Annotated in this window: 56 protein-coding genes (2 of these 56 cut by a window edge); 27 read left to right on the top strand and 29 right to left on the bottom strand. The window is 67.8% G+C overall.

The window, feature by feature from the left end; genetic code table 11:
• From ACERLL_RS04970 to ACERLL_RS04915, 12 genes are all read right to left on the bottom strand, one after another.
• Positions 1-805, bottom strand: the 5' end (the start) of a protein-coding gene (locus ACERLL_RS04970) for an efflux RND transporter permease subunit (RefSeq protein WP_373654960.1). 2,342 nt of this gene lie to the left of the window's left edge; the window shows 805 of its 3,147 coding nt (coding positions 1-805); the start codon lies at positions 803-805; its stop codon lies beyond the left edge, outside the window.
• The gene (locus ACERLL_RS04965) at positions 802-2,082 is read right to left on the bottom strand and encodes an efflux RND transporter periplasmic adaptor subunit (protein WP_373654959.1); all 1,281 of its coding nucleotides are present in this window, start codon (positions 2,080-2,082) and stop codon (positions 802-804) included. The genes ACERLL_RS04970 and ACERLL_RS04965 overlap by 4 nt, the downstream gene beginning before the upstream one ends.
• Positions 2,083-2,232: 150 nt before the next feature.
• Positions 2,233-3,357: an ABC transporter ATP-binding protein gene (locus ACERLL_RS04960; protein ID WP_373654958.1), complete on the bottom strand. Its 1,125-nt coding sequence runs from the start codon at positions 3,355-3,357 to the stop codon at positions 2,233-2,235.
• A 7-nt stretch (positions 3,358-3,364) separates the two neighbouring features.
• Positions 3,365-4,261, bottom strand: a complete 897-nt coding sequence (locus ACERLL_RS04955; RefSeq protein WP_373654957.1) for a fumarylacetoacetate hydrolase family protein — start codon at positions 4,259-4,261, stop codon at positions 3,365-3,367.
• An 84-nt stretch (positions 4,262-4,345) separates the two neighbouring features.
• Positions 4,346-4,882 carry a c-type cytochrome gene (locus ACERLL_RS04950; RefSeq protein WP_373654956.1) on the bottom strand — a complete coding sequence of 179 codons (537 nt, stop codon included), beginning with the start codon at positions 4,880-4,882 and terminating at the stop codon, positions 4,346-4,348.
• A gap of 332 nt (positions 4,883-5,214) precedes the next feature.
• A complete protein-coding gene (locus ACERLL_RS04945; RefSeq protein WP_373654955.1) occupies positions 5,215-6,504 on the bottom strand; it encodes a DUF3466 family protein in 1,290 nt (429 codons plus the stop codon).
• 509 nt (positions 6,505-7,013) lie between these two features.
• The gene (locus ACERLL_RS04940) at positions 7,014-7,163 is read right to left on the bottom strand and encodes a hypothetical protein (protein ID WP_373654954.1); all 150 of its coding nucleotides are present in this window, start codon (positions 7,161-7,163) and stop codon (positions 7,014-7,016) included.
• 577 nt (positions 7,164-7,740) lie between these two features.
• Positions 7,741-9,162: a circadian clock protein KaiC gene (gene kaiC / locus ACERLL_RS04935; RefSeq protein ID WP_373654953.1), complete on the bottom strand. Its 1,422-nt coding sequence runs from the start codon at positions 9,160-9,162 to the stop codon at positions 7,741-7,743.
• 6 nt (positions 9,163-9,168) lie between these two features.
• Complete coding sequence (locus ACERLL_RS04930) at positions 9,169-9,477, bottom strand: circadian clock KaiB family protein (RefSeq protein ID WP_373654952.1); 309 nt, start codon at positions 9,475-9,477, stop codon at positions 9,169-9,171.
• Positions 9,478-9,550: 73 nt separating this feature from the next.
• Positions 9,551-12,289, bottom strand: coding sequence for a bifunctional diguanylate cyclase/phosphodiesterase (locus ACERLL_RS04925; RefSeq protein ID WP_373654951.1), 2,739 nt, complete (start codon positions 12,287-12,289; stop codon positions 9,551-9,553).
• Between the two features lie 219 nt (positions 12,290-12,508).
• Positions 12,509-13,237 (bottom strand): class I SAM-dependent methyltransferase, encoded by a 729-nt coding sequence (locus ACERLL_RS04920; RefSeq protein WP_373654950.1) that lies wholly within the window; start codon positions 13,235-13,237, stop codon positions 12,509-12,511.
• 156 nt (positions 13,238-13,393) lie between these two features.
• Entirely contained in the window at positions 13,394-16,615 is a 3,222-nt protein-coding gene (locus ACERLL_RS04915) for a PAS domain-containing protein (protein ID WP_373654949.1), read from the bottom strand.
• Between the two features lie 372 nt (positions 16,616-16,987).
• On the opposite strand from ACERLL_RS04915, the gene ACERLL_RS04910 reads away from it, so the two are divergent.
• The gene (locus ACERLL_RS04910) at positions 16,988-17,680 is read left to right on the top strand and encodes a dienelactone hydrolase family protein (RefSeq protein WP_373654948.1); all 693 of its coding nucleotides are present in this window, start codon (positions 16,988-16,990) and stop codon (positions 17,678-17,680) included.
• A 9-nt stretch (positions 17,681-17,689) separates the two neighbouring features.
• On the opposite strand, the gene ACERLL_RS04905 is transcribed toward ACERLL_RS04910, so the two are convergent.
• Positions 17,690-17,893 (bottom strand): ABC transporter permease subunit, encoded by a 204-nt coding sequence (locus ACERLL_RS04905; RefSeq protein ID WP_373654947.1) that lies wholly within the window; start codon positions 17,891-17,893, stop codon positions 17,690-17,692.
• A gap of 77 nt (positions 17,894-17,970) precedes the next feature.
• On the opposite strand from ACERLL_RS04905, the gene ACERLL_RS04900 reads away from it, so the two are divergent.
• Together ACERLL_RS04900 and ACERLL_RS04895 are read left to right on the top strand one after the other, a co-directional pair.
• A complete protein-coding gene (locus ACERLL_RS04900; protein ID WP_373654946.1) occupies positions 17,971-18,930 on the top strand; it encodes a type IV toxin-antitoxin system AbiEi family antitoxin in 960 nt (319 codons plus the stop codon).
• Positions 18,923-19,756: a nucleotidyl transferase AbiEii/AbiGii toxin family protein gene (locus ACERLL_RS04895; RefSeq protein WP_373654945.1), complete on the top strand. Its 834-nt coding sequence runs from the start codon at positions 18,923-18,925 to the stop codon at positions 19,754-19,756. Before ACERLL_RS04900 ends, ACERLL_RS04895 begins: the two co-directional genes overlap by 8 nt.
• 76 nt (positions 19,757-19,832) lie before the next feature.
• On the opposite strand, the gene ACERLL_RS04890 is transcribed toward ACERLL_RS04895, so the two are convergent.
• The 3 genes from ACERLL_RS04890 to ACERLL_RS04880 form a co-directional block, all read right to left on the bottom strand.
• Entirely contained in the window at positions 19,833-20,672 is an 840-nt protein-coding gene (locus ACERLL_RS04890; protein WP_373654944.1) for a carbohydrate ABC transporter permease, read from the bottom strand.
• Complete coding sequence (locus tag ACERLL_RS04885) at positions 20,669-21,583, bottom strand: carbohydrate ABC transporter permease (protein ID WP_373654943.1); 915 nt, start codon at positions 21,581-21,583, stop codon at positions 20,669-20,671. Before ACERLL_RS04885 ends, ACERLL_RS04890 begins: the two co-directional genes overlap by 4 nt.
• Before the next feature lie 158 nt (positions 21,584-21,741).
• Positions 21,742-22,965 (bottom strand): extracellular solute-binding protein, encoded by a 1,224-nt coding sequence (locus tag ACERLL_RS04880; protein WP_373654942.1) that lies wholly within the window; start codon positions 22,963-22,965, stop codon positions 21,742-21,744.
• A gap of 261 nt (positions 22,966-23,226) precedes the next feature.
• Here ACERLL_RS04880 and ACERLL_RS04875 point away from each other — a divergent pair, with 261 nt between their 5' ends.
• Positions 23,227-24,108: a choice-of-anchor L domain-containing protein gene (locus tag ACERLL_RS04875; RefSeq protein WP_373655192.1), complete on the top strand. Its 882-nt coding sequence runs from the start codon at positions 23,227-23,229 to the stop codon at positions 24,106-24,108.
• Positions 24,109-24,387: 279 nt separating this feature from the next.
• On the opposite strand, the gene ACERLL_RS04870 is transcribed toward ACERLL_RS04875, so the two are convergent.
• From ACERLL_RS04870 to ACERLL_RS04860, 3 genes are read right to left on the bottom strand one after another with little or no spacing between them, the layout of a single operon-like run.
• A complete protein-coding gene (locus ACERLL_RS04870) occupies positions 24,388-25,689 on the bottom strand; it encodes a magnesium transporter (RefSeq protein ID WP_373654941.1) in 1,302 nt (433 codons plus the stop codon).
• The gene (locus ACERLL_RS04865; RefSeq protein ID WP_373654940.1) at positions 25,679-26,524 is read right to left on the bottom strand and encodes a magnesium transporter MgtE N-terminal domain-containing protein; all 846 of its coding nucleotides are present in this window, start codon (positions 26,522-26,524) and stop codon (positions 25,679-25,681) included. Before ACERLL_RS04865 ends, ACERLL_RS04870 begins: the two co-directional genes overlap by 11 nt.
• The gene (locus ACERLL_RS04860) at positions 26,517-27,347 is read right to left on the bottom strand and encodes a mechanosensitive ion channel family protein (protein ID WP_373654939.1); all 831 of its coding nucleotides are present in this window, start codon (positions 27,345-27,347) and stop codon (positions 26,517-26,519) included. Before ACERLL_RS04860 ends, ACERLL_RS04865 begins: the two co-directional genes overlap by 8 nt.
• A 109-nt stretch (positions 27,348-27,456) precedes the next feature.
• On the opposite strand from ACERLL_RS04860, the gene ACERLL_RS04855 reads away from it, so the two are divergent.
• The gene (locus ACERLL_RS04855; RefSeq protein ID WP_373654938.1) at positions 27,457-29,250 is read left to right on the top strand and encodes a GGDEF domain-containing protein; all 1,794 of its coding nucleotides are present in this window, start codon (positions 27,457-27,459) and stop codon (positions 29,248-29,250) included.
• 33 nt (positions 29,251-29,283) lie between these two features.
• Here ACERLL_RS04855 and ACERLL_RS04850 read toward each other — a convergent pair whose 3' ends face one another.
• On the bottom strand, positions 29,284-29,676 hold the full coding sequence (locus ACERLL_RS04850; protein WP_373654937.1) for a c-type cytochrome: 393 nt from the start codon (positions 29,674-29,676) through the stop codon (positions 29,284-29,286).
• A gap of 49 nt (positions 29,677-29,725) precedes the next feature.
• Positions 29,726-29,992 (bottom strand): c-type cytochrome, encoded by a 267-nt coding sequence (locus ACERLL_RS04845; protein ID WP_373654936.1) that lies wholly within the window; start codon positions 29,990-29,992, stop codon positions 29,726-29,728.
• A 376-nt stretch (positions 29,993-30,368) separates the two neighbouring features.
• On the opposite strand from ACERLL_RS04845, the gene ACERLL_RS04840 reads away from it, so the two are divergent.
• The 7 genes from ACERLL_RS04840 to bioD are packed head-to-tail and all read left to right on the top strand — an operon-like array spanning position 30,369 to position 35,356.
• Complete coding sequence (locus ACERLL_RS04840; RefSeq protein ID WP_373654935.1) at positions 30,369-30,917, top strand: hemerythrin domain-containing protein; 549 nt, start codon at positions 30,369-30,371, stop codon at positions 30,915-30,917.
• Between the two features lie 21 nt (positions 30,918-30,938).
• On the top strand, positions 30,939-31,280 hold the full coding sequence (locus tag ACERLL_RS04835) for a tetratricopeptide repeat protein (protein WP_373654934.1): 342 nt from the start codon (positions 30,939-30,941) through the stop codon (positions 31,278-31,280).
• Positions 31,281-31,284: 4 nt separating this feature from the next.
• Positions 31,285-32,460 carry an 8-amino-7-oxononanoate synthase gene (gene bioF / locus ACERLL_RS04830; RefSeq protein ID WP_373654933.1) on the top strand — a complete coding sequence of 392 codons (1,176 nt, stop codon included), beginning with the start codon at positions 31,285-31,287 and terminating at the stop codon, positions 32,458-32,460.
• Positions 32,457-33,203 (top strand): alpha/beta fold hydrolase, encoded by a 747-nt coding sequence (locus ACERLL_RS04825; protein WP_373654932.1) that lies wholly within the window; start codon positions 32,457-32,459, stop codon positions 33,201-33,203. The genes bioF and ACERLL_RS04825 overlap by 4 nt, the downstream gene beginning before the upstream one ends.
• Entirely contained in the window at positions 33,172-33,993 is an 822-nt protein-coding gene (locus ACERLL_RS04820) for a methyltransferase domain-containing protein (RefSeq protein WP_373654931.1), read from the top strand. The genes ACERLL_RS04825 and ACERLL_RS04820 overlap by 32 nt, the downstream gene beginning before the upstream one ends.
• On the top strand, positions 33,978-34,652 hold the full coding sequence (locus ACERLL_RS04815; RefSeq protein ID WP_373654930.1) for a methyltransferase family protein: 675 nt from the start codon (positions 33,978-33,980) through the stop codon (positions 34,650-34,652). Before ACERLL_RS04820 ends, ACERLL_RS04815 begins: the two co-directional genes overlap by 16 nt.
• On the top strand, positions 34,649-35,356 hold the full coding sequence (gene bioD / locus ACERLL_RS04810; RefSeq protein WP_373654929.1) for a dethiobiotin synthase: 708 nt from the start codon (positions 34,649-34,651) through the stop codon (positions 35,354-35,356). The genes ACERLL_RS04815 and bioD overlap by 4 nt, the downstream gene beginning before the upstream one ends.
• Before the next feature lie 406 nt (positions 35,357-35,762).
• On the opposite strand, the gene ACERLL_RS04805 is transcribed toward bioD, so the two are convergent.
• The 3 genes from ACERLL_RS04805 to ACERLL_RS04795 form a co-directional block, all read right to left on the bottom strand.
• Positions 35,763-36,425, bottom strand: a complete 663-nt coding sequence (locus tag ACERLL_RS04805; protein ID WP_373654928.1) for a hypothetical protein — start codon at positions 36,423-36,425, stop codon at positions 35,763-35,765.
• 115 nt (positions 36,426-36,540) lie between these two features.
• Positions 36,541-37,830: an adenosylmethionine--8-amino-7-oxononanoate transaminase gene (locus tag ACERLL_RS04800; protein WP_373654927.1), complete on the bottom strand. Its 1,290-nt coding sequence runs from the start codon at positions 37,828-37,830 to the stop codon at positions 36,541-36,543.
• A gap of 122 nt (positions 37,831-37,952) precedes the next feature.
• The gene (locus ACERLL_RS04795; protein WP_373654926.1) at positions 37,953-38,600 is read right to left on the bottom strand and encodes a hypothetical protein; all 648 of its coding nucleotides are present in this window, start codon (positions 38,598-38,600) and stop codon (positions 37,953-37,955) included.
• Between the two features lie 101 nt (positions 38,601-38,701).
• On the opposite strand from ACERLL_RS04795, the gene hemJ reads away from it, so the two are divergent.
• From hemJ to ACERLL_RS04780, 3 genes are all read left to right on the top strand, one after another.
• Positions 38,702-39,121: a protoporphyrinogen oxidase HemJ gene (gene hemJ, locus ACERLL_RS04790; RefSeq protein WP_373654925.1), complete on the top strand. Its 420-nt coding sequence runs from the start codon at positions 38,702-38,704 to the stop codon at positions 39,119-39,121.
• A 61-nt stretch (positions 39,122-39,182) separates the two neighbouring features.
• On the top strand, positions 39,183-40,052 hold the full coding sequence (gene thiD / locus ACERLL_RS04785) for a bifunctional hydroxymethylpyrimidine kinase/phosphomethylpyrimidine kinase (protein ID WP_373654924.1): 870 nt from the start codon (positions 39,183-39,185) through the stop codon (positions 40,050-40,052).
• 153 nt (positions 40,053-40,205) lie between these two features.
• Entirely contained in the window at positions 40,206-41,210 is a 1,005-nt protein-coding gene (locus ACERLL_RS04780; protein WP_373654923.1) for a tetratricopeptide repeat protein, read from the top strand.
• An 89-nt stretch (positions 41,211-41,299) separates the two neighbouring features.
• Here ACERLL_RS04780 and ACERLL_RS04775 read toward each other — a convergent pair whose 3' ends face one another.
• Positions 41,300-42,454 (bottom strand): glycosyltransferase, encoded by a 1,155-nt coding sequence (locus tag ACERLL_RS04775; RefSeq protein WP_373654922.1) that lies wholly within the window; start codon positions 42,452-42,454, stop codon positions 41,300-41,302.
• A gap of 94 nt (positions 42,455-42,548) precedes the next feature.
• On the opposite strand from ACERLL_RS04775, the gene thiE reads away from it, so the two are divergent.
• The gene (gene thiE, locus ACERLL_RS04770; RefSeq protein WP_373654921.1) at positions 42,549-43,217 is read left to right on the top strand and encodes a thiamine phosphate synthase; all 669 of its coding nucleotides are present in this window, start codon (positions 42,549-42,551) and stop codon (positions 43,215-43,217) included.
• A gap of 152 nt (positions 43,218-43,369) precedes the next feature.
• Here the strand turns inward: thiE and ACERLL_RS04765 are convergent, their stop codons facing one another.
• Complete coding sequence (locus ACERLL_RS04765) at positions 43,370-43,789, bottom strand: MAPEG family protein (protein ID WP_373654920.1); 420 nt, start codon at positions 43,787-43,789, stop codon at positions 43,370-43,372.
• A gap of 249 nt (positions 43,790-44,038) precedes the next feature.
• Between ACERLL_RS04765 and hemL the strand changes: the two genes are divergently transcribed.
• The 10 genes from hemL (at position 44,039) to ccmI (ending at position 52,666) form a co-directional block, all read left to right on the top strand.
• Positions 44,039-45,322, top strand: coding sequence for a glutamate-1-semialdehyde 2,1-aminomutase (hemL, locus tag ACERLL_RS04760; protein ID WP_373654919.1), 1,284 nt, complete (start codon positions 44,039-44,041; stop codon positions 45,320-45,322).
• A gap of 93 nt (positions 45,323-45,415) precedes the next feature.
• Complete coding sequence (gene ccmA / locus ACERLL_RS04755; RefSeq protein WP_373654918.1) at positions 45,416-46,195, top strand: cytochrome c biogenesis heme-transporting ATPase CcmA; 780 nt, start codon at positions 45,416-45,418, stop codon at positions 46,193-46,195.
• A gap of 3 nt (positions 46,196-46,198) precedes the next feature.
• Positions 46,199-46,867: a heme exporter protein CcmB gene (gene ccmB, locus ACERLL_RS04750; RefSeq protein ID WP_373654917.1), complete on the top strand. Its 669-nt coding sequence runs from the start codon at positions 46,199-46,201 to the stop codon at positions 46,865-46,867.
• Between the two features lie 113 nt (positions 46,868-46,980).
• Positions 46,981-47,724, top strand: coding sequence for a heme ABC transporter permease (locus ACERLL_RS04745; RefSeq protein ID WP_373654916.1), 744 nt, complete (start codon positions 46,981-46,983; stop codon positions 47,722-47,724).
• 4 nt (positions 47,725-47,728) lie between these two features.
• The gene (gene ccmD / locus ACERLL_RS04740; RefSeq protein WP_373654915.1) at positions 47,729-47,899 is read left to right on the top strand and encodes a heme exporter protein CcmD; all 171 of its coding nucleotides are present in this window, start codon (positions 47,729-47,731) and stop codon (positions 47,897-47,899) included.
• Entirely contained in the window at positions 47,896-48,351 is a 456-nt protein-coding gene (gene ccmE / locus ACERLL_RS04735) for a cytochrome c maturation protein CcmE (protein ID WP_373654914.1), read from the top strand. The genes ccmD and ccmE overlap by 4 nt, the downstream gene beginning before the upstream one ends.
• Positions 48,352-48,360: 9 nt before the next feature.
• Complete coding sequence (locus ACERLL_RS04730) at positions 48,361-50,361, top strand: heme lyase CcmF/NrfE family subunit (protein WP_373654912.1); 2,001 nt, start codon at positions 48,361-48,363, stop codon at positions 50,359-50,361.
• Positions 50,362-50,421: 60 nt separating this feature from the next.
• Positions 50,422-50,940: a DsbE family thiol:disulfide interchange protein gene (locus ACERLL_RS04725; protein ID WP_373654911.1), complete on the top strand. Its 519-nt coding sequence runs from the start codon at positions 50,422-50,424 to the stop codon at positions 50,938-50,940.
• Entirely contained in the window at positions 50,937-51,425 is a 489-nt protein-coding gene (locus ACERLL_RS04720) for a cytochrome c-type biogenesis protein (RefSeq protein WP_373654910.1), read from the top strand. The genes ACERLL_RS04725 and ACERLL_RS04720 overlap by 4 nt, the downstream gene beginning before the upstream one ends.
• Positions 51,422-52,666 (top strand): c-type cytochrome biogenesis protein CcmI, encoded by a 1,245-nt coding sequence (ccmI, locus tag ACERLL_RS04715; protein ID WP_373654909.1) that lies wholly within the window; start codon positions 51,422-51,424, stop codon positions 52,664-52,666. Before ACERLL_RS04720 ends, ccmI begins: the two co-directional genes overlap by 4 nt.
• Positions 52,667-52,935: 269 nt before the next feature.
• Here ccmI and ACERLL_RS04710 read toward each other — a convergent pair whose 3' ends face one another.
• Together ACERLL_RS04710 and ACERLL_RS04705 are read right to left on the bottom strand one after the other, a co-directional pair.
• On the bottom strand, positions 52,936-53,637 hold the full coding sequence (locus tag ACERLL_RS04710) for a c-type cytochrome (protein WP_373654908.1): 702 nt from the start codon (positions 53,635-53,637) through the stop codon (positions 52,936-52,938).
• 121 nt (positions 53,638-53,758) lie between these two features.
• On the bottom strand, positions 53,759-54,103 hold the full coding sequence (locus ACERLL_RS04705; RefSeq protein ID WP_373654907.1) for a c-type cytochrome: 345 nt from the start codon (positions 54,101-54,103) through the stop codon (positions 53,759-53,761).
• A 176-nt stretch (positions 54,104-54,279) separates the two neighbouring features.
• Between ACERLL_RS04705 and yihA the strand changes: the two genes are divergently transcribed.
• Entirely contained in the window at positions 54,280-54,885 is a 606-nt protein-coding gene (gene yihA / locus ACERLL_RS04700) for a ribosome biogenesis GTP-binding protein YihA/YsxC (protein WP_373654906.1), read from the top strand.
• Positions 54,886-55,057: 172 nt separating this feature from the next.
• Here the strand turns inward: yihA and tsaC are convergent, their stop codons facing one another.
• Positions 55,058-55,162, bottom strand: the 3' portion of a protein-coding gene (gene tsaC, locus ACERLL_RS04695) for an L-threonylcarbamoyladenylate synthase type 1 TsaC (protein WP_373654905.1). It continues 456 nt past the right edge of the window; the window shows 105 of its 561 coding nt (coding positions 457-561); its start codon lies beyond the right edge, outside the window; the stop codon is at positions 55,058-55,060.

Raw genomic sequence — 55,162 nt, 5'->3', positions numbered from 1 at the left:
CGATGTCGCCGAGGACGATGCGACCGGTATCCGCGCCCGCGCGCACCTCGATGTCCTCGAAGTCCGTGGCCCGGCGGCGCTGCGACTCGCTGCGCAGCTGGCGGGCCGCCACCGCGGAGCCGATCTCGCCCGCCGGGAGGTCCTGGCTCTGCGCCTCCACACGCTCCGCCACCTGCTGCAGGGACAGGCCCATCTCGTGCAGCCGCTCGGGCGGCACCTGGATGGCGACCTTCTGCTCGGGCAGACCGGTTATCTCCACCTTGGCGATACCCCGGTCCAGGAGCTCATCGCGCATGTTCTGGGCCAGATCGCGCAGCTCCGCCAGCCCATCCGGGCCCGCGTCACCATCCTTGGCGTAGAGGAGCACGCTGGCGATGGGGTCGAAGGGGGTGATGCGGGTGATCTCGGGCTCTTCGGACTCCTCCGGCAAATTGCGCACCTGCCCCACCCGGGACTTGGCCTCCTCCAGGGCCTCCCCCATGTCCGTGTCTTCCTTGTACTCCAGGGTGATCTGGGAAACGCCCTCAGCGGAGGTGGAGGTGATGGAGTCCAGGTGGTCGAGGTTGCGCAGCTCCTGCTCCAGGGGCCGGGTTACGCCCTCTTCCATGTCCTCGGCGCTGGCCCCCTGCCAGAGCACGGTGACCGTGATGCGGCCGGGCTCGAAATTGGGGAAGAACTGGGTGTTCACCTGGCCGAGGGCGAAGACCCCCGTGAGCACCATGAGCGCCATGAGCAGGTGCGCCGCTACGCCGTGGCGGACGAAGCGGGCGATAAAGCCCTCCGGGCGGTGCTCTTCGGCGCTCACGGCACCTCCGCCCGCGCTGGTTCGCGGCTGTCCTGCACCCGGACCCGCAGCCCTTCCATGGCCGTGGGAAGCTGGGTGGTCACCACCCGGTCGCCCTCGCGGAGCTGCGGAGCTCGCACCAGAGCGAGGTTGGGACCGCCGGACACCGCGCGCTGCCCGACGCGCTCCACGGCCATGCCCACCATGCGGCCGTCGCGGACCACGTAGATCCGGTCATGGTCGTAGAGGGCGGAATAGGGTACCGCCGCCACCCGCTTCCGCGCCGGCATCTCCACGGTCAGCTCCGCGAAGCGGCCCAGCGGCAGCTCCGCCGGGGCCTCGTCGCGGACCCGGAACAGGGCCTCCACCCCGCCGGCCTCTTGGGGACTGCGGCCGCCGAAGCGGTCCAGCAGCGCCCGGAGCGTCCGCCCGTCCACCTGCACCTCAGCGGGAATCTCCCGGCCCGCCTCCAGGGCCCGGCGCACGGTGCCCACGTCCGAGGCGGGTATGGTGGCCCGCACCTCCAGGGCGCCGGGATCGTAGAGGCTCACCAGGGCGTCTCCGGGCCGCACGCGGTCCCCCGGAGACACTTCCACGCCGGTGATCCGGGCCCGGAAGGGCGCCTCCACCCGGGTCCGGGACAGATCCCGCTGCGCCTGGGCCACCTGGGCGGCCACCCGCTTGCGCTGCGCCTCCAGGCGGTTGAGCAGGGCCGGGAAGTTCTCCACCTGCAGCCGCTGGCGGACCAGCTCCAGCTCGGCTCGGCGCCGGGCCTCCCGGGCGGCGTCCACCTCAGCCTGGGAGCCCAAATCCCGCCCGGCCAGCTTCTCGGCCCGGTCCACGGCACGCTTCGCCAGGTCCACCAGGGCCTTGCGCTCCTCCAGCGCGGCCTCGTCCGCCCGGTGCTCCGCCTTGGCCTCCGCGATGCGCGCCTTGATCTCGGCGAGGTCGGCGCGCCGCTGGGCAAGCTGGTCGCGCAGGTCGCCGGCCTCCAGCCGCACCAGGAGCGCGCCCTTCTCCACCATGTGGCCCTCGCGCACCGCCACCTCCTCCACATCCGCGGCCACCGCCGCGGCGCGGGTCGCCTCGCGGGGAGATTCCAGGCGACCGTAGAGGGAGAGGGTCGGGGATTGAGACCGCGGAGAGACCGCCTTGGCGTCCACCACCCAGACGGATTCCTGCTCTTCCTGGGCGGGAGGCTCGGGACGGGTGGCCACCAGCACGGCGAACAGACCGCCGCCCGCCAGCAGGATCAGGATGGGCGGCAGATAGGTGCGAAGCCAACGCAGTGATGCCATGAAAGGACCATTCTCGCGATGGGATGGGTCTCGCGGTACAGAAGCGAACCAGGGTAGAGGGGCGCGGCCGTTTTGCCCAGACCCGAGCGGGCCTTGCGCGCGCTCTGTCCCCGGGCGGCTATACTAGGGACAGCCGGCAAGGGCGGGGGTTCATTCCAGGCGCGCTCCGTCCGGGGCGAAGAAGCGTAGGCCGCGCGGGTCCGGTTGGAGCTGCAAGATCTCACCGGGTGGCGGCGCCTCGCCGCGTATGCGAACCACCAGAGGCGGCGAGGATTCCGGAACCTCGGGGTCCAGGGCGGGTCCCGGCGGCTCCAGGTACAGCAGGGTCTCGTGGCCGAGATACTCCCGCATGCGCACTTTCAGCCGGAGCACATCGTCCTCCGACCCCCAGCGCACGGGCCGGAAGCCCTCCGGCCGGATCCCCAGCAGGAACTCCACGCCGTCCCCGCGCCGCAGCCGCTCCGGGCAGCGCTCGGCGGGAAGGCGTACCCGCTGCTGTCCCAGCTCCGCCCACACGGCGTCCACACGGCCCCCACTGCGCGCCCGCAGGAGGTTCATGCCCGGCGTGCCCAGGAAAGCGGCCACGAAGGCGTTGGCCGGCTCCGCGTACAGCCCGGCCGGCGTGTCCACCTGCTGCAGGGCACCGTCCCGTAGGACGGCCACCCGATCGCCCAGGGTCATGGCCTCGGCCTGGTCGTGGGTGACGTAGATGGTGGTGGCGCCGAGGCGACGCTGCAGTGCGGCGATCTCGCCGCGGATGCGCACCCGGAGCCGGGCGTCCAGGTTGGACAGCGGCTCGTCCATAAGGAACACGGCCGGCTCGCGCACCAAGGCCCGGCCCATGGCCACGCGCTGGCGCTGGCCGCCGGACAAGGCCGGGGGTCGGCGCTCCAGCAGCTCGGTGATGCCGAGCAGCTCGGCGGTCTCCTCGGCGCGCCGCCGCCGCTCCGCCCGCCTCGCTCCGCGCATGCGCAGGGGGAATTCCAGGTTGCCGCGCACGCTCATGTGTGGATACAAGGCGTAATTCTGGAAGACCATGGCCACGTCGCGCTCGCCGGGGGCCGCCTGATCCATGGCGCGGCCGTCGATGCGCACCGTGCCCCCAGTGGCCGCCTCCAGGCCGGCGATGAGGCGCAGGGCCGTGGACTTTCCGCATCCCGAGGGCCCCACCAGCACCATCAGCTCGCCGTCCGCCACCTCCAGGCTCAGGTCCCGCACCGCGGCGGCCTCGCCCGGGAAGGTCTTGCGCACCCCCTCCAGAACCACCGCAGCCATGGATGACCTATTCCACCGGGCTGCCCAGGGTACCGATGCCGCTGACGTGGATCTCCACGCGGTCCCCGGAACGCAGGAAGCGGGGCGGGTCGAAGCCGGCGCCCACGCCCTCCGGCGTTCCGGTGGCGATCACGTCGCCGGGCATCAGGGTCATGGTGCGCGACAGCGTCTCTATAAGCTCCGGGATTCCGAAGATCAGGTCTGCCAGGCAGCCGGACTGACGCTGCTCGCCGTTGACGCGGGTGGTGATCCGCACGGCGTCCAGGTCGTCGATCTCGTCGGCGGTGACCAGTGCGGGGCCCATGGGACAGAACCCGTCCACGCTCTTACCCAGGAACCACTGGCCATGGCGCCGCTGCAGTCTGCGCGAGGTGACGTCGTTGACGATGGTGTAGCCGAAGACGTGGTCGAAGGCCTCTTCGGCGGGAATGCCCCGCCCCTCCTTGCCGATGATCACCGCCAGCTCGCCCTCGTAGTCCACGGATTCCGTGTAGTCGAGATAGGCGGGGATGGGCTCCTCCGGACCGCTCACCGTGGTGGCCGCCTTGGTGAAGAACACCGGGTACTCGGGGACATCGGAAGCGGTGCCGGGCTTGCCCAAGCCGGAGCCGGAGAGCTCGTCCACGTGGGCGCGGTAGTTCTTGCCGACGCACAGGATGTCCCGCGCGGGAATCGGCAGCGGCGGCAGCACGGTCAGCTCCTCCAGGGCGCGCCACGCTTCGGGGGATGCCTGCCCGGCGGCCTCGTCGGCGGCCATGCGGGAGGCCTCCCCGCCGGCGATGAAGGTGGCCATGTCCCAGGGCAGGCGCGGCTCCACCGCCTGGAGATCCAGCACGCGGCCCGCTTCCGGCCGCAGCACCCCGATGCGGGTGCGCCCCTGGTCGGAAAAGGAGATCAGCCGCATGCGGTGGCTTCCCCCGCTCCACGGCTTCCGGCCATTGGCCGGCCGGCCGCCTCGATCCCGTACTTCGCGCTCACGCTTTCCCCCTTAATGCTGATGCTGCCCGTTTCCGTCCTGGCGCCGCACCTGCGCGCGCAGGTCCTCGTACGCCGCCGGGGCCATCTGCGGGAAGCGCTCCACGAGCGCCACCACCGCCCACAGCTCGCCGTCCTCGTGGGTGGGCCCCCAGGCCGGCATCCCCGTCATGCGTACCCCGTGCTTGATGATCCAGAACAGCTCGGCGGGTGTCCATTCCTCCGCCGCGTGGTCCAGCTCCGGCGGCTCGGGCCGCAGGCCCTCGGCCACATGTCCGGGCTTCACGCCGGGCGCTCCGTGACAGCCCACGCACATCTCCTCGTATTCCTCAACGCCCTCGCGCAGCCGCTCCCGGCCTTCCAGATCCGGGGCCTGGATGTCCCGGGCATGATACGCCACGGACCGTTCCATGGTGGTATGCAGAATCCATTTGGGAATCGCCCGATGGGGGTACTGCGCGGACACGTTGTAGAGACCGCTGTACATGAAGGCGATCCCCGCCGCCGCCACGATCAGCACCAGCAGCACTGCATGCCTGATGAAGCTCATGATTCTCCTTCCCCGGGAGGCACCCCGCCGCCTGCGGGGCCGGATGGCAGGCCTCGACCCGCCCCCGTAATTGTTCGCTCCCGCTTCGAAAAATGGGGACGAAAGCCCCTGTTCCCCCGGGAATTGTTACCCGTTTAGAAGCCCATCTGCCACCCTGGCCTTGCGCCTGTTCCGAGTATTCGGGCAGCACTGGGAAAGGGAACCGAGCGGCGAAGAATAATTTTCCGGGCATCCGAACCTCGCCTGGCTCGGCAGGACCGTGAAACTGGTGGCCCCGGCGGGATATACCACCGGGGCTTTACCCGCAGGACTTTTGCGGGGACCTGCCCTGCCTACGAGGCTTTCTGCCGCAATGCCCTGGTAAGCCCCATTACTCCGAGGCCCATCAGGGCAAGGGTGGACGGGGCGGGAACCGGCTCCGGCGGGAGGACCCTCTGCGGGGTAAGCAAATAGGCGTGGTTTTGCCGCACGCTCGGAATGGCGCCCGTTCCCATCGCCACGACCTGCCCCAGGTTATTGATATCCGTGGCGCTCTCAAGATCAATACCGGCATAGGGGCTGTTCGGATCAATGAGCCCTTCCAGCTGCCGCATGCCGCTGCCCTCTTCCCAGAAGAAGGCGTCGGTTTCATCCTCAAAGAGGCCCTGGCCAAATTCTCCCACTACCTGGCCAGAGTCGTTTATGCCGAGGGCCCTGCCGCCAGCGGCGCCCCTGTGAACTGGTCCAAGCGCCTGCCATCCCTCACCTTCCTCCCATACCATGGGGAAATTTCCAAAATGGGTATAGGAGGTGCCAGCCACTTGGCCCTTCTCATTAAGGTCGTATGCATTGCTTCTTTCCGGTCCACTCTCCCAACTTTCCAGGTCAGCAACTCCGCCGCCTTCTTCCCAAAGTAGGGCATGCGGATGTGTGTAAGACAAATATTCTCCAGTCACTTGTCCTTTATCATTAATGGCCCGGGCCGAGCTGAATGATGTGGACCTATCAAAATCCGAGGGGACGGATTCAAGGCCCTCCATGCCTCTGCCTTCCTCCCAAAGGTAGGGATCAGCATAACGCTCGGACGAAGAAGCATGCCCCACCACCTGACCATGGTTATTAATATCATAGGCCTTGCTGGAATCCCCGCCTCCGGGAAGGCTGCCCAGGCCGGTCATGCCTTCCCCTTCTTTCCATATAAACCCTTGTTTGGATTGGTAATCCTGTTCCTTGTCGGCAAAATCGCTGGTCCCAACCACATGTCCGGCGTTGTTAATGCCGTACGCCTTACTGAAGTAATCCCCACCGGGGAGATCCCCCACATGGGTGATCCCGCTGCCGGTCTCCCACCGGAAGCCGTTGGTGGTGCCCGTAGCGGGATTTTTCTCCCACCCCGCCACTTGGCCGTTTTCATTCACCGCTTCAGCATGGATTGATACCCCGGGGGTGAGGCCGGCACTGGGCACGATCTCCGTCACACTATACGTCGGCACCGCCGAGGCGGCCGGGGCAGTCCCGAGCATGATCAGGCCGCAAAGAATCGTGCCTTGCCCTTTCCTGCTCCCTGCGCCTTTCAGCCATGACTGCCCGGAATTTCCTTTGGGATTTGGACCGAATGGCTGACTTTCGGAATCTCGCCTCATCTTCCGTTTCCTCCCTTCTGGTTTGGCCAATTACCCGGCCAACAAACTACTGGCTCTGTCCGCCTAGGCAGCAATGCGCATGCCATCGCCGGGGGGAGGGTGTTGTCCGGAATTTACAAAAGTAAGAAAAGTTTTACAGATCCGAGCCGTAAGACTTTTCGACAGCACTGGTCGAGCAAACTCCCGCCTGCTTTCCGCATCGAGCCGAAGCTATAGGAATAACGAGCCCCCAAGCAGGGAGAGCACCCGTAAAAGTAACCTACACCGGACTGATTGTTTTACAGGCCGCCTCTCCTAAAGTCTTGGGCAGCCAACAACAACCACACCAAGACGGAGAAACGAAAACTAATGCGGGCCAGGCAGGAATCGGATGAGAGGAATGAGGCGTAGGATTAACCCAGCGGGTGAGCACGGTAGTTCTTTCCGACGCACAGGATGTCCCGCGCGGGAATCGGCAGCGGCGGCAGCACGGTCAGTTCCTCCAGGGCCAGCCACGCCTCCGGGGCCGCCTACTCGGCGGCCTCCCCGCTGGCGATGAAGGTGGCCATGTTCCAGGGCAGGCGCGGTTCCACCGCCTGGAGATCCACCACCCGGCCCTGCTCGGGCTCCACCAGGCCGATGCCCGTCCGGCCCTCCCTATGAAATGAAATAAGGCGCATGGGCCCTTCTTGACTGGCCGCCGGGCCAGATGGCGTCTCCTGAAAGACTCTATAGGATCTTGATCCGTCCCTCCCCGAGCTTCCAAGCCCGGGTCGGGGGCGACCAGCGACGAGCCCTTCCCGGCTCGCCGCGGCCAACCCCCCGACAGGATCCGCGGACTACTATCGCCGGTTGTCCCCGGGCGAAGTACCGGCGCATCGAAATGGCCGCAGATCGGGGCGGCAGCCGCTCTCCTTGCCCCAGTCTCCGGCACACGGGACCGGTGCTTGTTCGGTGAGCTGCCGGCCTCCGCCGACTTCGATGTACCGGTAAGCGGATTGCCCGGGCTTGTGGGGGCTCGCGAGCCACCGTGTCCCGGATTCTGCGTCGACATCGGCTCAACCGGGCCCGGGGTCTGGACCTACCGCAGCCGTGCAAAACCCGCTGAAGGCCGGGAGGCCACCAAGGCATCACCACCCCGCTTCAAGCGGCCCTATTCGCTCCAATCAACAATCAGGCCAACGGCGGGAGAGCCCGCACGGCCAGCCTCCTATTGGTGTCCAGGGAGAATACGGACAACATCCTGACACATCATCGCTAACGCTCTTCAACCGGATCGATCACCATCCCGGAGTCGGTGATGGCAAACGACCGGGTCTCGTGGTGTTGGGTGGAGCCCCGCATCTTGAGTACCACGAGGGAGCGCTGGAGCTTGGTTTCCAGGCCCGAGACCCGCAAGGCGATGATTGTATCGGTCAGCGAGGAGATATGGGCCTCGGTGATGGACATGCCCTCGTAGCCGAAGCCGGGACTGGCTGCGGTAAATAGGGCGGTGGCCCCAGTCCCCTTAATGTAGGCCAACAGGGCTACAACAAAGGCCTTGAAACCGCGCTCCGAGGCGATCCGCTCCAAGGCGGTGAGGCTGTCAATTACGATCCGGGTGGGCTTGAAGCTATCGATCTGGTCCTTTATATGGATCAGGTGGTCCTCAAGGGTCTCCGCCTCCGGATAATGGGCGTACAACAGGAGGCTGCCCTCGGCTTCCAGGGCCTCGAAGTTCATGCCCCAGCCGCGGGCGTTGCGCAGGATCTGGAGCCGGCTTTCCTCGAAGCCCAGGTAGAGCGAGCGCTCCTCCGGGGTGGCGGAGCCAGTGAAGTGGGAGGCGGCCAGGCTCTTGCCGGAGCCGGATGGCCCCGCCACCAGGACAATGGCGGTGTTGAAGAAGCCACCCCCGGTGAGCTGGTCCAGAATGGGGTGACCCGAGGAGATCCGTCGGTCCGGGGCCGGCTGGTCGAGGTCGATGGAAGACAGGGGAACCACCACGATGCCCCGGTCGGCCCGGATGGTGAAGGAGAACTCCCCCTTGTGGTGGGTGGTTCCCCGCATCTTGAGGATTTCCAGAGTCCGGCGGCGGTGCTCGCTCTCCAGGACGTTGCGCAGGATGATTACCCCATCGGGGACGAACTCCTCGATGCCGTACCGGGCAACGTCCCCGTATTCCTGCCGCCGTTCGGCAGTGATTAGGGTGGTGATCCCCATCTCGGTGAGCATCTGGATCACCCGGCCCAGTTCCTCCCGGATGCGGTCGGAGTCGAGGAAGCGGGGATAGAGGGCACCGATGGAGTCAATGGCCACCCGCCGTGCCCCGGTTCGCGCCACGGCCCCCTGGATCCGGGCCAGCAGGGCGTCCAGACTGAACTCGCCGGTCTCCTCTATAGACCGCTCCACCCGGGGTGCGGCGTCCACGAACGCCCACCGCCCCTGCTCTTCCCACTCCGGCACCGGCCAGCCAAAGCTGCGGATATTCTCCCGGATCCGGGAGGCTTGCTCCTCGAAGCTCACGAAAACCGCCGACTCCCCCTCTTGCACGCCGTTTGCAAGGAACTGGCAGCACAGGATGGTCTTGCCGCTGCCGGCGGTGCCCGCCACCAGGGTGGACCGCGCCTTGGGAAGACCGCCGGCGGTTACATAGTCGAACCCGGGGATATTGGTGGGAACTTTGGGGATGGCTCCGTTCATGCGCTGCTATACCCTCTTACCGTTCTCGGCCGGTGGCTGGGCGAGCTCCAGGGCCGGCAGGACCCGGGACGGATCGGAGAAGCTACCGATAACCTGTTGGACGGGTGAGGGCTTGATCTTGACCAGGGTGGGGGTGGCCAGGATGCCGTCGGCCTCCGCCCTGTCCGGATCGGCCAGGACGTTGATGACCTCCAGCTCGAACTCCGGCGGCGCCGCCGATTGCAGCAGATAGACCACCTGATCCCGGATCTGGCAAGCCCGGTCGGAGTCCTCCGGATCGGCGTTCAGGTACAGCCGGAACAGGTATTGGCTCATAATTCGGCTCACCGCGATGGTTTGACCCGCACCGGGAGGCGGCCTAGAGCCTCCAGGGAGCGGTGTTCCCGGATCAAGGGTGATCCGGCAGAAAATCGGGTACCTGCGCGGCCACATGCAGCCCGCCGAGGCCGAACCCCTGCCCCAGCGGGCAGCCCAGTTCCCGTAGACGTCCGGCTTCCTCCTCCAGCTCCACCCCTTCCGCGATAACCTCCAGACCCATGGCCGGCGCCAAAGCCAATATAGCTTCCAGCAAGGGCTCCTTACCACTCTCCTCCACCAAGCCCGTAACCAGGGAGCGGTCGATCTTCAGGGTATCGAAGGGCAGCTCTTGGAGGACCGACAGGGCACTATAACCGGTCCCAAAATCATCCAATGCTATCCGAACCCCGAGCTCCTTGATCTCGGCCAGGCGCTCCCGGATCCGTGTGCCGCCATCCCAGAGGAGATCCTCGGTGACCTCGAGCTCCAGGCGCTCCGGGGCCAGGCCGCTCTCCCGGAGGGCCTGCACCACGTTCTCGTACAGCGAGCCGTCGTACCGAATTTGGGAGGGCGAGACGTTCACCGCCACCCGCGGCGCAGCGGAGCTCCGGCGGCCCCACTCGGCCCCCTTTCGGCAGGCCTCCCGGAGGATCCAGGCCCCGGCCTCCAGGATGCCCCCGGTCCGTTCCAGGAAAGGGATGAACTCCGCCGGGGAGATCCAGCCCTGCCCCGGGCAATGCCACCGCATGAGGGCCTCCATACCCACGATGCGCCGGGACTCCAGGGCTACCTGGGCCTGATAGCGGATCCCCAGCTCTCCACGGGCGAGGGCCCCCCGGGCCAGCTGCTGAAGATGGGCTTGGCGGGAAACCTCCGCTCCGAGGTCGGCGGAGTAGAGGTGGACCTGGTTCCCCCCCCGTCCCTTGGCCTGGTACATGGCCGTATCCGCCTGGCTGAGCAGCACCTCCGGATCATCCCCGAAGTCGGGATAGAGGGTGTAGCCCACGCTGGTGGTCACGGTCCATATGGCATCGTTGAGCTGGAAGGGGGTCAAGAAGGCGGAGCGGACCCGTTCCGCCAAGTGGAAAGCATCATCAGGGGAGGCCAGGTCTTCGAGGAGCAGGGTGAACTCGTCGCCGCCTATGCGGGCAATGGTATCCGTTTCCCGCACCGCCGGTGCCAGACGGCGGGCCACCTCGCGCAGGAAGCGGTCGCCCGCCTCGTGACCGAACGTGTCGTTGATCTGCTTGAAGTCGTCAAAATCGAGGATGGCCACCGCCAGCCAGGTCCCGTTCCGTTTCGCCCGCGCCAGGGCCTTTCCCAGTCGATCCTGGAAGAGGAACCGGTTGGGCAGGTCCGTAACCGGATCATAGAAGGCGAAATGCTCCACCCGCTCCGCCTCCCGGAGCTCGGTCACGTCGTGAAGCATGAGGAGATAGCCGGGATTTCCCTCCCAGAAGGTATCGGTAACGGTAAGCTCGGCGATTCCCCGTTGCCCATCGGGCTGATAGATGTCGATCTCGGTGGTGGTCGGGCCCATCAGGGGAATCCCCAGTCGCTGTCCGGCCAGCTCCGGGTCGCCGCGCCCGAGCAGGCGGGCGGCGGCGGGGTTATTGAACAGGATATACCCGTCGCGGCCGACCACGATCAGTCCCACGCCGGAATATCGGACCACATCATAGAATTCCTGCTGGAGGTTGCCCTTCAGGGCCTCCTTGTAAGGCATGAGCCGTCGTCCGATGGCCGAGAAGAAGCGCACCTTGCCCCAGGCATCCTTGTGGGCGATGAGGAGCTGGGAGACCGGAACCTCTTCGCCGCGAACCGGGTCGGCGTAGGTAATCTCCTCTTCCCAATAACCATGGCGCCGGGCCTCGGCCAGACCCTCGTGACGGATCCGCCAAGCGGCCCGGTTGGGCAGGAAGGTGGAGAGCCCCTTGCCTTTCCACCGTGGGTCCCCCTCCACCCCGAACAGCTGTTGGGCACTACGGTTCAGATGGCAGACCCTGCCTTCGGGGTCCAACTGGATAACGATATCCGGGCTGTACTCCAGGATCTCGGTAAGCTCCTGGCGCTCCTTCTCCAGGGCCTTGCGCTCCGGCATCTCGCGGGCGGTGGCCACGTAGTGCGTGATCCGCCCGTTGCCGTCGTTGATCGGGGAAATAGTCTGTGCCAGGTACACCGTCCGGCCATCCGCCACCTGGTCCACGAACTCCTCGGAGAAGGTTTCCCCCGCCCGCAGGGCTCGCCAGAGGCGCTCGTAGAATTCCGGCTCGTGGTATCCGGACTTCAGAAATTCGGAGGTGGGCCGGCCCACGACCTCCCTTCCTGTGAAGCCGGTGATCCGCTCGAAGGCCTTGTTCACGTACTCCACCCGCCCCGAGGAGTCGGTGATATAAACCATGTCACCGGCCTGGGACAGGGCCCGAGTCAGCTTCTGTAGGTCTTGTTGGGCGCTCTTGTGGGCGCTCAAGTCCCGAGCCAGGGCAGAGTAATAGCACACCTCCCCGGCGGCATCGTGGTGGGCTAGGACCACCAGGGAAATGGGGATCTGTTCGCCCCCCCAGGCGAGGAGAATCGCTTCCCCTTCCCAGAAGGACTCCCGCGAGGCGATGGCAAAGGCTTCCTCGGCGAGCTCCCTGCCCTCGTTATGGAGAGCAAAGAGGTCGCTGAAATGCCAATCCTTACCGCCCTCTTCGGGGAACAGCTCCCAGGCGGCCCGGTTACGGTAAACGATTCGACCTTCCCGATCCGTTATGGCAACAGGATCCGGTGCCATCTCCATGGCATCCGCCAGCAGCTTATGGCCCTGCTCCAGGCCTTCTGGAGACATCGGACCTCCCCCTTCAGCCAGGTGTCCATTCAGGCCGCCTCCGCTCGGGCTCACTTAGGAGGAAGCCATGGCCGCGATCCATCAGGGGCCATCATTCACCTGCCACCGAACTCTAAGGCCCTGTCATATCGCCGATTTGATTCTACGCATGAGAAGACCCCACTCCAATCCCCTAATGGCAATATGGAAATTCCAAACTCAACCAAAGGGCGTGCCGGCCTATGCCGGACAGCAGAGCAGATCGACGCGGATGGGCATGGTGAAGCGGGCACCGTCGGGGCCCATGTAGCCCTCGAAGGTCTCCCGCACGGTCTCGTACAGCTCCGGGCTCAGGTTGTGCTCGGTGTGGGTGACGCCGAGCACCTTGTCCTCGAAGTCGGCGAAATCGTCGAAGTCGTTGCGGGTGTTGAAGAAGCGCTGCTCCACGAGCTCCAGCACGCCGCCGTCCACGGCCCGCCGCACCGCCTCGAAGGCGGCCCGGCGCACCTCGGACTCATCGTGGAACAGGCGCAGCACCTCGTTGAAGTCCCCCGCGAAGACCGGCTCGGAGATGTAGGCCAGCCCGCCCGGCCGCAGCACGCGGCGGATCTCGGCCAATGCAGCGTCCATGGACTCCGCCGGTACGTGGTGCAGCGACTTGAACATGAGCACCACGTCGGCGCTATCGTCCTCCGCCGGGACGGCTTCCGCCCCGGCCTGGGCGAAGGTCACCGTCTCCGGGACGTCCGTGGCCTCCAGATTCTTGCCGTGCTGGATCTCGTCCACCTCGCAGGCGAGGACGGACGCCGGCCGACCGGTGTCGGCGATGGCGCGGGTATGGGCCGCCGCCCCGCAGCCGAGCTCGATGACCCGGGCGCCATCCAGGGGCAGCAGCTCGGCGTAGACGTCGGCCTCCTCGACGATATCGGTCACCGCGGGATCCTGGATCTGCATATTCGCTGCGCTCATAGGTATAGGCCTCTCCCTGCCGAATCAAATTAGCCAAATCTAATATAGTAACGCATGCCCGTGGTTGGGCCCATCATGCGATGCCTGCCCTATCCCCCCGAGAAACCGCCATGCCTGTGCCTTCCTCCAACGTGAACTATGCCGGGGGATTTCGCTTCAAGAACGCCCCCTGCGCGCCAGGGTCTGTTGCAGATCCTTTAGGGTCGGTGGCTTCAGCAGCCACTCGTCGAAGAGCTCGGTGCGCTCCTCCGTAAATTCCGACGCCGGGTGGCCGGAGAGGGCTACCAGGGGAATAGCGCCCATTACTTCCCGAAGCTGTTCGGCCACCTGAAACCCGCTCATGTCCGGCAGGCCAATATCAATGAACACCAGCGCTGGACGGTGCTCTGTTGCCGCCTCGATGCCCGCTGTCCCGGAAGGGGCCAACCGCACCTCCTGGTTCAGCCCCTCCAGTAGGAAGCGCAGAGAGCCGGCGACATCCTCATGGTCCTCCACGAGCAGGATGGACCCCGCGCCGGTCACGCCCACTGCGTCTGCCTCCTCTTGCTCCTCCGTTCCTGCCGAAGCCTGGGCCGGGAGCCGGATAACGAAGGTGCTGCCCTGGCCGATCCCGGGGCTCTGCCCCTCCACAGTGCCCCCATGCAGCGCCACCAATCGCTTGACCAGGGGCAGGCCCAGCCCCAGCCCCATAAACTGGGTGCCCTCATCCGGCCCCCGCTCGAAAGGCTCGAACAGGTGGGGCAGAAAAGCCGGATCGATGCCGGCGCCCTGATCACATACCCGGACGATGACCTGTCCCTCATCAAGGGTGGCCTCCACCCGAATCTCCGCATCCTCGGGCGTGTGCTTGGCGGCATTGTCCAACAGGTTGGTCAGCATCTGCGTGATGCGGACCCGGTCCCCCTCGACTATCAGCGGGTCCTCCGGAAAGGCCACCGCGAGGGTGTGCCCTTCCCGGTCGCGCAAGGCAGGGATAGACTCCACCGCCTGGGATACTAGCTCGCGCAAGTCCACCGACTCGCGCTCCAGGGTTATCTGGTCCCGTTCCAGGCGAGAAAGGTCCAGAAGATCGTTCACGATGCGGGTCAGATGTGCGGACTGGCGGGTGAGAACCTCGGCCATCTGGCTCAACCGCGCTCGGTCGATGGTGCCTTTTTGAAGCTGCAGCAGCTGGGCCACGTTGGCAATCGGGGTCAGAGGATTGCGCAGCTCATGGCCAAGTAGGGCCAGGAACTCTTTCTTGCGCCGGTCCGCTTCCCGGAGCTGTTCCTCTGCTTCCCGCTGCTCGGTAATGTCGAGGCTGGCTCCGACCATGCCCTGGCACTCCCCGGTTGGAGAGAAACGGGGCTCTCCCCAGGATTCCAGCAATCGCCACTGACCATCCGCACGCTTGGCCCGGGTTTCCGCATGGAAGGGGCGTTGCTCCTCAAAGCAGCGGGTAGCCTCCTGGATATAGGCTTCCGCATCCTCCGGGTGTAGGAAGTCCTGCCAGCGATTGCCGACCATTTCTTCCCGCGTCACCCCGAAGTACTCGCACATGGTCTGGTTGACCAGCTCCTGCTCCCCAGAGGCATTGTTCATCCAGATGGGGACGGGCAAGCCGTCGGCCATATTCCGGAACTGCGCTTCGCTGTGGCGCAGCCGCGCCTCGGTGTCCGCCCTTTGAATGCTGGCCGCGAGCACGTTCGCCAGTGCCTGCAGGAAGTTCACCTCGTCGCCGGTGAAGGTGCGCGGCGCCTTGGTGAAGGCCGCCAGCACCCCGTAGGGCTGCTGGGCCCCGCGGATGACCACCGTAACGCCGCTGACCGCCCCGTGCTCGGTAAGCAGCTCGCTAGCGGCGAAGCGCTCCTCGGTGGTCAGATCGGCGATGAATACGGGCTCTTCGGTGAGCAGGGTATAGCCCCCCGGGGAGCCGTACTGGTCCGGCTCGGTGGCCGTGCCCACCTGGCCCTGCGGCCACCCGGTGCCGCTTCGCAGCAGCAGGGTTCCCTCGTCGGGGTGCCATTCCAGGACCTTGGTGAAGTCCACCTCCAATTGTTCGGCCAGCTCCCGGGTCGCTTGGTCGAACAGCAACTGGAGCGGCGGGTTCCACAGGGCCCGCTCGCCCAGGCGGGCCACGGCCGCTTGGCGCGCGCTTTCCCGGGCTTGGGCTTGGCGGGCCTCGACGGCCTCGGTGACTTCATAGGCAAAGCTGGCGACACCCAAGATACTCCCGTCCAGGTTTCGCAGCGGAAGGTAGGAAAAAGTGACATATTTTCGGGTAAGCCCCTCAGGCCCAGGAAGCTGAAAATCCACCGGGATCTCCGAGGCGATATAGGGCTCTCCGGTGGCATACACCCGGTCCAGTTGGTCGAACACAGGCTGTAAGTTCTGCTCCGGAAAGGCCTTTCGCACGGGAAGCCCAACCAAGTCCCGGTGGCCGACCAGCTCTTCGTGAGCCGCATTGGCCACCGTAAAGACATGGTCCGGTCCCTCCAGGAAGGTAATGGCCACCGGGGCTTGCATGAACAATTGGTGGTAGCGCTCACGGGCCCGTGCGGGCAGGCTCTGGCGCAGCTCAATCTCGGCCAGTTTTGCCTCGGTGCGCGCGAGCACCTCCCTGGCGGTGACGTGCCCGGTCACCACTTCGCTCGCCCCGGCCGCGAAGGCTGCCTGGAACTGCTGGGGGCTGGTCTTGCCCAGGGCCACAATAACCGGCAGCTCCGAGGTTTCCGGCCGGTCCCGCAGGGTCCGTACCAGGGCCTCGGCCCCCTGATCGGGCAGGTCCATGGCCGTGTAGAGCAGATCCGGAAGGTGGTCCTCGACCGCCGCCACGGCTTCCTCGGCCGTAGCCCCGGTCCGGACCTGATACTGGGTGGCAAAGAGCCCTTCCAGGAATGCGCGGCGCCCGGGATCCGACTCGATGACCAGGATCTCTTTGGCCGAGTCGGGCTTTGGCCCGGCATCCTGGGGGCGAAACCGCTCCCGCAGCACGAAGTCGGTGACCTCATCCACCCGGTGCAGGATATATTCCACCGCTCCCGCATCATCGAGGATCGGGATATTGCGGGGACTGAAGTAGCGCTCCGCGAAGTGCCCGGGGGTAACCGGATCAGGGATGTCATAGCGCAAGGTGCCGACGCTAGTCTCCTGCTTGTCACGCAGGACCTGCTCAAGGGCGGAGCGCAGGGTGGCGGGACCGGTCGTGGCCCCGGGGGCATCCGGGTTTTCGGGGAAGGCCGCGAAAAGGCTGTTGCCCACCAGGTCCTCCCTGGATTGCTGGGCACTGCGCACATAACCATCACTGGCCGCAAGGATCGTGAAATCCGGGGCATCAGGGGCCAATAAGACGTAGCTGTCCTTGGAGTGCTCGAAGATGCGCTGGAAGTCGACAGGCACTTTCCGGGGAGGGCCAGCGGAAGGCATGGGGACTCCTCGGCCTAAAAAATGGTTCTAACGCAAAAGGAAACGGCAATGATGCTGGTTCGAACCTGAATTTACCCGTCGGTTCCCCAAGGAGGAAAAGGAAGTTATTAAAAAGGTAATCCCGAAAAAGCCAGGGTAAACACGAAAAAGTGAGCCGGACCATGGGCGAGTGGAAAGGCCTGATGACCCCGGACCCCTATCTTTTTCTACAATCGACTAGATCCGAACCTCCCTTCCGGCGTGAACCATGCCCGGGAGATGGCGTAGCGTGGGAAATAGGGCTTCCGCCATTTCACCTGGCGGGACCGTCCCCTTCCAATTGACCAGACCCCCGGAGGAAAAGCCATGGGCCAGATGATCGAATTCGAACGGCCGGACGGCCAGACCGCGCAGGGCTACCTGGTGGAGCCGGACCAGCCCGCAGGATCTCCGGGCATCGTGGTGATCCAGGAATGGTGGGGCGTGAACGACCAGATCAAGGGCGTGGCGGAAAAGCTCGCCGCGGCGGGCTACCGGGCGCTGGTGCCGGACCTGTACCGGGGCGAGAAGACCGTGGAGGCGGAAGAGGCCGAGCACCTCATGACCGAGCTCGATTTCGGCGATGCCGCCGGGCAGGACGTGCGCGGCGCCGTTCAGCACCTGAAGGCCTCGGGCAGCACCAAGGTGGGCGTCACCGGCTTCTGCATGGGCGGCGCACTGTCGCTACTGGCGGCGGTCCACGTCCCCGAGCACGACGCCACCGTGGTCTGGTACGGCTACCCGCCGCTCGAATACGTGGACGCCAACCAGATCCAGGCACCGCTGCTCGGCCACTGGGGCACCCGCGACGACATGTTCCCCATCTCCGGCGTGGACGAACTGGAGAATAAGCTGGAGGCTGCAGGCGTGAACTACGCATTCCACCGCTACGACGCCAAGCATGCCTTCGCCAACGAGACGGCGGACTCGTACAACCTTCCCCCGCTAGAGCACAACCCGGAGGCCGCGGAGCTGGCCTGGGAGCGAACTATGGGGTTCTTTGAAAGGCATTTGAAATAGGGCGGGAGGTTATCTAGCTGTCAGGCCCCACTGGAACAGGAAGGTGAGGATGGCCACGGTGGCGAAGGTGGGCTTGGCGTTGGGGACGATGACGTGGAAGTAGGTACCGAGGACGCCGGCGCCGTCCATGCGCGCCGCCTCCTCCAGCTCCTGGGGCAGCCCAAGAAAGAAAACGAAGACCACGAAGGCCAGAACCCTACCCGGTACAAACATTCTTAGCTGTTCAATTTGAGTGAACGTTCAACATGAATGTACAATCATTTTTATTGAACACCTCCAAGGCTCCCGGGATGGAACCCAACAAGACCCTCGAACAGGCCCTTGCCGCCCTGGAAAAAACCGCCGGTTTGGCGGCCGAGCATGAAGCCGGTGCTCCAGAGCCGGAGGTCCGGCTAGCGGGGACGGTCTATCGGGTGCGCCTGTCCGGGGAGCTTGCGCCGCGCAACCTGGAGAAGGTGGTTACGGAAAGCGCCCCCGAGGAGCTACTGGTGGCCGAGCGGGTCACCCCCAAGGCGGCGGAAATCCTCCGGGAGCGGGGGATTCACTTCCTGGATCAGGCCGGCAACGCATTCCTGCAAGGACCCGAGCTGTACGTGTTCGTCTCCGGGCAGGGTCGTCCGGCCAAGCGGAGCACCGGCCCGCAAATCCGCGCCTTCCGGCCCAAGGGCCTCCAGGTGGTGTTCGCCCTCCTATGCCGGGAGGGGCTGATCCATGCCTCCTATCGGGAGATCGCCGAATACGCCCAGGTGGCCCTCGGGACGGTCACGGGCGTGATTCAGGACCTGGATTCCCTCGGATATATCCGGGTAGGCAGGAGCGGCCGGCACTGGATCGACAGGCAAGGTCTTGCAGAGGACTGGGCCAAGGGATTCCAGCGGGAGCTACGGCCGCGCCTGAATCCGCGCCGGTACCGGGTGGAGGATCCGGAATGGTGGCAGGACCTCGATCCCAGGGAGTACGGCTTCAGGCTCGGCGGGGAAGCGGGCGCCGCCCGGTTGACGGGGTATCTGCGGCCTGAACGGGCGACCCTGTACGGGCAGGGGGATTTCAAAGCCCTGGCGCGCACTATCCGGCCGGTAAAAGACGAGGCCGGGAATCTGGAAGTACTGGACTCCTTCTGGGGTCCCCAAGCGTCGGAAGATTGGGGACCGGTGGTCCACCCCCTGTTGCTTTATGCCGAATTGGTGAACGACCCGGCTGACCGCTTGCAGGAAGTGGCCGCGCGAATCCGGGAGGGCTTCCTTGACTGAGCGCACGCTCCAACTGGACCCGGATTCCCGGCGCCTGTTGGAAACGATCGCCCGGGCGGCGGACGAGGCCGGTGTATCTTGGATGATCACGGGGGCCATGGCCCGCCATCTGGTCTTCGAGCGGCTCTATGGGCTGCGCCCGGGGCGCTTCACCCGGGATTGGGACATCGGCATCGAGGTGGCCAGCTGGGAGGGCTTCCAGTCGCTGGAGGCCATCCTGGTAGAGGGCTATGAATTCCAGGCCGACCGACATCAGCGCCAGCGCCTGACCGATCCTCACGGGTCAATCGTGGATCTCATCCCCTTTGGCGGGGTGGAATCCGAACCTGGGGTAATCCGGTGGGGCGAGGAACGCGCCGTCCGCCTCAACGTTTCCGGGTTCAGGGAAGCCTACAAGGCCAGTCTTGGTATAACCCTGGATACGGGACTCACGGCAAAGGTAGCCAGCCCGCCCGGACTGGCGATCCTGAAAGTGATCGCCTGGCAGGATCGGCATCGCCTGCATGACCGGGATGCCGAGGACCTGGCCTATCTCCTGGAAAACTATGCCCGCCTGGTCGCCGGCAACCTGCATGATGACTATCTGGATTGGATGGAGGAGGCCGATTACGACGAGGATGCCGTGGGGGCAAGGGTACTGGGCCACAAGGCGGCCACTGTGGCCGGGACAAGTCTGAGCGAGGAATTGCGGGGCGTGCTGGATGCCGGGCTCCGCCAAGGGGAGGATTCCCGGTTGGTCCGGGCCTTGGAGAAATACATGAAGGGAAAGGATACCGAGCGCGGTCGGGCACTCCTTCGGGCGTTCCGGACGGGTCTTGCGGACTGAACGCTCGGCGTGACAAAGGGCTGTCCCTCACCTTCGTCCTGAAATTTGGTGATCTCTACAGCCCCCTGCCCAGAAATCACCCCTTAAGACCACTCTCCGCCACCCCCCTTACAAACCACCGCTGAAACGCCAGAAACACCACAATCACCGGCACCACCATCATCACGCCGAAGGCCAGGATGTCCCCCCACTCCAGGGGCGGCAGGGTGCGGAAGGCGGCGATGGCCACGGGCAGGGGGCGGACGCGTTCGCCACTGGTCACCAGCAGCGGCCAGAGGTACTGGCCCCACTGGAACAGGAAGGTAAGGATGGCCACCGTCGCAAACGCCGGCTTGGCGTTGGGGACGATGATGCGGAAGTAGGTGCCGAGGACGCCGGCGCCGTCCATGCGCGCCGCCTCCTCCAGCTCCCGGGGCAGGCCCAGGAAGAAGACATAGAACAGGTAGACGAAGAAGGCGTTGGCGACGAAGGGCAGGATCTGCACCACGTAGGTGTCCCGCCAGCCGAGCAGGGTCACCTGGTAGAACAGCGGCACGGCGATGGCCTCCAGCGGCAGGATGAGCAGGGCCAGCACCGCCGCCAGGATCAGCCCCCGCCCCCGCCAGCGCAGCCGCGCCAGGGCGTAGCCGAGGAAGCCGTTCACCAGCAGGCCGCCGAGCATGATGGACCCGGTGATCAGCACCGAGTTGAACAGGAAGCGGGCGAAGTCCACCCGCGCGAAGACGTCGTGGTAGTTGGCCAGGGAGGGATCGGCCGGATAGAAGGCCACGGCGCTGCCCATGTCCGCCAGCACCCGGGCCTCGGGCTTGAGGCTGCCCACCACCATGAAGGCGATGGGCGCCGCGTACACCGCCGCCAGGCCCAGCAGCACGGCGTAGACCAACAGCGTCCGGATTCCCGCCCCCACCCGCCTCATTCGATCTCCCGCTCCTCGCGCACCAGCAGCCGCTGCACCACGGTCACCCCCAGCACCAACAGGAAGAACACCACGGTCATGGCGGCGCCCAGCGCCGCTCGCTGGCGCTCGAACACGGCGGTGACCGCCTCGTACATGACCGTGGTAGTGGCATCCAGCGGCCCGCCCTGGGTCATGATCTGCACCTGGTCGAACAGGCGGAAGGACAGGATGGCCGTGACCAGGCCGACGAAGATCAGCGGATTGCGCAGCTGCGGCAGCGTCACGTGCCAGAAGCGCCGTACCGGCCCGGCGCCGTCCATCCGGGCCGCCTCGTGCAGCTCCCGTGGCACGCCCTGCAGGGCCGCCAGCAGGATCACCATCTGGAAGCCCACCCCCTGCCAGATGGACAGCAGCATGATGGCCGGCAAGGCCCAGTACGGGTTGTGCAGGAAGTCCACCGGCTCCCAGTAGCCCAGGGTCAGGGCGTCCAGGGCGGCGTTCATGAGTCCGTCCGGGCCGGGAGCGTAGATCAGGATCCAGACCACCGCCACCAGAGCCATAGGGAAAACCACCGGCAGGAAGAACAGGGTCCGGAACACCACCATGCCGCGCAGGGGCCGGTCCAGCAGCAGGGCCAGACCCAGGGCGAGCGCCGTCTGCAGCGGCACCACCACCGCCGCGAACACGGCGTTGTTGCGCAGGGCGTGCAGGAAGGACGGATCGGTGAGGATGCGGCGGTACTGCGCCAGGCCTTGCCATTCCGTGGGCAGCGGCGAGCCCATGCGCAGGTCGGTGAAGGACATGCCCAGGGCCAGGGCGAAGGGCACGGCCACGAAGAGGGTCAGGCCGAGCAGGGCCGGAGCCGCCAGCAGCCAGGCGGCCGGGGCCTCGCGATTCAGGAGGGCTTTCCAGCGGCGACCCACGGGCATGGCGGACTCCACGGGCGGAGGGCGGTTCACCGACACTCGGCAGAGCCCGGGAGCGGCGGCATGCGGCCGTCCGTGGCTCTTCGGATATGTCGCGAACGGAGCTCACTCCCACATTGGTCCCTTTACCGCCTTCGGGACAATGGGGACAAAGGGAGCGGTCAGTCCTTTCGGTTCTCCCGCTCGACCTCGGGGAACCGGTAGCCCTCGTTGGCGCGCAGGTCTGCGTCGATCTCGGCGGCAGCCCGGTCGAGCACGGCGGGTACGGCCATGCCGTGGCGGATGTCGGCGAAGGCGTCCCGGAAGATGGCCGAGATGATCGGATAGGCCGGGGTCTTGGGCCGCGCCACCGCATGCGGGGAGCGGAGCTGCTTGGCGAACAGCCGCAGGGGGCGGCCCGGTCCGTAAAGCCTCGACCGGCGCAGGGCGGAACGGGTGCCCGGCACGGCGCCGTTGGCCCGGGTCATGGCCAGGACCTCCTCCGTGCGCAGCAGGAATGCCAGGAATTTCCCCGCCGCCTCGGGGTGGTCGCAGCCCCGCGTGATGCCCCAGTTCCAGGAGCCCTGGGCCGTGCGCATCCCCCGCCCGAAATCCGGCAGGGGCAGCACCAGCAGGTCCTCACCCACCGCCTCCTTGTAGCGCGGGTAGTTCCAGTGCCCACCCCAGGACAACGCCACCCTGCCGCCGGTGAAGGCTGCGTCGTCCAGATTGGGGTCCACCCGGCCCCGCTCGATCCATTCCTGGATCCGGCGCATGGCGAATACCGAGCGCGGCCCGTTCAGCACACCTTCGGCGTGGTCGTAGCCCGGCCGGGCGATGAGGCCGCCGCCCGCGGACCACAGCGCCGGCGCGAAAGCGTAGGGGAACCATTCCCCCTGGTAGTTGAGGTGCAGGTCCAGCACCGCGCCGTCGTGGTCCCTTTCCGCGAGGCGCGCCAGGAGCCGCCCGAATTCGCGGATGCCCCAGGCGTCGTCGGGTCCCTCCGGGATGCGCGCGTCCGCCGCCTCCAGCCGGCTGCGGCGGGCGTAGATTCCGAGTCCGGAATCGTAGGCGGCCACCGAGTAGAGGTTCCCCCGGAAGGTGCCCTGCTCGCGGACGGAGACGATCAGGTCCGCCTTCACGGACTCCGGCAGCCACGGGCCCACTGGGCGCAGGCTGCCCTGCCAGACGTACTGGTAGAGGTTGGGGCCGTCGAACTCCAGCAGATCCGGCAGCTCGCCGGCCAGGGCGGCCGCCTGTACCTGGGCGCTGTAGGCGCCCTCCGGGATGAGGGTCAGATCGATATGGATCTCGCCGGAATGACGATCATTGAAGCGAGCCACCTGCCCCCGGATGGTCTGTCGCTCCGCTTGTCGGCCGGCATGAACCCAGGCCTCCAGCCGCACGCCGGATTGCTCCGGGGCCTCGCCGGCGCATCCTGCCAGCAGCAGGCCAACCAGCAGCCAGCCTACCGGCCGCAGGCCGCGCGTCCGACCTCCCCGGATCGCGTCCAGGAGCTTTACGAAAAGGCCGCCCGAGGACCACGAAGCCGCGGGAGCGGACGCATTCCTCGATGATTGTTGGGAAAAATCCCGAACGGGCATACGGGTTGCTTTGGTGGGGGGTACATCCCCCACTTCAAACCAGAGGGTCTATTCATGACAAGCATGCACCGCACCGGAACCGCCCTGTTCCTGCTGCTGGCCGGCACCGGCTCCGCCCACGCCATTGCCGTTTCCCCCACCGATGACGCCTCCACACTGGTGAACAACATCATCGGACCGGGCATCACCCTGCAGGGCGCGCCCACCTACACGGACGGCGATGATGTCACCCAGTCCGGCACGTTCACCGACGGCAACAGCTCGGGGATCGGCATCGACCAGGGGGTGGTCATGACCACCGGGTCGGCCGCGGATGTCGATAATACCAACACCTCGGATGCCACCTCCACGGACACCAACGCCGCCGGCGACCCTGATCTGGACAACCTGGTGGCCCCGGAGGAGACCCAGGACGCCGCCGTCTTGGAATTCGACTTCACCACAGACAGCGGCAACTTGGCCTTCAACTACGTCTTCGCCTCCGAGGAGTACAACGAGTACGTCAACCAGGAATTCAACGACGTCTTTGGCTTTTTCCTGGACGGCCAGAACATCGCCCTGCTCCCCGGCACCAGCACCCCGGTGAGCATCAACAACGTCAACGGTGGGAATCCCCTGGGCACCAACGCCTCCAACGCCCAGCTCTACAACAACAACGACCTGGACGACGGCGGACCCAACTTCGATTTCGAGTATGACGGGTTCACCGACGTGCTCACGGCACAGGGGACAAACCTCGGCACCGGCACCCACAGCATCAAGCTGGCCATCGCTGACACCGCCGACGGGCTGTTTGATTCCGGAGTATTCATCGAGTCCGGCTCCTTTACCGGTGATCCGGGGCCCGGGCCCGAGCCCGTTCCCGCACCCGGAACCGCCCTACTGCTGGGCCTCGGCATGGCCGGCCTGGGCTGGGCCGGCCGCCGCAGCACCCGGACCGATTGAGGCCCGCGGCGCGGGGCGGCGGGACAGAAGCGATTCCTCAGGGCCGCAGGTCGCTCCCATGGACCGCGATACCCAGCGAGGCCCCCTGTGGGAGCGGCCTCCGGCCGCGGCTGCCATCAGCCCTCGCGCCTTAAGCGGGATTCGGGCCAATGCCGCTGCTTTTGTCGGGTCCGGGAGGCCCCTCCCACAGGGCTCCCTTGCCCACCGGACCCTTCCGTGGGAGCGGCCTCCGGCCGCGACGCCTTTCCCGGAACCGGGTGTTCGGACGGGCGGGCCCTTTTACAGCAGACCGGCCAGCAGGGAAGCGATGCCCAGGAAGGCGGCGAAGCCCACCACGTCGGTGACCGTGGTGAGTATGATGGTGGAGGACTGGGCCGGATCCTGCCCCAGTCGGGTCAGCAGCACCGGGATCAGGGCGCCCGCGAGCCCCGCCGCCACCATGGCGAGCACCATGGACAGGGCGATCACCAGGGCGAGCCCGCTAGAGCCGCTCCAGACCAGCACCCCGCCGGCGCAAGCGCCGGCGATGGCCAGGCCATTGAGGGCCCCCACCCGGACCTCCTTTAGCGCCACCCGCCAGCCGTGACGGGCCGTGATCTCCCGCAGGGCGAGGCCGCGCATGGTGATGGCCAGGGCCTGGGCCCCGGCATTGCCGGACTGGCCCGCCACCACCGGCAGCAGCACGGCCAGGGCCGTGAAGCGGGCGATGGTGCTCTCGAACAGTCCCACCACCGAGGCGGCGAGGAAGGCCGTCAGCAGGTTGATGAACAGCCAGGGAAGCCGGCGCGTTACCGAGAACCCTACCGTGGACAGCGCCCGCTCCTCGCGGCTGGCGCCCACCATGGCCGGCAGGTCGGCGCTCAGGTCCTCCTGGACCGCCGCCACCAGGGAGGACTGGTGGAGCACCCCCACCAGCCGCCCGGCGTAGTCCACCACCGGCACGCTGGTCACCTGATAGCGCTCCAGGTGGTCCACCAGCTCCTCCCGGGGATCGAACTCAGAGACCGCCGCATCGGCGGGACGGGCCAGAGCCCCCAGGGTTCGGTCCGGATCGGCCAGGGCGAGGTCGCGGATCGGGACCTGGCCCACGAGCCGTTCCTCCTCGTCCACCAGGTACACCACGGCCGCCCCGGAATCCCCGCGGCGGCGGATGCGCTGAAGGGCCTCCTGCACGGTATCGCCGGAGTGCAGCGGGGTAACGCGGGGGTCCATCCATTGCCCCGCCGTTTCCGGCGGGTAGGCCAGCAGGGTCCGTAGCTCTTTGGCCACTCCCGGGCTCAGCGCCTCCAGTAGCGCCTCCCGGGCCGGCTCCTCCATCCCCGCAAGCAGCCGGACCGCCCGGGCCGGCTCCATGGCCGCCAGGAGCCGCGTCCGGAGGCTGGATTCCTGGCGCTCCAGAAGCTCCGCACCGGTGTCCGGCGGCAGGTGGTCCCAGACCCGGGCCGCTGTTTCCACGTCGCCGCCGGCCAGGATGGCGGCGGCGGTCCCGGGCTCGAGCCCCGCTACGCGGGTGGCGGCCTCCCGCGGGTAGCCCGCCAGAAACCGCTGGTTCAGTGCCGCGACCGCGTTCTCAGCGCCCATTGGTCCGCCCCCTTCCGCCGTGATCCGATCCGGAGACCAGGATTTGCACCAGCACCCCCAGGGTCTGGAAGAAGGAAAGGGAAACCGCGCCCAGCACGGAGCCCCGCGGGCCCTGCGCGGTCTCGCTCCGGTCCTGGATGGCCAGGGACAGGGTGGCGGCGGTCACCGCGCCCATCAGGCGTCCCTGGCTGTCCACCACGGGCAGCTCGGCGAGCTCCTTCCAGGCCGGATGGCCGGGGAGCGCCGCCAGGCCGGTGGCGGAGGCCAGCACGGGGACACCACGCTCCGCCACGCGGCCCACGGGGGTTTCCCGCCCCGCCTGCATGAGCTTCGGCAATCGGGCCACCCCCAGCAGCCGGGAATCCCCGTCCACTACATAGATGCCGCACGGCCCTTTGTGGTCGGACTCCTGCACCCGGTGCAGCGCCTGGCCCACGGCCACATCCTCCCGCACCGTCAGAACCTCCGGATCCACCCAGGCGCCCACGGTGTCGCCGGGCTGATGGAGCAGGGTCGCCAGAGTCGTGCGCCGTCCGGGCCGTATGCGGGCCACCAGGGAGCGCTGCCGGTGCCAGGGCAGGCCACGGATCAGGGCCGCCGCGCGGCGCGCGGGCAGCACCTGGAGCAATTCCGCGGCCCGCTCCTCCCCGATCTCCCGCAGGCAGCGCGCCCCCGGGACCGGAGTCATGGCGCCCACCGCGGGGGCCAGGACCGCCGCGGGCAGCTCCTCCGCCAGCTCCGCCACCTCGCCTGGCGGAAGCCCTTCCAGCACCCCCGCCGCTTCCGCGGGATGGGACTCCAGGAAGATGCGCGCCAGCGCCGTTTCTTCAGCCATGGTCCGTCTCGGACCCCAAAAGGGTGACGGCTTCCTCGTGGAATGTGCGGGCCGGCAGGTGGACCCGCCCCTCCGGGCAGTCCAGCACCAGCCCGGTGGCGGTAAGCTCGAGCACCCGGCCCTCGTGACCGCCCATGCGCACCCGGTCGCCGATGCGGAGCCGTGCCTGGAGGTGGCGGGCGCCCACCAGGTTGCGGACCAGATCCACGGACCCCAGGCTCACCGCCAGGGCCAGACCACCGCCCACTGCCGCCGCCACCACGCCGGTAAGGATGACCAGGAAGGTGATCTCCACCCCGATCTGGTCGGCGCCCAGCACCAGCGCGGTAAGCAGGATCGCCCACTGCACCGCGCGGCCCATCAGCACCGACTGGGCGGGTCCGGCGGGCGCGGTGGCCACCACCAGGTCCCGTGACAGGGTGCTGATGAAGAATCCGGCCACCAGTATCAGGCCACCGGTGAGCAGGGTGGGCAGATAGGCCAGCAGACGGTTGAGCCAGATACCGAAGGTCTCCAGGGCCAGCACCTGGGTAGCGGCGGTGAGGAACACCAGGATCACCGCCCAGAACACCGCACCGCCCAGGACCTCGGCCCCGGAGACGGTCGGAGCGGGCTTGCCCCGCCGCCGCGACACCACCGCCATGGCCCGGTCCAGGGTCCGGGCCACGCGCACCGTGCCCGCCCGCAGCAGTCGGGCCACCAGCCATCCGGCAACCACCAGGAGCACGGCGCCCGCCAGCTCGGGAAGAAAGGCCAGGACGCTCTTCCAGGCGCCGGACATGGCCTGCAGGAGAACGTCCAGCCAGGGCTTGCCTTCGTTCACGGTGCCTCCGTCCGCTTCGGAAACGCGCTTTCCGTCATTCAACTGCAAAATTCGCCGGGTAGCGTTTTCCCGGCCCTTCAGGCGGATACCAGGAAAGGCCAGGACCGCCATGCCCTCTATACCCTTCCCGGACCCCACCGACGCGCAGCAGGATCAGGGCGCCCTTCTGGAGGATACGCTCCGTAACCGGCATGTCGCCATCCTATTGCAGCCCATCGTTTCCATCTGCGAGCAGGAGGTGTACGGATACGAGGCACTGGCACGCGGCCCCGAGGACACCATCCTGCACGCGCCCATGGCGCTGTTCGAGGCGGCGCGCCAGAACGGCCGCATGCTGGAGCTGGAGCTGCTCTGCCGGGAGCTGGCCATCGCCCAGTTCGGACGCCTGGGCCTTCCCGGTAAGCTGTTCCTCAATGTGAATCCGGAGGCCCTGCTGGAGCCGGGGTTCCGTGGCGGCCGCACCCGGGAGTTCCTGGAGCGGGCCGGCACCGACCCCGGCCAGGTGGTGATCGAGCTCACCGAGCACTACCCCATCCAGGACTTCGACCTGATGCGCGAGGCCGTAACCCACTACCGGGATATGGGCTTCGCCATCGCCATCGACGACCTGGGCTCCGGCTACGCGGGGCTCCGGCAGTGGTCGGAGCTGCGTCCCGACTACGTCAAGATCGACCGCCACTTCATCCAGGACCTGCCCTCCTACCCCGGAAAGCGGCAGTTCGTCCATTCCATCGGCGAGCTGGCCAAGTCCCTGGAATGCCGGGTCATCGCCGAGGGCGTGGAGACCCTGGAGGAGCTGGAGGTGGTGCGTCACCTGGGCGTCTCCTTCGGCCAGGGATACCACTTCGCCCGGCCCCATACCGCCCCGCCCCGGGCCATTCCCCGCGGCAGCTTCGGCAGCGAGTGCCAGTGCTCGCCGTTCTGGCACCTCACCGACTCCGTGGGCACCCTGCTCCAGGAGCGCCCGCCCCTGGACCCCCGGAGCGCGCTGGACCAGGTGGTGGACCTCTTCCACCACGCCCCGGACCTGGTGACCCTGCCGGTGGTGGACGGTCACGAGCCCCTCGGCATCGTCCGCCGCTACGAGCTCATGAACCTCTATACCAGCCGCTTCGGCCGCGAGCTCCACGGGCGCAAGCCCATCTCCGCCTTCATGCGCTCCGAGCCCCTCATCGTCAGCCGGGACACCCCGGTGGAGATGCTCAGCCGGCGCATCACCGAGGGCGATCAGGTCACCACCGTGGACGACGATTTCATCATCACCGACGAGGAGGGGCGCTATCTGGGCATGGGGACGGTGGTGGAGCTGCTCAAGAAGATCACCGAGCTGCAGATCCGCAACGCCCGGTACGCCAATCCCCTGACCCAGCTACCCGGCAACGTCCCCATCGACGAGCACATCGACCGCCTGCTGGCGGGCGGGGAGCAGTTCGTGGTGGCCTACTGCGACCTGGACAACTTCAAGCCTTTCAACGATACCTACGGGTACGCGCGCGGGGACGAAGTGCTGCGCTGGCTGGGAAGGCTGCTCGTCGAGCATACGGTGGAGGGCCGGGATTTCGTGGGCCACGTGGGCGGGGACGACTTCATCCTCATTCTGCGCAGCGGCGACTGGCAGGCGCAGTGCCGCACCCTGCTGAGCCGCTTCGAGGAAAACGCCCCGGCCTTCTACGACGAAGAGGCCCGGGAGCGCGGCGGCATCGCCGCCAAGGACCGGCGGGGACAGGACGTTTTCTACGGCTTCATCAGCCTGTCCATCGGCGCCGTTCCGGCCGGACCGGAACGCTTCCACTCCCACTACGAGGTGGCCTCCCTGACCACGGAGGTCAAGGCTCAGGCCAAGAAGAAGCCGGGGTGCTCCCTGTTCGTGGATAGACGCGGGACCCCCGGCGGGCCCGCCTAGGCGGGCCCGCCCGGAAGGACCCGGTCCGCAGCCCTAATCTTCCAGGGTAGGCGTACCGAGCGAATCCTGCTGGGCGGAGAAATAGCCGGCCAGGGCATCGATCTCCCGGTCCGAGAGACTCTTGGCCTGCTGATTCATGGTGGGGTTCACCCGCTTCTTCGACCGGTAGGCATGCAGGGCATGACTCAGGTAGCTCTCGTACTGCCCGGCCAGATTGGGGTACATGGGCACCGGACTCTTGCCGGTCTCCCCGTGGCAGGACTGGCACGGCGCGATGCCCTTGCTGGGGATGCCCTTCGTCACGATCTCCTTGGCCGTCTTGCCGGAATCCTTAGGCCCGGAGGCGTGCCCCTCCTCGGCCTGGGCGGCTCCGGTCCAGCCCGCGGCCAGGGTCAAGCTCACCAGTGTGATCCAAATGCGCTTCATGGTCTTCTCCACACGCGGAAATAGGTAACGGCTGGCCCCGTCGGAGCCCCTACGAGCCCTCTTGCGCGAAGAACGCGGCGATATCGCGGATGTCCTCGTCGGAGAGGGACTTCGCCTGGGACTGCATGGTCGGGTGGGCCCGCTTCCCGGAGCGATAGGCCTTCAGGGCCGAAACCAGGTACTGGTACTGCTGGCCACCGACCTTGGGCACGTTGTAGGTCGGGTAGGCGTTCGTATATTCCGGTACGCCGTGACAGCCCATGCACTGATAGGCCTTTTGCGCTCCCGCTTCGGGGTCACCCTTCGACTGAGCCATCGCCGGCCCTCCCGCTACGAGGAGCGCCGCCAGCCCCAGCCCAATGCCTGCATGCCTCATAGCTTCTCCTGTGCTATCCCCTGCTATCCTTCCGTTCGGCGGCGGCCCCATAATGGTCGCCCGGCCCGTGAACGGAATAGTATGAATAAAGTGCAAACCTATACCGGCTACAAAATTACCCTTATACATTTTTATTAGCAAACAACAAAGGGACAAGCTATTGCAATTGAACCAAGTGCGTAGATGTTTAATTAACAAAAGATAAGCATTTTTAAATTATTAAATTAATACTTATTGGTATAACGGTGGGGCCGCCCCCGGAACCCCGAAACTCCGGGACAGGTCCAAGATTTCGCATTTTCCCGGAGGTGTTTCCATGCCCCTCGAAGCCGACTCCGCGCCCGATTTCCAGAGCCCCTTGCAGCTGCTGCGCGCCTGCCATCAACGGATCGAGCGGTTCGCCGACCTGGCGGTGCGGATCGCCGAGCATCTCCCGGGTGACGACCCGCCCGCGGAGCCGGTGCGCCAGAGCGCCGGACAGGTGCTGCGATATTTCGACCAAGCGGCACCCCTGCACCATGCGGACGAGGAGGAGGACCTGCTTCCCCGGCTCCGGGGTCGGCTTGTCGCGGAGCCGGATCCCGATCTGAGCGCGCTTCTGGACGGCCTGAAGGCCGAGCACGCGGGGCTGGAGAACCATTGGGGGACGCTACGGCCGCTACTGGACGACCTTCGGGAGGGGGAGCCGGTGGAGGCGGCCCGCTACCGGGCGAGCGCCGAGGCGTTCCGGGACGCGCAGCTGGATCACCTCCAGCGCGAGAACGCCCACCTGCTGCCGGCGGCGGAGGCGACTCTCCGGGAGGAGGACATCCGGGATCTGGGCGCCGCCATGGCCCAACGCCGCGGCGTACGGCAAAATATATAGGCTGAGCAACGGGGAGCCGGCATGAGCGGAACCGACAAGCTGAACGCCTTTCTCGGCATGCTGGAGCAGGGCCAGGACGGTCCGCTGCTGCGGTACTCCATCGGTCTGGAGTACCTTAACGCCGACGATCCGCAGCGGGCGGCGGAGCATTTGGAAAAATGCCTGGAGCAGGATCCCGGTTATTCCGCCGCCTACAAGGCGCTGGCACAGGCCCAGGACGGCCTCGGTGCGGCGGCGGCCTGCCGGTCCACCCTGGAAAACGGCGTTGCCCATGCGGAGGAGCGCGGCGACATGCAGGCCAAGAAGGAGATGGAGGTCTTCCTGAAGCGCCTCGACAAGGGCAAGCCCCTGCGGAACCGATAGCGCCATGCCCAGCTCCCTGCGCCAGCATGCCCGTCGCACCCTCGACGACCTGGAGGCCGCCGGCCGCCGCCGCTCGCCGGCCCCGACGGCGGTGCTGGACGCGCGCAGGGTATTGCGCGGGGACCGGACGCTGGTGGACTTCTCCTCCAACGACTATCTGGGCCTGGCCCGCGACCCGGAGGTGGCCGAGGCCGCCCGCCGGGCCCTGGAGGCGCATGGCGCCGGCGGCGCCGCAAGCCGCCTGATAACCGGGGACCATCCCCCCTACGCCGAGCTGGAGACGGAGCTGGCGGCCCTCAAGGGCACCGAGGACGCGGTGGTCTTCGGCAGCGGCTACCTGGCCAACCTCGGCATCCTCCCGGCCCTGGTGGACCGGCACGACCTCATCCTCGCGGACAAGCTCAACCACGCCTGTCTGGTGGACGGCGCCCGCCTGTCCGGCGCACGCATGGTCCGCTTCCCCCATGCGGACACCAACGCCCTGCGCGCGCGCCTGGAGCGCTACCGGGAGCGGGCCCGCCATTGCCTGCTGGTTACCGACAGCGTGTTCTCCATGGACGGCGACCTGGCACCCCTGCGCGAGCTGGCCGCGCTCGCCGCCGAATTCGACTGCTGGCTCATGACCGACGACGCCCACGGCATCGGTGTGGTGGGCGGCGGCGCGGGGGGCACGACCGCCGCGGGCCTGGACGCGGAAGCCGTGCCGCTGCAGATGGGCACCCTGTCCAAGGCGGTGGGCGGCTACGGAGGCTATCTCTGCACCCACGGGGAAGTGGCGGACCTGATCCGGACCCGGGCCCGCAGCTTCATCTACACCACCGCCCTACCGCCGGCCACGGTGGCGGGGAACACCGCCGGACTGCGTCGGATCCGCAACGACCCCGCGCTCTGCGCGCGCCCCCGCGCCCTGGCGAGCCGACTCTGCGAACGCCTGGGGCTGGCGGAGCCGGCCAGTGCCATCGTACCCGTGGTGCTGGGCGCGGACCGGCTGGCACTGGCCGCCCAGGAGGACCTGCTGGAGGCCGGGCTGCTGGTGCAGGCCATCCGGCCGCCCACGGTTCCGGAAGGCACGGCCCGGCTACGTGTTACCCTGCGCGCGCCGCACACCGAATCGGACGTGGAGGCGCTCGCCGAGGCCCTGGCGCCCTGGGTGGACCGGGCATCCATGGAGGCCTCGTGAACCGGCCGCTGCGCACCCTCGCTCTGGCGGGCTGGGGGCACTCCCCGCGGTGCTGGGAGCGGCTGGCGCCGCAGGGCGTGGAGCTGACGCCCCGTGCCCTACCCGGACACGCAGCCCCTGGGGAGACCCCGACGCCGGGCACGCCCGGGCTGCAGGAGGCCGCGAACGCTCTGCCGGGGGACTGGGACCTGGTAATGGGCTGGTCGTTGGGCGGGCTGGTGGCGCTGGAAGCCGTGCGTCGGAGCGTGATCCGGCCGCTCGGCCTGATCCTGGTGGCCACGCCTCCGGCTTTCCTGCGCCGCCCCACCTACCCGGCCGGGCTCGAGCCGGCAGTGCTCGATCGCTTCCGGGCTGGCCTGGGCGACGATCCCGAGGGTACCCTTCGCCGCTTCTACACCTTGCAGTTCCAGGGGGATCGGGCACCGCGCTCGCAATGGGCGCCGGCCGCCATCCGGGACCGCCTGCTGGCGGCCGGGACCGCCGCCGAGACCCTTCAGGACTGGCTGGACGTTCTGGAAGCCGCGGACCTCACCGCAGAGCCGCCGGCGCTGGAGCTGCCGGTGCTGATTCTGCACGGCACCGGCGACGCCGTGGTGGATCCCGCCGCCGTCGACTTCTTCGCCGAGTGCGGGCCCCGGTTCCTGGGCCAACGCATCGAGGGGGCCGGCCACGCCCCCCACGTCACCCATCCCGAGGAGACGGGACAGCACATTGCCGCATTCGCCCGAAACCTGTCCTCCTGAGGAGGTCTTCGACAAACGTGCGGTTCGCCGGGACTTCGCCCGGGCGGCCGCCACCTACGACCGCCATGCGGCGCTCCAGCGCCGGGTGGCGGCGGAAGTGGCCGAGCTGTACCGGGGGCTGGCCCCGACGCACGCGGCGTGCGTCCTGGATCTCGGCTGCGGAACCGGCTACGTGGGGCGCGACCTGATGGCGGGGACCGCCGCCCCCGAAGCGGTGGTGGCCCTGGACCTGGCTCATCCCATGACGCGGCGCGGGCGGGTCCCCGGGCACCCGGCGGTGACCGGCGACGCCGACCGGCTCCCCTTCGTCCCCGGCGCCTTCGACGCGGTTGTCTCCTCCCTGACGCTCCAGTGGGCCAACGACCTTCGGGCCGCCCTGCGCGGCATCGTCGCCACCCTGCGGCCGGGCGGACTGCTGATCGCCAGCACGCTGCTGGCGGGGACCCTCCGGGAGCTGGATACCGCCTTGCGTCGGACCGGCGGGGCGGGCCGCGCGGGTCCCTTTCTCGAAACCTCCGACGCCGAGGCCGCCCTGGCCTCGGCGGGCCTGGCGGGATACGAATGCCGGACCGTCCTGGAGGAGGACGAGGCCCCGGGCCCCATGGCGGTGCTGCGCGACCTCAAAGGCCTGGGTGCGGTAGCCAAGGGCCCGGACCGGGCACGCGGGCTGCGCGGCCGCCGCCACCTGGACAGCCTGTGCCGCGCCTACCGGGAGACCACGGAGCGCCCGGCGGGGCCGGTGCCGGTAACCTGGCATGTGGGATACCTGGTGGGATGGAAGCCTTTCTAGCCCAGCCCGGCTCCTATCTCGGCCTGGTCGCCCTCTGGGCGGCCTACTTCGCCGTGCATTCGGCCCTCGCCGCGCGCGGCACCAAGGCCCGGGCCGCCCGCCTCGGGAGGACCGCGGCGCGCGCCTACCGGCTCGCCTACAACCTGGCCGCCGTGCTCCTGCTGTTGCCACCCTTGTGGCTCACCACGCGGCTCGGCGGCCCCATGATCCTGGAATGGCGCGGCCCGGCTTGGTGGGCCGCCCAGGCGGCGGCACTGCTCGCCGTGGCGGGCTTCGCCGTCAGCCTGCGCGCCTACGATATGCGCCATTTCCTGGGCCTGCGCCAATGGCGAAAGCCGGGCGGCGGCGTGGAGCCGCGCGACCCCCTGCGGATCTCCGGCTTTCACCGGTTTCTCCGCCACCCCTGGTACTTCTTCGGCCTGGTGGTGCTGTGGACCCGGAGCCTCGACCTGGCCCAATTCCTGACGGCGCTCAGCGTCACCGCCTACCTCGTCATCGGCTCCCGGCTCGAGGAGCGCAAACTGATCCACGCCTACGGAGCTGCCTACCGCGCCTACCGGCGCCGGGTCCCGGGACTGGTTCCGGTGCCGGGCCGCTACTTGACGCGGAGCGCGGCGCAGAGGCTGTCGGAGCAAGCCAAAGGAGAGAGAGCACCGTGAATCGCACGCTGGTGGTAACGGGTACGGGCACCGAGATCGGCAAGACCTACATCACCGCCGCCGTTGCCCGGCAGCTTCGCGGCCGGGGTGAGACGGTGCTGGCCACCAAGCCCGTGAGCAGCGGCTGCGACGAGGATGCCCAGGGCCGCCTCTGGAGCCCGGACGGCCGGGTGCTGCTGGACGCCTGCGGCCAGGACCCCGACGACTGGGCGGCCCACCAACGGCTGTGCCTGGAGCGCCTCCGGGAGCCCATGTCGCCGCACATGGCCGCGGACCGGGCCGGCCGCATCCTATCCCTGCAGATGCTCACGGGCTACTGCCAGGGCCTGGAGGGCGAGACCGACGGCTGCGTGATCGCCGAGGGCGTGGGCGGCGTGATGGTGCCCCTCACGGACAGCACCACCTTCCTGGACTGGATGGCCGCCCTGCAGTGGCCGGCCCTGCTGGTGACCGGCACCTACCTGGGCACGTTGAGCCACACCCTGACGGCCCTGCAGAGCCTGAAGGGAGCCGGCGTGCCGCTGGCCGGCCTGGTGCTCAACCGCAGCCCCGAGGAGCCGGTGCCCGCCGAGGAGACGCGGCGCACCCTGCGCTTCTTCCATCCGGAGCTGCCCATGGCGGTGGTGCCGCGCGCGGAGGGGACGGGAGAGGAGGCGGGGATGCCCGACTTGGTGGAGACCTTCGGCATCGGCCGGGGGGAGTGAGCCGGCGGGGCCACCTTGTTGAGGCCGGCCCCCTCCGGAGTGCGGGCTGTAGAGCGAGCGAACCGTTGATGGGCCTCGAGGCCCGGATCGAGGCCCGCCGCAGGAGCGTTGCCCTCGCCGCGAGCTCGGGCGCCCGGAACCTGTCGCGGCCGCGGGGCCGAAAGCTCCGCCCCCCGGCCCAATCTCAGCCCGGGAACCCTGTGGGAGGGACCTCCGGTCCCGACGCCTTTCCCGAAAGCCCGCACTCGGGCCGAACGGTCTCGGCCAGGGCCGCTTCCGCGGGGACCACGCGCGCGGGGAATGGCCGCACCGGTGCGGAATCCGGTACCGAGCAAAAAAGAGACCGGGAATCACTTCCCGGTCTCTTTCGGATCCGTCCGTTCGGATGGCGGCCTGCGGCGCCCGCTCAGTCGGGGTGGCTCATGTAGCGGCGGAGCCAGGCCTTGGCCCGGCGGCGCAGCTGGTCGCGGATGGCCGGGGACAGGTGGCCGTCCTTGATGGCGTTCCAGTAGCGCACGGCGTCCTCGAGCCGCACCTCCTTCTCCACCTCGCGCACGGTCAGCGATTCGCCGAGCCGCCGGATCAGGCGCAGGTCCTCGAGCATGCGGTAGGCGTAGGAGAGGCTCCACTCGCCCTCGCCGCGCAGCCGGTGGGCCGCTTCCAGGAGCACCAGGGTGTGGCGCAGCATGGCGCCCACGCCGTAGGACACGCTGCGCCGCTCGCCCTCGGCGAACCGGTCGATGAGGTGATCCGCCAGGCCGTCGGGGTCCACGTCGGTCAGGTCGTCACTGCCGGGGACCGGCTTGTTGTAGGTCAGTCCGTTGTAGTCCCCCACGAGCTGCCGGATGCGGTGCTCGCGCAGCCGCTTGTGCCGCAGCCATTCCTGGTACTGCAGGGTGTGCTCGGCCTTGATGCGCGCCTCGCGGACGCTGGCCGCTTCTTCGAAGGGCACCTCCACCCGGACCCCGGACACCCCGTCGTTGAAGGCCACCTGATACAGGCCTCGATGGGGGTCGCGGATGGCCATGCTCATAATATTCGGCGATTGCTGGGGCTGGGCCATAGCCATGGCTGCGCTCGCCTCCTCCCTGGATCTAGAACCGCACCCGGTTTTCCCACAAACATCGCGCACCGGGCCCTATCATTGCAAGTATCCTTCCCGGAATATGCTCCATCACGCCGCCTCAGGCGAAGGCCTCCCGGATCACCCGTCCCATGGCGTCGGTCAGGCGGGAGAGGTCGTCGCCGGCGAGGACCAGCGGGGGTGTGACATAGGCGATATCGCCCAGCGGTCGTATCCATACGCCGTGGTCCACGAACCGGTGGCGCATCCAATCCTTGTGGCGATCCGTGGCGAGCTGAACCGCACCCATGGCCCCCTTAATGCGGACATCGACGACGCCGGGGAGTTCAGCCAGGGGCGCGAGCTCCTCGCCGAGCTGGGCCTCCAGGGCCGCCACCTGGGCCAGGCGCGGCTCGCGCTCGAAGAGGTCGAGGGAGGCGTTCGCCGCCGCGGCCCCCAGCGGGTTCCCGGTGAAGGTAGGTCCGTGCATGAGCGCCGTGGATTCGTCAGGGCCGTGGAATCCCTCGAACACCGCCCGGGTGGCCAGGGTCGCCGCCATGGGCATGGTGCCCGCGGTGAGGGCCTTGCACAGACACATGATGTCGGGAGCCACCCCTGCCTGCTCGCTGGCGAACAGGCTGCCCGTGCGGCCGAAGCCGGTGGCGATCTCGTCGGCGATGAACAGGGTGCCGGCGCCGTGGGCCAGCTCCGCCGCACGGCGCAGGACCGCCGGGGAGTGCACCAGCATGCCGCCCGCTCCCTGGATGAGCGGCTCCGTGATCACCCCCGCCACGCGCTCTCCGTATTCCGCCAGGGCCCGCTCCAGGGCGCACGGCCCTTCCTCGGGCGGCAGCGGCACGGTGACGTGCTCGTGGGCGAGACCGCGGAATCGGGGCCGGAGATCGCGGTAGGTGTCCGAGACGCCCATGCAGCCGGCGGTATCGCCGTGGTAGCCGTTCTCGAAGGCGATGAACAGGTCGCGCTGGGTCTCGCCCCGGTTGTCCCAGTACTGGCGGGCCATCTTGAGCGCCACCTCCACCGAAACGGAGCCCGATTCAGTGAACATGGCGTGGGCGAGGTCACCCGGGGCCTTGTCGGCGAGCCGCTCGGCCAGGCGGATGATCGGCTCGTGGGTCATGCCGCCGAGCATGACGTGGGGCAGCACGTCGAGCTGGCGGTGCACCGCCTCCATGATGTGCGGATGGCGGTAGCCGTGACAGGCCGACCACCAGGAGGCGGTGCCGTCCACCAGCTCCCGGCCGTCGGCCAGCCGGATCCGACAGCCCTCCGCCCCGGCCACCGCAACCGGCGGATCCATGTCCCGCATCTGGGCGTAGGGGTACCAGACGTGGTCGAGGGCCCGCGTGGGCCAATTCTCGGTCCCCTGGCTGGAAGTCACGGGCTGGGTCATTGCTGATCCGTGCAGTGCCTGCTGTGAAGGCCCCGTTGCGGCGACGAGGTCCTAGGAAATACGCGATCGCGGCAAAGCGGGTCCATATCCCTTGCGGGGTACAAGGACGTCCCGGCGTCCGTTCAGTCGTCGGTGCCGGTACCCGGCGGCGGGGCGGATTCCTCCGGCTCCTCGGCGAGCAGGGCTTCCACCTGGGGAATCTTGGCGCGGTCCACGGGCCGGCCCGTCACCGAGGAGCGCGGTGCCTGCCGGATGCCCTCGGGCGGGAAAATGGTGGCCGTCACGCGCACGCCGTCCACTACCAGGGCGATGGCCGGGAATTCGTCGGCCTCCTTGCCCACCTGCCGGCGATGGACCGCCCGCTCGAAGGGGATACCCGAGTCGTGGAGGAAGATCTCCACGTCCTCGGCGGTCTCGGAGAACAGGTGGAGATTCACGTCCGAGTGCTCGGTGGCGGTGCCGTCCAGCACCGAGCCCACCAGGCGGGGCCGGAACTCGGCGAAGAAGCGCATGGCGTCCAGCGCCGCCTCCCGCAGCACCCGCAGATGGGCCCGGCTGTCGGGCGTATCCCGGTACATGCGCAGGCGGAGCTCCACCTCGTCCTGGATCTCCCGATTGGTGGGCAGGTCCTTGGTGTTGCGGGGACCGCCGCCGAGGTGCCGGGAAGCCTTGCGCTTGGCCACCCCGAAGTCCTTGATGCCCTCCTCCACCATCAGGCGCGCCGCCTCCTGGGTCAGAAGGATGCGCCGCCGGCTGTCCGGACTGGTCATTGCTCTGCCTCCTCGGCTCGGGCGTCCCCCGGGCGCCTACGGCTATGTATGCTATCGTCCCGCCCATTCCTTGGAAACCGAAGGATCACGGGAAGGCGGCTATGCTCTGGATAAAAGCGGTCCACATAATGGCGGTAGTGGCCTGGTTCGCCGGGCTTTTCTATCTGCCTCGGCTCTACGTATACCACGCCTCCGACCCCCACCCCGAAACCGCGGCCCTGTTCAAGACCATGGAGCGCCGGCTGTACCGCGGCATCATGACCCCCGCCATGGTGGTGACTGTGGCCTTGGGCCTGTGGCTCTGGTTCAGTTATTGGTGGGGCAGCGGATGGTGGCTGCACGCTAAGGTCGCGCTGGTGGCGGTGCTGCTGGCCTACCACTTCTATCTTGGCCATTTGCGCAAGGTATTCGCCGCCGACGCCAACACCCGCGGCGACCGCTTCTACCGCATGCTGAACGAATTCCCCACCCTGATCCTGGTGGCGGTGATCCTGCTGGTGGAGCTCAAGCCCGGCGGCTGAGCGCGAAGCTTTCCCGCCGGTGCCCCCCGGAGGAGCCGCCCCGCCACGGAGGAAGCTCTTCATGGCACAAGCCGATAAGCCCCTGGTCTTCCCGGCCACCCAAGGCGCCGATGTGCTGGATACCATCGCTCCGCCCACGGTCCTCACCATCGCCGGCTCCGACCCTAGCGGCGGGGCGGGCATTCAGGCGGATCTGGGCACCATCGCCGCCTTCGGCTGCCACGGCGCGGCGGCCATCACCGCCCTCACCGTGCAGGATACCCGCAACGCCTACGGCTTCCGGGTCAGCGAAGCCGCCGAGCTGCGCGACCAGGTGGCCACCGTGCTCGCCGACATTCCGGTGGCGGCTGTAAAGGTCGGCATGCTGGGCAGCGCGGACAACGCCCGGGCAGTGGCCGATCTGCTCGCCGAGTATCCGGACATTCCGGCGGTTGTGGACCCGGTGCTAGTGGCCGCGGGAGGCGGCGATCTGGCCGAGTCGGATCTGGCCAGCGTGCTGCAGGGCACCCTGTTCCCTCGGGCCACGGTGCTCACCCCCAACCAGGACGAGGCCCAACAGCTCACCGAGGGCGAGAACGTCCCCGAGGCCATCGCCGACGAGCTGCTCCGCGACGGGGCCCACTACATCCTCCTGAAGGGCGGCCACCGCCATCCGGAGGAGGAAGTGGTCACCGACCGGCTGTTCTCCTTCGGCCAGGAGGAGGCCAACTTCACCCATCCGCGCCTCCCCGACCGGGGCTACCACGGCTCGGGCTGCACCCTTTCCACCGCCATCGCCTGCGCCCTCGCCGACGGCCGCGAGGTGGTGGAGGCGGTGCGCACCGGCATCAACTTCACCTTCCGCGCCCTGCGCGCCGCCTACACCCCGGGCCGGGGCCAGGCGGTCCCCAACCGCCTGTTCCATTGGCGGAACTGGGAAGAGGAGGAGTGACCGTCCGCTCAACGGCGTGGACTGTTTCGACCGGCTCCGAGCGGGAACGTTCGTAAGTACTCGCGTACCACTTCGTCTATCGGGTAGGATATTGCGCGCTCCGGGCCCGGCCCGGGACCACCCGTTCCGTGCAAGCCGAGGCCGCACCTACCCATGCCGCATCTTCCGAAAGCCCGCTCCGGCGCCGTCGCTTGCCTGCTCCTGATTCCATTACTTGGCACGCCCGCCCTCGCGGAACCGCAAGAGGCAGAGGCCGGCTCCCTCCCGGAGGCGATCGCGGATTTCGAACGGGGCCGCTTCCGGGAGGCCCGAGCCGGCTTCCGGGCCCATGCCGATTCCGGCCGCAGCCAGTTCTACCTCGGGCGCATCGCCCTGCGCCGCTTCGAGCCCTATCCGGCAGCCGAGCATCTGCGCAAGGCGGTGGCGAGCGCCCCCGACAACGCCGATTTCCACTACTGGCTGGGACGCGCCTACGGAAAGCTCGCCGAACGAGCCAACATCTTCAAGCGCGCCTACTACGCCGGGAAAACGCAGGAGCACTTCCAGCGCGCCGTGGAGCTTGAGCCGGAGCATCTGCACGCGCGGGTGGCGCTGGTCATGTACGACCTCCAGGCGCCGGGGTTCCTGGGCGGCTCCCGGGAGGCCGCCGAGCGCCATACCGGGGTCCTCTTCCGGCAGAGCCCGGTGGCGGGCTTGCGCGCCCGGGGCCTGGCCCAGGAGCAGGAAGAGGCCTTCGACAAGGCGCTGGCCACCTACCGCCACGCCGCCGAGCTGGCCCCCGAACATCACCGACCGCACCGCTGGCTGGCCGGACTCCATAGGCAGCTCGGCCACTACGAGCGGGCCTTCGCCCTCTACGCGGAGCGCCTGGCGCGAAAGGAGCCGGACCCCGCGGCCCGGGTAGGCTTCGCCCGCACCGCCTTGGCCTCGGGGACCCGGCTGGAGGAAGCGGCGGATCACCTGCGGATTTACATCGAACGCGGACCACTGCCCGAGCAGCCCACCCTGGGCGAGGCCCATTACCTGCTCGGCAAGGTCCGGCAGGCGCAGGGCCGGCTGCATGCCGCCCTGCGGGCCTTCCAGCGATCCCTGGAGGTGGCGCCCAACCATCCCCGGGCCGGGGCGGCGCATGATGCCGTGGAGGCCTCGCTGCTGTAGACCGGCGGACCCGGGAACCGAGACCCCACTCCCCTTTCGGGCCCGGAAAAACTGGCGCATGTCGCGGCCGGGGGGCGCCCGGCACCGGCTCACTCCCCCGACTCGCTTTTCCCCACGGCCTCCCGACCGTAGGTCCGGCCCTTCCAGCGGGTGCGGATACCGCGCCAGTAGCGCCACGCGGACGCCCAGGTCGTGGTCAGGAACAGGGTGCCCGCCAGCGGCAGGGTGAGTGCCCGGAGGCCGCGGAATCCGTAGAAGCGCAGGGTGGGGAAATAGGTACCGACCATGGCCAGCAGTCCCAAAACGCCGAGAAGCCGCCCGCCCGGCCCGCTACCGGCCGCCAGGCCGAGCAGCGGCCCCCAGCAGACCGCCACCAGGACCAGCGACGCAACCACCAGCAGCGCCGCGGAATACCGCAGCTGACTGAAGGCGGTGCGGGCCACCATATCCCGGATATCCGCCAGGCGGCGGTAGCTCCGTCGGCTGCGCACCGAGCGGCTGAGCCCCAGCCACAGGGTACCGCCTCCCTCCTGGACATGCCGGGCCAGGGTGCAGTCGTCGATGACCACATTCCGGATCGCCTCCAGACCGCCGCTTTTGCCAAGGGCCTCGGCATCCAGGAGCATGCACCCCCCGGCCGCGCCCGCCATCCGGCTGCGCCGCCGGTTCACCAGGGCGAAGGGGTAGAGGAGCTTGAAGAAGAAGACGAAGGCCGGCAGCAGGAGCCGCTCCCAGCCGTTCTCCATGCGCAGCGTGGCCATAAGGGAGACCAGGCACCGGTGCTCGACGCGGAGCTTGGTCCGCAAGGCGGGCAGCAGGCCCGGGGCCAGCTCGATGTCGGCGTCCAGGAAGAGCAGGTAGGGCGTTCCCGCCCGGCGGACGCCCTGCTCCAGCGCCCACAGCTTGCCCTGCCAGCCCGCCGGCAGGGGGCCGGCCGGGACCACCTCGACATTGCCCGAAGCGGCCTGCCGGGCCGCCCGGGCCGTGCCGTCCCTGGAACCGTCGTCCACCACCAGGATGCGCAGCCCGGTCCCCTGACGCTCCAGGGCGCGGAGGGTCCGACCGATGCAGGCGGCTTCGTCGCGGGCGGGGATGACGGCGGTCACATCGCCGAGCTCCGCGGATTCGGGGTCGTTCGGGGCCTCCAGGCGCTCCCGGACCCCCCAGGGGCGCGCCGGATGCAGCAGCACCGTCCCCCAGACGGCCGCCCCGCTCGCGGACAGCAGCCAGACCAGCCATTCCACGGCACTCCCCCTTCTGCAAGGATGGCTTGAACTTTCGCTCCCTTACCCCAACATCGGGGGAAAATCCGCTTTTATCCAGGGGAGCATCCAGGCCATGCCCGGGGAAGCCGTTTCCGTCACCATCGACCACCGTCTCTCGCCCATCCGCGGCGCCTATCTGATCGCGGACCGGGACCACCTGCCGGCCGACCGCCTCCTGGCGGCCACCCGCGAGGCCCTGGAGGGGGGTGCCCGCCTGGTGCAGTACCGCGACAAGGGCGAAGACCGGGGCCGCCGGCTCCAGGAGGCCCGCGATCTGGCCACCCTCTGCCGCGAATACGATGCCCTGTTCATCGTCAACGACGATCCCGAGCTGGCCCGGGACGCCGGTGCCAACGGCGTCCATCTGGGCGGCGACGACGCCTCCATCGCCGAGGCGCGGCGCCTCCTGGGCGACCAGGTCATCATCGGCGCCTCCTGTTACAACGACCTCGGACGCGCCTTCAATGCCCGTAAGGCCGGGGCCGACTACGTGGCCTTCGGCTCCTTCCACCCCTCGCCCACCAAGCCCGACGCGGTGCGGGCGCCGCTCTCGCTGCTTAAGCGGGCCCGGGCGGAGCTGGACCTGCCCATCGTGGTGATCGGCGGCGTCACCCCGGATAACGCCGCCCCGCTGGCACTGGCCGGCGCCGACGCCGCCGCCTGCATCAGCGGCATCCTGGATGCCGAGGATATCCGCGAGGCGACCCGGCGGCTCAACAACCTGCTGCGGCTGCATTGGTGAAAGACCGGCAAACCGCCGAGGGCACCGAGAACGGCGCAAAAGGGGAACCTGAATAGACCCAGGTTGACTCGACCCGGGCTGCCCTTGCCGGTTACCGGCTTTCCGTTATCCGTTTCTTGGCCTCCTTGGCGATTCATCGCCTCGGGAAGCCCTCAGGCGTTCACCGCCACCGAGATTCCCATGGCGAACAGGATCAGGATCTGGGCGAAGTAGAGGGCGAAACGGATGGAGGCCACCACCTCGGTCTGCTCCAGGAATATGTGCCAGAGGCTGTGGGCCATGCGGAAGGCCAGCAGCGCCACGGCAAGACCGTCCAGCCAGGGGCTGTTGAGGCCCGAGGCCATGATCGCCACCACGATGGCGGCATAGACCGGGAGATTCTCGATGCAGTTCATGTGGGCGCGCATGGCGCGGCGATACCAGCCGCTGCCCTGCTCCTCGTCGGCGCTCCACTCCCGGATGGTGGCGCGTCCCGTGAGGATGCGGCTCCAACGGTAAACACCGACGGTGGCGAACAGGATCAGCAGCGTCCAGCCGGCATAACCCAGCAGGACCCAGACGGGAATGGTCATGGGTATATCCTTTCCATTTTTATAGAACGAACGTTCGTTCGGTAGGCGCCTATTATGGGCCAACCGGGGCGAAACGCCCAGAGCACGGCGTGGACGGCCTATGGCACGGAAAGGGTCTGCCGCGATAGCCCGTCCACCGAAGCCCGGTCTGGGCAATGCGGTGACTTATCTCTCCGGGAGATTGACAGTACTCGGGGCACCTTTTAGCTTGATCGGTTTTCCGGAACATCTGCCCCCTGGAGTGGTGCCATGGCGACGCGGTCCGAACAGCTCTTTGCGGAAGCCCAGAAGTACATCCCCGGCGGAGTGAACTCCTCCGTGCGGGCCTTCAAGCCGGTGGGCGGTACGCCCCTGTTCATGGAGCGGGGCGAGGGCAGCCGCATCTGGGACGCCGACGGCAAGGAGTACATCGACTACGTGGGCTCCTGGGGACCGCTCATACTCGGCCACGCCGCCCCCGAGGTGGTCACGGCGATCCAGGAGACGGTGGCCCGGGGCACTAGCTTCGGCACGCCCACCGAGCTGGAGACCGAGATGGCCCGGCTCATCACGGAGATGGTGCCTTCCGTGGACAAGGTGCGCATGTGCAACTCCGGCACCGAGGCCACCATGAGCGCCCTGCGGCTGGCCCGCGGCTACACCAACCGCGACAAGGTGGTGAAGTTCGAGGGCAACTACCACGGCCACGTGGATAGCTTGCTGGTGAAGGCGGGCTCGGGCGCCCTTTCCCTTGGCGTTCCCACCAGCCCAGGCGTACCCAAGGACTTGGCCCAGCACACCCATACCCTGCCGTACAACGACGAGGACGCCGCCACCGCGCTGTTCGAGGATATCGGCCGCGAGGTTGCGGCGGTGATCGTGGAGCCGGTGGCGGGCAACATGGGCTGCGTGCCGCCGGAGCCGGGCTTCCTGCAGACCCTGCGTGAACTGTGCGACAGCTTCGGGGCGGTTCTGATCTTCGACGAGGTGATGACCGGATTCCGGGTGGCCGCCGGCGGCGCCCAGGAGTACTACCACGTCACGCCCGACCTCACCTGCCTGGGCAAGGTGATCGGCGGCGGCATGCCGGTGGGCGCCTTCGGCGGCAAGAAGGAGATCATGGCCCACCTCTCCCCCGAGGGCCCCGTCTACCAGGCCGGCACCCTCTCCGGGAACCCGGTGGCCATGATCGCCGGCGTGACCACGCTGAAGGCCCTGAACAACGCCCACTTCCACGCCGACCTCGGGGAGCGCACAGCGCGGCTCGCCCAGGGGCTCGTGGAGGCCGGCACGGAGGCGGGGGTCCCCCTCACGGAGAACCACGTGGGCGCCATGTTCGGCGTCTTCTTCTCCGACCGTCCGGTGCGCACCTTCAAGGACGTGGCCGACGCCGACGCCAACCGCTTCGCGCAGTTCTTCCACGGCATGCTGGAGCGGGGCGTGTACCTGGCCCCCTCGCCCTTCGAGGCGGGCTTCCTCTCGCGGGCCCACTCCGAGGCCGACGTGGACGCCACCCTGGAAGCGGCCCGGGACGTCCTCTCCGGCATGGCCTGACCGGGTTTCGCCGGTCATTTGCAGGCCCCGTGCCAAACCAGCGGCCCGGAACCTTCCGGGCCGCTGCGCGTCTATGGCCCTGGGAACCACCCCATGCTAATCTTGCGCCCGGTCGCACCCCTGGCAACCCACCCCGGCATCCCCATGGCAAGCGAAACGGATCGGCAGCCCGCGGCCCCGGCATTAAGCGCCGGACAAGGACATGCGACCGATGCGCACGGCGATGCGGCGACCCCGCGCCTGGAGGCCGTGGATCTGACCTGCGTGCGGCGCGACCGGGTGCTGTTCGAGGGCTTCAACCTGCGCCTGGGACCGGGCGAGCTGATTCAGGTGGAAGGCGCCAACGGCAGCGGCAAGACGAGCCTCCTGCGCATCCTCTGCCTCCTCGCGCTGCCGGCCGAGGGCAACGTGCGCTGGAACGGCGCGGACGTGGAGGAGGTCCGGCCGGAGTTCCTGGAAGCGCTCACCTACATCGGACACGCCCACGGGGTGAAGGCCGACCTCACCCCGCTGGAGAACCTGCGCGTGGCCAGCGCCCTCGGCACCGCCCGCCCCGCCATGGACCCCGACGAGGCCCTCCATCGGATCGGTCTGGAGGGGTTCGAGGACAAGCCGGTCCGGGAGCTCTCCGCTGGACAGACCCGCCGCGTCGCCCTGGCCCGGCTGCTGGTCCATCCCACCCGGCTATGGATCCTGGACGAGCCCTTCAACGCCCTGGACCGCAAGGGCAAAGCCTACGTGGAGCGCATGCTGCGCGAGCACTGCGAGAACGGCGGCATGGCCCTGATAACCACCCACCAGCCGGTGGACCTGGGCAGCGCCGCCATGTCGCGCATCCACCTGGGCCCGGAACGCGTCGCGGAGGGAGGCTGACGAATGGGGCGCGCGTTCGCGGCGATCCTGGTCCGGGACCTGACCCTGGCGCTGCGCCACCGCAGCGAGCTGGCCAATCCCCTGATGTTCTTCATCGTGGTGGTGACGCTGTTCCCGCTCGCCCTGGGCCCGGAGAAGGACATCCTCATGCGCGTCGCGCCGGGCATCATCTGGGTGGCGGCCCTGCTGGCGGCAACGCTGTCCATGGACGGCATGTTCCGCTCCGATTTCGAGGACGGCTCCCTGGAGCAGATGCTGCTCTCGCCGCATCCGCCGGCTTTGCTGGTAGTGGCCAAGGTGCTGGCCCACTGGCTGGTGACCGGGCTGCCGCTGATTCTCATCTCCCCGCTGCTGGCCCTCTTCCTCCATCTCCCCATGCAGGCCCTGCCGGTGCTGCTGGCCACGCTGGCCCTGGGCACCCCGGTGCTCTCCATGGTGGGCGCCATTGGCGTGGCACTGACGGTGGGGCTGCGGCGGGGCGGGCTCCTTTTGACCTTGCTGGTTATTCCGCTGTATATACCGGTACTGATCTTCGCCGCGGGGGCCGTGGATAACGCCGCCGCCCAGCTCCCGGTGGCCGGCCAGCTCTATTTCCTCGCCGCCCTGCTGGTCCTGGCCCTGACCCTGGCCCCCCTGGCGACGGCGGCTGCCCTGCGTATCAGCGTTGGCTAGCGCGAACCCCACTCGCGGTGGCGCTCCCGGGTCGGGGAAGCCACCTGCCACCGATTCAGAGGTTTGCCTGTGATCGCGAACAGCCTCTCCTCGGCATCCAAGGCGGGCTAGACATGTTCAAGTGGATCCACAAGTACGGCTCTCCCAGATATTTCTATGGCTTTTCCCGGCGCCTCACGCCGTGGCTCGGGGGGATCACCGCCGTCCTGCTGGCGGTGGGGCTCTATTGGGGGCTGGTGGTGGCGCCGCCCGATTATCAGCAGGGTGACAGCTACCGGATCATCTTCATCCATGTCCCCTCGGCCTGGATGTCCATGTTCGTGTACATGGTCATGGCCATATCCGGGATTATCGTGCTGGTATGGCGCATGAAGGTGGCCGAGGCCATGATGCGCGCTTCCGCGCCCCTGGGCGCCTCCTTCACCTTTCTGGCCCTGGTGACCGGCTCCCTCTGGGGCAAGCCCATGTGGGGAACCTACTGGGTCTGGGACGCCCGCCTGACCTCGGAGCTGATCCTGCTGTTCCTCTACCTGGGCTTCATCGCCCTGCAGTCGGCCATCGAGGACCGGCGCACCGCCGCTCGCGCGGGGGCCGTTCTGGCCCTGGTGGGCGTGGTCAACATCCCCATCATCCACTACTCCGTGGAGTGGTGGAGCACCCTGCATCAGGGCCCCACGGTGACCAAGCTGGACGCGCCCTCCATCAGCGTGAACATGCTGCTGCCGCTGCTGACAATGGCGGTGGCCTTCACCCTCTATTTCTTCACCATCGCCATGAAGCGTGTCCGGATCGAGCTCCTGGAATCCGAGTCGGGAAGCAACTGGGTAAGGGAACTGGCGGACGAAAAGGAGTACTAAGGGGATGACACTACAGGAGTTCTTCTACATGGGCGGCTACGCCGCCTTCGTGTGGCCATCCTATGGCCTGGCCCTGGTGATCCTGTTGGTCAACCTCGTCGTTCCCCATTGGCGCGAGCGCCAGACACTCAGACAGATCGCCCGCCAGAACCGGCGTGTGAGGAGGAGTGGATGACCCCCCGCCGCAAGAAGCGTTTGTACTTGGTGGTGCTGGTATTGGTCGGCGTCAGCGCCGCCACCGCGCTGGCCCTGACCGCATTCCGCGAGAATCTGGTGTATTTCTACAGCCCCACGGAGATCGCCCGGGGTCAGGCCCCGGAGAACCGCACCTTCCGCATCGGCGGCCTGGTGAAGGATGGCAGCGTGGAGCGCAGCGAGGATAGCCTCGACGTCCGCTTTGTCATCACCGACACCGCGCACCACGTCCCCATCGAGTACTCGGGCGTGCTTCCCGATCTGTTCCGGGAGGGGCAGGGGATCGTCGCCAACGGCAAGCTCACCGCCGACGGGGTGTTCAAGGCCGAGCAGGTGCTGGCCAAGCACGACGAAGAGTACATGCCGCCCGAGGCGGCCGAGGCCCTGAAGAAGGCCGGCGCCAAGCCTCCCCATTCCATGGCCGAGCAGTAGGCAGCCTCTATGATCCCGGAACTAGGCAATATCGCGCTCATTCTCGCCCTCTGCATGGCGCTCGTGCAGTCGGCGTTCCCCCTGTTGGGCGCCGCGCGCGGCGTCCCGGAGTGGATGGCCGTGGCCCGGCCGGCGGCCGCCGCCCAATTCGGGTTCCTCGCCGCCGCCTTCGCCGCCCTGGCGTACTGCTTCGCGGTCAGCGACTTTTCGGTGGCCTTCGTAGCGCAGAACTCCAACGAGGCCCTGCCCATCTATTACCGGCTCACCGCCATTTGGGGCGGGCATGAGGGCTCCATCCTGCTCTGGACCTTCATTTTGGGGGTTTGGACCGTGGCCGTGGCCGCTTTCAGCCGCACCCTCCCCACGGACTTCAGCGCCCGGGTGCTGGGCATCATGGGGCTGGTGAGCATCGGCTTTCTGCTGTTCATGCTGTTCACCTCCAACCCCTTCGCCCGGCTCACCCCGGTGCCGCCGGACGGCGCCGACCTCAATCCCCTGCTCCAGGACATCGGCATGATTATCCACCCGCCGGTGCTCTACGTGGGCTACGTGGGCATGGCCGTGGCCTTCGGCTTCGCCATCGCCGCCCTGCTCGGCGGCCGTCTCGACGCCGCCTGGGCGCGCTGGACGCGACCCTGGGTGGGGGTGGCCTGGGTGTTCCTCACCCTGGGCGTGGCCATCGGCAGCTGGTGGGCCTATTACGAGCTGGGCTGGGGCGGCTGGTGGTTCTGGGACCCGGTGGAGAACGCCTCCTTCATGCCCTGGCTGGTGGGCACGGCCCTGATCCACTCGCTCGCCGTCACCGAGAAGCGCGGGGTGTTCAAGAGCTGGACGGTGCTACTGGCCATCACCGCCTTCTCGCTATCCCTACTCGGCACCTTCCTGGTGCGGTCCGGCGTGCTCACCTCCGTGCACGCCTTCGCCACCGACCCCACCCGTGGCGTCTACATCCTGGGCTTCCTGACGGTGGTGGTGGGCGGCTCCCTGCTCCTGTACGCCCTGCGCGGGCCGGGGACGCTGGACAGCGGCACCCGCTTCTCCACGGTCTCCCGCGAGACCCTGCTGCTGGCCAACAACATCCTGTTGGTGGTGGCCATGGCCACCATCCTGCTCGGCACCCTGTATCCCCTGGTGATCGAGGCCCTCGGGGCCGGCAAGCTGTCCGTGGGCCCGCCCTACTTCAACGCCGTCTTCGTGCCCATCATGAGTGTGCTGATGGTGCTGCTCGGGGTGGGCAACCTGAGCCGCTGGAAGCGGGACGGCGCGGCGCGCCTCTGGCAGCAGCTGCGCTATGTGCTGGTGGGCAGCCTGGTGGTGGGCTTGGGAGCCGCCGCCATGGTCACCCGCGCCGGGGACTACATCATGGTCGCCCTGGGATTGGTACTGGCCGCCTGGGTGACCGCCACTAGCGTGCAGGCCGTGTGGTCCCAGCTCTCCGATAAGCGCGGCCTCCTCGAGGGCCTGCGTCGGCTGCCCGCGGGTACCTACGGCATGGCCCTGGCGCACCTGGGCCTTGCGGTGACGGTGGTGGGCATCACCATCACCAGCGTCCACAACACCGAGACCCGGCTGCGCATGGAGCCGGGAGAGACCACGCAGATGGCCGGCTATACCTTCCGCTTCCAGGGCGTTGAGCGAACCCAGGGCCCCAACTACGAGGCCGCGCTCGGCACCATCGTGGTCATGCAAGACGGCGAGGCCGAGGCCGTGCTCCACCCGGAGAAGCGCCGCTACCTCTCCGGGAGCAAGCCCATGACCGAAGCCGGCATCGACCCCGGACTCACCCGCGACATCTACGCCTCCCTCGGCCAGCCCATGGGCGACGGGGGCGCCTGGAGCGTCCGCCTCTACCACAAGCCCTTCGTTCGCTGGATATGGCTGGGGGCGCTGTTCATGGCCGCGGGCGGCGTGGTGGCGCTCACCGACCGCCGCTATCGGGTTGCGCGGCGGCGCGAGACCGCCTCCAAGGCGGAGCGGGAATCCCTGGCCGCCGCAACCGGGGAGGGCTAGCTGATGGGCTCCAAAAATTTGATCCCCAAAATTGCGACAGGCGTTGGGTTAGGGGTCTGGGTGCCCTTACTCATTTTTATCGGTCTCGTGGCGCTTCTCGGCTGGGGGCTGACACAAGATCCCGAGAAGGTCCCGTCGCCGTTGATCGGCAAGCCGGTGCCGCAGTTCTCCCTGCCCACGGTATCCAGCCCCACGGGCGCAGTGACCCCGGAGCGGCTCGAAGGCCAGGTGTACCTGCTCAATGTCTGGGCTTCCTGGTGCGTGGCCTGCCGCCAGGAGCATCCGGTGCTCATGGAGGCCAGCCGCAATCACCCCAATCTGGCCATCATCGGCTTCGACTACAAGGACAAGCGGGCCGATGCCCGCCGCTGGCTGCGGGAGCGCGGCGACCCGTACGACCTCAGCCTGTTCGACCCGGCGGGCGAGGTGGGCATCGACCTCGGCGTCTACGGGGTGCCGGAGACCTTCGTGGTGGACAGCAAGGGCATCATCCGCCACAAGCACATCGGCCCCCTGACCCGGAAGGAGCTCCGGAACACGATCATGCCGCTGGTGCGTGAACTGCGAGCCGAATCATGAAGCGCTGGATCCCCGTGCTCCTCACCTTCCTGCTCCTGCTTCCCGCCGGCTTGGCCGGCGCCGAGCCGGAGTCCCTGCGGGAATTCGACAGCACCGCTCAGAAGGAGCGGTACTGGTCCCTCCTCGAGGACCTGCGGTGCCTGGTGTGCCAGAACGAATCCCTGGCCGGCTCCCAGGCCGATCTGGCGCAGGACCTGCGGGACGAGGTCTACCAGAAGGTGGTGGAGGAGGGAAAAAGCAACGAGGCGGTGATCGAGTATCTGGTGGACCGCTACGGGGAGTTCGTCCTCTACCAGCCGCCCGTGCAGCCGAGCACCTATTTGCTGTGGTTCGGTCCCTTCACGCTGCTCGCCGTGGGGGCGGGCATCTGGCTCCTGGTGGCGCGCCGGCGGGCGCGCGCCGGACCGGCCGAGCTATCGCCGGAGGAGCGGGCGCGCGCCGCCGAGCTCCTGGGCACCGACTCCGATAAGGATTCCGCACAATGACCCTGTTCTGGATCATCACCGCCGCCATGATCCTGGCGGCCGTCTGGTTTATCGCCCCGGCGCTGCTCGGCCGCACCCGCGAGGGCGACACCTCCTATGCCGAGGCCAACCTCTCGGTGTACCGTGACCGGCTTGCCGAGCTGGCCGCCGAGCGCGACCGCGGCACCCTGTCCGAGGAGGAGTACGAGCAGGGCCGTAGGGAGCTGGAAAACGAGATCGTCCGGGACGTACCCGGGGAGGAAGCCGGCGCGGAGCGCTCCGGCGCCGCCTCTGCCTCCGGCCGCCGGACCCTCTCCGGACTCATGCTCCTGCTCCCCGTCCTCGCGGTGACCCTGTACTTCGCTGTGGGGCGCCCCGGCCTGATTGGCGAGTCTCCCGCCACCCGGCTGAGCCAGTCGGAGATCCAGAAGTATTCCAGGATGGCCCCGGAGCAGCGCATCTCCCAGCTGCGGGCGCACCTGAGCGAGCATCCCAAGACCGCCGAGGCCTGGGTGCTGCTGGGCCAGACCTACCGGGCCCAGGAGCAATTCGGCGACGCCGTGGAGGCCTACGGCGAGGCCCGTAAGCTGCTGGGCGAGGAGCCGCAGCTACTGGTCCAGTACGCGGAGGCCATCGCCCTCGCCAACGGCCGCCGCATTACGGAGCGGGCCAGCGCGCTGGTGAACAAGGCCCTTGCCAAGGATCCGGACAACTCCCTGGGCCTGTGGCTCGCGGGCTCGGCCGCCATGTCCCGTGGCGACGGCGAGGCCGCCGCCAAGCATTGGCGGAAGCTGGCAGCCCAGATGCCCCCGGACAGCGATGCCATCGGCATGCTCAAGGGCTATATCGCCCAGGCGGAGGGCGTCAGCCAGGAATCCGTCACCATCGATCGGCCCGAACAGACCGCGGCCGCGGGGCCTTCCATGCGGGTCCGCGTCGATCTGGCCGCCGAGCTTAAGGAGACCGCCGACCCTGGGGACACGGTCTTCATCTTCGCCCGCGCCGCCCAGGGGCCACCCATGCCCGTGGCGGTGGTCCGCAAGCAGGTGCAGGACCTGCCCGTGGAGGTGTCCCTGAACGATTCCCAGGCCATGATGCCCTCGCGCAAGCTTTCCTCCATGGACCGTGTTGTGGTAGGCGCCCGGGTTTCCAAGAACGGGCAGCCCACCGCCCAGCCCGGGGATTTGGAAGGCATGACCAACCCGCTCAAAGTCAAGGACGGCCGGCAGCTCTCCGTGACCATCGACCGCAGGGTTGAGTGACCCCGCCCGACCGGCCCTTCCCCTTTCCTTCCGGTCCCGTGTAGCGCCTCTTTCGGCCCCCGGATATTGGAGCCCCAGGCCCGGGGCTGAACGGTGCCCCACCTGGCCCACCCGGGCGGCCTTCTCAACGCCGCCGGTTTGTCGGCGGAAGAATCTTCGGGGACCAGGGCGCGCTTTGCCCGACCCGGAAAAGGCGCTTTTTTCCGTTCGGTTCCAGGACAAAAAAAGGGACCCCGGAGGGTCCCTCGCGCATCTGGATGGGGCGGAGTCTAGTGCTTCGCGCTACCGCCCTGCTGCGCATCCACGTGACTGAAATACGCGCCCACGGCCTTCATCTGCTTCTCGGAAAGCTTCGGGGCGATATCCGTCATCATCTTCGCCGGGTCGTTTTGGCGGTTACCGGCTTCCCAGTCCTGCAGCTGCTTTTCAATGTAGCTGGCGTGCTGGCCGGCGATCTGCGGGAATACGGGCGGAACGCCCAGCCCCTTGGGTCCGTGGCAGGAGGTGCAGGCGGGCACGTTCTGCTCCGGGACGCCCCGCTCGGCGATTTGCTCTCCGAGCTTGATCATTGCCTTCTCAGCATCCGCGCCTTCTACGTCCACCTTCTGCTGGTTGTAGTAACGGGCCGCATCCCACATCTCCTGCTCGGACATGCCCTTGGCGATGTTGGTCATAGTGGGATAGTTGGTCCGATCCCCGCTGGCGAAATCCTTCAGCTGCTTCACCATGTACTGCATATTCTGGCCGGCGAGGCGCGGGAATTTGGCCTGGGGATTGCCCTTACCATCAGTGCCGTGACAGGACTGGCAGGGCATCACCATGGGGTTGTCGGGCTTGCCCTTCGTGACCAGCTGCTTGCCGGCCTTGGCGTCGCCCTTGGGTTCGCCGCCCGAATGACCCCCGTCGGCAGCGTGGGCGGGAGTGACCGCTAGGACGCTCGCCATGACGACCGCCCAAAACAGAGTCCGCATTGACCGTCTCCTTACTGGTGGAACGATGCCGGGGGGCGCGCCATAAAAGCGAAGCCAGGACGGCGGATTCCATCCCGGCTTCCCCCTTGTCGGAGCGTATTCCCCGATCGTTTCCTGCTACTTACTTGGCCAGGTCGGCGATCCAACCGGCAATCGCCTTCAGCTTCTTGGTCTTGCCGGCGGCCTGGGGCTGCGGAGGCATGGGCGTTCCGCCGGTCACGTCGGTCCAGTTGCCGGAGCCACCCTGCTTCACGTTGTGCTTCACGACTTCCAGGAGCTTACCCTTATCGCTGTTATACCGCTTGCCCACGGCCTGGAAGGAGGGCCCGACCAGCTTGGTAGTGGCGCCGTGGCAGGCGGTGCAGCCCAGCTCCTGAGCGGCCGTCTTGCCGCCGGCGGCCTGCGCGTTGCTCACACCGAGGCCCAGCGCCAAGCCGGCGCTAATGGCGATCACGGTTTTCTTCATGGTCTTTCCTCCCGGTCTATCGGAGAATGGGACCGGCCTTCGGCCGATCGAATGAGAAATCCGTTGCTTCCATGAATGCTATGAAAACGCGTCAAGGTCTTTGTCTGATCCACGCCAACTTTGTAGTATAAGAACACCCTTATACATGGGTCAAATTTCCATACATGGCTTCTAACTTGCCCACTGCACAATTCCTCGTCGCCGCCGCCCATTCCCGGGATTTCCCAACGGACCAGGGAGGGGAGGTGGCCTTCGCGGGCCGCTCCAACGTCGGAAAGTCCAGCGCCCTGAACGCCCTGCTGCAGCGCAAGAAGCTGGCCCGAACCAGCTCCACGCCGGGGCGTACGCAGCAGATCATCTTTTACGGTCTGGGGGAAGGCGAACAGCGGGTGGTGGACCTACCCGGTTATGGGTACGCCAAAGTTCCCGCCGCGGTGAAGGAGCAATGGGGGCGCCTTCTGGAGGGCTATCTGCACGACCGGGAAAGCCTGGCGGGTCTGGTGCTCATCATGGACGTTCGCCGGCCCATGCGGGACTTCGATCGCCAGCTGCTGGAATGGGCGGACTACTTCGACTTGCCGCTCCACGTGCTCCTCACCAAGGCGGACAAGGCCAAGAAGAACGAGGCGCGGCGGACCCTCGAGTTCCTGCGTGCCGATCTGGCCAGCCGCTTTCCGGAGGTGAGCGTTCAGCTCTTCTCGGCGCTGAAAGGCACGGGGGTCGAAGAGGCCCGCGAGAAGCTGGGCGAATGGCTGGGGCTGGATTTCACGGCGAAAGGATAAAAAAAAGAGCCCCGGAAAAGGGGGAAAACCGGGGCTCCACCCGCCCCCGGGGAAGGGGCGGCACCAGGAACCGGCCCTGACGGGCGGGGCAGGGCCGGAGACGGTTTTGGGCCGTCTCATAGATTTAGAAAACCGGTTGCGGGGTGAGTTCCAGGGCCGGCAAAAATTTTTCCTAGCGGATTCGAACGCCCGTAACCGCGTCGATGATCGCCGAGGGCTGGGCCCGGGGGCCTACCTTCCCGCGCATATAGCCATCGAGCTCCGCGCCGAAGATCTT

Origin of the sequence: Thiohalorhabdus sp. Cl-TMA, assembly GCF_041821045.1 — a bacterium.
GTDB classification, from domain to species: domain Bacteria; phylum Pseudomonadota; class Gammaproteobacteria; order Thiohalorhabdales; family Thiohalorhabdaceae; genus Thiohalorhabdus; species Thiohalorhabdus methylotropha.
Note: the sequence above shows the minus strand (reverse complement) of the source record. Positions and strands in the feature narration are given on the sequence as shown.

Coding starts and splice junctions, on each gene's coding strand:
- thiE (WP_373654921.1), top strand. CDS start 42,549: ATGCCCGGGGAAGCCGTTTCCGTCACCATCGACCACCGTCTCTCGCCC.
- ACERLL_RS04850 (WP_373654937.1), bottom strand. CDS start 29,676: ATGAAGCGCATTTGGATCACACTGGTGAGCTTGACCCTGGCCGCGGGC.
- ACERLL_RS04890 (WP_373654944.1), bottom strand. CDS start 20,672: ATGAGGCGGGTGGGGGCGGGAATCCGGACGCTGTTGGTCTACGCCGTG.
- bioF (WP_373654933.1), top strand. CDS start 31,285: ATGCCCAGCTCCCTGCGCCAGCATGCCCGTCGCACCCTCGACGACCTG.
- ACERLL_RS04720 (WP_373654910.1), top strand. CDS start 50,937: ATGAAGCGCTGGATCCCCGTGCTCCTCACCTTCCTGCTCCTGCTTCCC.
- ACERLL_RS04705 (WP_373654907.1), bottom strand. CDS start 54,103: ATGAAGAAAACCGTGATCGCCATTAGCGCCGGCTTGGCGCTGGGCCTC.
- ACERLL_RS04795 (WP_373654926.1), bottom strand. CDS start 38,600: ATGACCAGTCCGGACAGCCGGCGGCGCATCCTTCTGACCCAGGAGGCG.
- kaiC (WP_373654953.1), bottom strand. CDS start 9,162: ATGAACGGAGCCATCCCCAAAGTTCCCACCAATATCCCCGGGTTCGAC.
- ACERLL_RS04730 (WP_373654912.1), top strand. CDS start 48,361: ATGATCCCGGAACTAGGCAATATCGCGCTCATTCTCGCCCTCTGCATG.
- ACERLL_RS04800 (WP_373654927.1), bottom strand. CDS start 37,830: ATGACCCAGCCCGTGACTTCCAGCCAGGGGACCGAGAATTGGCCCACG.
- ACERLL_RS04950 (WP_373654956.1), bottom strand. CDS start 4,882: ATGAGCTTCATCAGGCATGCAGTGCTGCTGGTGCTGATCGTGGCGGCG.
- ACERLL_RS04805 (WP_373654928.1), bottom strand. CDS start 36,425: ATGGCTATGGCCCAGCCCCAGCAATCGCCGAATATTATGAGCATGGCC.
- ACERLL_RS04965 (WP_373654959.1), bottom strand. CDS start 2,082: ATGGCATCACTGCGTTGGCTTCGCACCTATCTGCCGCCCATCCTGATC.
- ACERLL_RS04840 (WP_373654935.1), top strand. CDS start 30,369: ATGCCCCTCGAAGCCGACTCCGCGCCCGATTTCCAGAGCCCCTTGCAG.
- ACERLL_RS04710 (WP_373654908.1), bottom strand. CDS start 53,637: ATGCGGACTCTGTTTTGGGCGGTCGTCATGGCGAGCGTCCTAGCGGTC.
- ccmE (WP_373654914.1), top strand. CDS start 47,896: ATGACCCCCCGCCGCAAGAAGCGTTTGTACTTGGTGGTGCTGGTATTG.
- hemJ (WP_373654925.1), top strand. CDS start 38,702: ATGCTCTGGATAAAAGCGGTCCACATAATGGCGGTAGTGGCCTGGTTC.
- ACERLL_RS04885 (WP_373654943.1), bottom strand. CDS start 21,583: ATGCCCGTGGGTCGCCGCTGGAAAGCCCTCCTGAATCGCGAGGCCCCG.
- ACERLL_RS04925 (WP_373654951.1), bottom strand. CDS start 12,289: ATGTCTCCAGAAGGCCTGGAGCAGGGCCATAAGCTGCTGGCGGATGCC.
- ACERLL_RS04940 (WP_373654954.1), bottom strand. CDS start 7,163: ATGCGCCTTATTTCATTTCATAGGGAGGGCCGGACGGGCATCGGCCTG.
- ccmB (WP_373654917.1), top strand. CDS start 46,199: ATGGGGCGCGCGTTCGCGGCGATCCTGGTCCGGGACCTGACCCTGGCG.
- ACERLL_RS04765 (WP_373654920.1), bottom strand. CDS start 43,789: ATGACCATTCCCGTCTGGGTCCTGCTGGGTTATGCCGGCTGGACGCTG.
- ACERLL_RS04780 (WP_373654923.1), top strand. CDS start 40,206: ATGCCGCATCTTCCGAAAGCCCGCTCCGGCGCCGTCGCTTGCCTGCTC.
- ACERLL_RS04905 (WP_373654947.1), bottom strand. CDS start 17,893: ATGTTTGTACCGGGTAGGGTTCTGGCCTTCGTGGTCTTCGTTTTCTTT.
- ACERLL_RS04960 (WP_373654958.1), bottom strand. CDS start 3,357: ATGGCTGCGGTGGTTCTGGAGGGGGTGCGCAAGACCTTCCCGGGCGAG.
- ACERLL_RS04955 (WP_373654957.1), bottom strand. CDS start 4,261: ATGCGGCTGATCTCCTTTTCCGACCAGGGGCGCACCCGCATCGGGGTG.
- ccmI (WP_373654909.1), top strand. CDS start 51,422: ATGACCCTGTTCTGGATCATCACCGCCGCCATGATCCTGGCGGCCGTC.
- ACERLL_RS04945 (WP_373654955.1), bottom strand. CDS start 6,504: ATGAGGCGAGATTCCGAAAGTCAGCCATTCGGTCCAAATCCCAAAGGA.
- ACERLL_RS04930 (WP_373654952.1), bottom strand. CDS start 9,477: ATGAGCCAATACCTGTTCCGGCTGTACCTGAACGCCGATCCGGAGGAC.
- ccmD (WP_373654915.1), top strand. CDS start 47,729: ATGACACTACAGGAGTTCTTCTACATGGGCGGCTACGCCGCCTTCGTG.
- ACERLL_RS04900 (WP_373654946.1), top strand. CDS start 17,971: ATGGAACCCAACAAGACCCTCGAACAGGCCCTTGCCGCCCTGGAAAAA.
- ACERLL_RS04865 (WP_373654940.1), bottom strand. CDS start 26,524: ATGGCTGAAGAAACGGCGCTGGCGCGCATCTTCCTGGAGTCCCATCCC.
- ccmA (WP_373654918.1), top strand. CDS start 45,416: ATGCTAATCTTGCGCCCGGTCGCACCCCTGGCAACCCACCCCGGCATC.
- ACERLL_RS04920 (WP_373654950.1), bottom strand. CDS start 13,237: ATGAGCGCAGCGAATATGCAGATCCAGGATCCCGCGGTGACCGATATC.
- ACERLL_RS04745 (WP_373654916.1), top strand. CDS start 46,981: ATGTTCAAGTGGATCCACAAGTACGGCTCTCCCAGATATTTCTATGGC.
- ACERLL_RS04875 (WP_373655192.1), top strand. CDS start 23,227: ATGCACCGCACCGGAACCGCCCTGTTCCTGCTGCTGGCCGGCACCGGC.
- ACERLL_RS04845 (WP_373654936.1), bottom strand. CDS start 29,992: ATGGCTCAGTCGAAGGGTGACCCCGAAGCGGGAGCGCAAAAGGCCTAT.
- ACERLL_RS04910 (WP_373654948.1), top strand. CDS start 16,988: ATGGGCCAGATGATCGAATTCGAACGGCCGGACGGCCAGACCGCGCAG.
- ACERLL_RS04835 (WP_373654934.1), top strand. CDS start 30,939: ATGAGCGGAACCGACAAGCTGAACGCCTTTCTCGGCATGCTGGAGCAG.
- thiD (WP_373654924.1), top strand. CDS start 39,183: ATGGCACAAGCCGATAAGCCCCTGGTCTTCCCGGCCACCCAAGGCGCC.
- ACERLL_RS04815 (WP_373654930.1), top strand. CDS start 33,978: ATGGAAGCCTTTCTAGCCCAGCCCGGCTCCTATCTCGGCCTGGTCGCC.
- hemL (WP_373654919.1), top strand. CDS start 44,039: ATGGCGACGCGGTCCGAACAGCTCTTTGCGGAAGCCCAGAAGTACATC.
- ACERLL_RS04855 (WP_373654938.1), top strand. CDS start 27,457: ATGCCCTCTATACCCTTCCCGGACCCCACCGACGCGCAGCAGGATCAG.
- ACERLL_RS04870 (WP_373654941.1), bottom strand. CDS start 25,689: ATGGGCGCTGAGAACGCGGTCGCGGCACTGAACCAGCGGTTTCTGGCG.